Origin of the sequence: Mesorhizobium sp. B2-4-19, from assembly GCF_006441315.1 — a bacterium.
Classification (GTDB): Bacteria; Pseudomonadota; Alphaproteobacteria; order Rhizobiales; family Rhizobiaceae; genus Mesorhizobium.
In genome coordinates this window covers 513,881-568,616 of the sequence record NZ_VFUV01000001.1, presented here as the reverse complement: position 1 = coordinate 568,616, position 54,736 = coordinate 513,881, and the positions used below count along the sequence as shown (strand labels likewise).

58 protein-coding genes (2 of these 58 cut by a window edge) are annotated in these 54,736 nt (G+C 64.7%); 26 read left to right on the top strand and 32 right to left on the bottom strand.

Translation table 11 applies throughout. From position 1 onward, the window contains the following. From FJ546_RS02710 to FJ546_RS02685, 6 genes are all read right to left on the bottom strand, one after another. Positions 1-479, bottom strand: partial view of an extracellular solute-binding protein gene (locus tag FJ546_RS02710; protein WP_140888058.1) — the beginning only. It extends 658 nt beyond the left edge of the window; the window shows 479 of its 1,137 coding nt (coding positions 1-479); its start codon is at positions 477-479; its stop codon lies off the left edge, out of view. A 14-nt stretch (positions 480-493) separates the two neighbouring features. Continuing rightward, a complete protein-coding gene (locus FJ546_RS02705) occupies positions 494-1,654 on the bottom strand; it encodes a CaiB/BaiF CoA-transferase family protein (protein WP_140887859.1) in 1,161 nt (386 codons plus the stop codon). 2 nt (positions 1,655-1,656) lie between these two features. After that, a complete protein-coding gene (locus FJ546_RS02700; RefSeq protein WP_140887858.1) occupies positions 1,657-2,208 on the bottom strand; it encodes a MaoC family dehydratase in 552 nt (183 codons plus the stop codon). Positions 2,209-2,576: 368 nt separating this feature from the next. Then, complete coding sequence (locus FJ546_RS02695) at positions 2,577-3,563, bottom strand: Tim44 domain-containing protein (protein WP_140887856.1); 987 nt, start codon at positions 3,561-3,563, stop codon at positions 2,577-2,579. Between the two features lie 65 nt (positions 3,564-3,628). Further along, positions 3,629-3,922 (bottom strand): zf-TFIIB domain-containing protein, encoded by a 294-nt coding sequence (locus tag FJ546_RS02690; protein WP_140887855.1) that lies wholly within the window; start codon positions 3,920-3,922, stop codon positions 3,629-3,631. 196 nt (positions 3,923-4,118) lie between these two features. Beyond that, positions 4,119-5,108 carry a zinc-dependent alcohol dehydrogenase family protein gene (locus FJ546_RS02685; RefSeq protein WP_140887853.1) on the bottom strand — a complete coding sequence of 330 codons (990 nt, stop codon included), beginning with the start codon at positions 5,106-5,108 and terminating at the stop codon, positions 4,119-4,121. A gap of 102 nt (positions 5,109-5,210) precedes the next feature. Here FJ546_RS02685 and FJ546_RS02680 point away from each other — a divergent pair, with 102 nt between their 5' ends. Both FJ546_RS02680 and FJ546_RS02675 read left to right on the top strand, forming a co-directional pair. Continuing rightward, positions 5,211-6,113 (top strand): LysR family transcriptional regulator, encoded by a 903-nt coding sequence (locus FJ546_RS02680; RefSeq protein ID WP_140887851.1) that lies wholly within the window; start codon positions 5,211-5,213, stop codon positions 6,111-6,113. A gap of 89 nt (positions 6,114-6,202) precedes the next feature. Further along, positions 6,203-7,849 carry an acetolactate synthase large subunit gene (locus FJ546_RS02675; RefSeq protein ID WP_140887850.1) on the top strand — a complete coding sequence of 549 codons (1,647 nt, stop codon included), beginning with the start codon at positions 6,203-6,205 and terminating at the stop codon, positions 7,847-7,849. Positions 7,850-7,869: 20 nt separating this feature from the next. Here the strand turns inward: FJ546_RS02675 and FJ546_RS02670 are convergent, their stop codons facing one another. Next, a complete protein-coding gene (locus tag FJ546_RS02670) occupies positions 7,870-8,064 on the bottom strand; it encodes a transporter substrate-binding protein (protein ID WP_246686715.1) in 195 nt (64 codons plus the stop codon). Positions 8,065-8,141: 77 nt separating this feature from the next. Continuing rightward, the gene (locus FJ546_RS02665; RefSeq protein ID WP_181167784.1) at positions 8,142-8,789 is read right to left on the bottom strand and encodes a GNAT family N-acetyltransferase; all 648 of its coding nucleotides are present in this window, start codon (positions 8,787-8,789) and stop codon (positions 8,142-8,144) included. A gap of 176 nt (positions 8,790-8,965) precedes the next feature. On the opposite strand from FJ546_RS02665, the gene FJ546_RS02660 reads away from it, so the two are divergent. The 4 genes from FJ546_RS02660 to FJ546_RS02645 are packed head-to-tail and all read left to right on the top strand — an operon-like array spanning position 8,966 to position 13,308. Next, positions 8,966-10,267, top strand: a complete 1,302-nt coding sequence (locus FJ546_RS02660; protein ID WP_181167783.1) for an ArgE/DapE family deacylase — start codon at positions 8,966-8,968, stop codon at positions 10,265-10,267. Further along, positions 10,264-11,322, top strand: coding sequence for a phosphotransferase (locus tag FJ546_RS02655; protein ID WP_140887848.1), 1,059 nt, complete (start codon positions 10,264-10,266; stop codon positions 11,320-11,322). The genes FJ546_RS02660 and FJ546_RS02655 overlap by 4 nt, the downstream gene beginning before the upstream one ends. After that, positions 11,323-12,639 (top strand): aspartate aminotransferase family protein, encoded by a 1,317-nt coding sequence (locus tag FJ546_RS02650; RefSeq protein ID WP_181167782.1) that lies wholly within the window; start codon positions 11,323-11,325, stop codon positions 12,637-12,639. A gap of 12 nt (positions 12,640-12,651) precedes the next feature. Next, a complete protein-coding gene (locus tag FJ546_RS02645; protein WP_140887845.1) occupies positions 12,652-13,308 on the top strand; it encodes a GntR family transcriptional regulator in 657 nt (218 codons plus the stop codon). A gap of 21 nt (positions 13,309-13,329) precedes the next feature. Here FJ546_RS02645 and FJ546_RS02640 read toward each other — a convergent pair whose 3' ends face one another. Genes FJ546_RS02640 through FJ546_RS02620 form a run of 5 tightly spaced genes read right to left on the bottom strand, consistent with a single transcriptional unit; the run spans position 13,330 to position 18,062 of the window. Further along, on the bottom strand, positions 13,330-14,634 hold the full coding sequence (locus tag FJ546_RS02640) for an FAD-dependent oxidoreductase (RefSeq protein WP_140887844.1): 1,305 nt from the start codon (positions 14,632-14,634) through the stop codon (positions 13,330-13,332). After that, positions 14,631-15,614, bottom strand: a complete 984-nt coding sequence (locus FJ546_RS02635) for a branched-chain amino acid ABC transporter permease (protein WP_181167781.1) — start codon at positions 15,612-15,614, stop codon at positions 14,631-14,633. Before FJ546_RS02635 ends, FJ546_RS02640 begins: the two co-directional genes overlap by 4 nt. Next, on the bottom strand, positions 15,611-16,519 hold the full coding sequence (locus tag FJ546_RS02630) for a branched-chain amino acid ABC transporter permease (protein ID WP_140887842.1): 909 nt from the start codon (positions 16,517-16,519) through the stop codon (positions 15,611-15,613). The genes FJ546_RS02635 and FJ546_RS02630 overlap by 4 nt, the downstream gene beginning before the upstream one ends. Beyond that, positions 16,516-17,265 carry an ABC transporter ATP-binding protein gene (locus FJ546_RS02625; protein ID WP_140887840.1) on the bottom strand — a complete coding sequence of 250 codons (750 nt, stop codon included), beginning with the start codon at positions 17,263-17,265 and terminating at the stop codon, positions 16,516-16,518. The genes FJ546_RS02630 and FJ546_RS02625 overlap by 4 nt, the downstream gene beginning before the upstream one ends. Beyond that, positions 17,262-18,062 carry an ABC transporter ATP-binding protein gene (locus tag FJ546_RS02620; RefSeq protein ID WP_140887838.1) on the bottom strand — a complete coding sequence of 267 codons (801 nt, stop codon included), beginning with the start codon at positions 18,060-18,062 and terminating at the stop codon, positions 17,262-17,264. The genes FJ546_RS02625 and FJ546_RS02620 overlap by 4 nt, the downstream gene beginning before the upstream one ends. Before the next feature lie 124 nt (positions 18,063-18,186). Between FJ546_RS02620 and FJ546_RS02615 the strand changes: the two genes are divergently transcribed. From FJ546_RS02615 to FJ546_RS02585, 7 genes are all read left to right on the top strand, one after another. After that, entirely contained in the window at positions 18,187-18,921 is a 735-nt protein-coding gene (locus FJ546_RS02615) for a GntR family transcriptional regulator (RefSeq protein WP_140887836.1), read from the top strand. After that, on the top strand, positions 18,918-19,406 hold the full coding sequence (locus FJ546_RS02610; protein ID WP_140887835.1) for a DUF3830 family protein: 489 nt from the start codon (positions 18,918-18,920) through the stop codon (positions 19,404-19,406). The genes FJ546_RS02615 and FJ546_RS02610 overlap by 4 nt, the downstream gene beginning before the upstream one ends. A gap of 1 nt (position 19,407) precedes the next feature. Continuing rightward, positions 19,408-19,761, top strand: coding sequence for a TIGR04076 family protein (locus FJ546_RS02605; protein ID WP_140887833.1), 354 nt, complete (start codon positions 19,408-19,410; stop codon positions 19,759-19,761). Beyond that, positions 19,758-20,813, top strand: coding sequence for an aldo/keto reductase (locus FJ546_RS02600; RefSeq protein WP_140887831.1), 1,056 nt, complete (start codon positions 19,758-19,760; stop codon positions 20,811-20,813). The genes FJ546_RS02605 and FJ546_RS02600 overlap by 4 nt, the downstream gene beginning before the upstream one ends. Beyond that, a complete protein-coding gene (locus FJ546_RS02595) occupies positions 20,810-21,241 on the top strand; it encodes a DUF4440 domain-containing protein (protein WP_140887830.1) in 432 nt (143 codons plus the stop codon). Before FJ546_RS02600 ends, FJ546_RS02595 begins: the two co-directional genes overlap by 4 nt. A gap of 48 nt (positions 21,242-21,289) precedes the next feature. Further along, positions 21,290-22,549 (top strand): ABC transporter substrate-binding protein, encoded by a 1,260-nt coding sequence (locus FJ546_RS02590; RefSeq protein ID WP_140887828.1) that lies wholly within the window; start codon positions 21,290-21,292, stop codon positions 22,547-22,549. 213 nt (positions 22,550-22,762) lie between these two features. Beyond that, positions 22,763-24,184: an FAD-binding oxidoreductase gene (locus FJ546_RS02585; protein ID WP_140887827.1), complete on the top strand. Its 1,422-nt coding sequence runs from the start codon at positions 22,763-22,765 to the stop codon at positions 24,182-24,184. An 8-nt stretch (positions 24,185-24,192) separates the two neighbouring features. Here the strand turns inward: FJ546_RS02585 and FJ546_RS02580 are convergent, their stop codons facing one another. The 8 genes from FJ546_RS02580 to FJ546_RS02545 all read right to left on the bottom strand — a co-directional run bounded on the left by FJ546_RS02580 (position 24,193) and on the right by FJ546_RS02545 (position 32,428). Next, complete coding sequence (locus FJ546_RS02580; protein ID WP_140887825.1) at positions 24,193-24,993, bottom strand: ABC transporter permease; 801 nt, start codon at positions 24,991-24,993, stop codon at positions 24,193-24,195. Continuing rightward, complete coding sequence (locus tag FJ546_RS02575; protein WP_140887824.1) at positions 24,990-25,862, bottom strand: ABC transporter permease; 873 nt, start codon at positions 25,860-25,862, stop codon at positions 24,990-24,992. The genes FJ546_RS02580 and FJ546_RS02575 overlap by 4 nt, the downstream gene beginning before the upstream one ends. Next, positions 25,859-26,962, bottom strand: coding sequence for an ABC transporter ATP-binding protein (locus tag FJ546_RS02570; RefSeq protein ID WP_140887822.1), 1,104 nt, complete (start codon positions 26,960-26,962; stop codon positions 25,859-25,861). The genes FJ546_RS02575 and FJ546_RS02570 overlap by 4 nt, the downstream gene beginning before the upstream one ends. Positions 26,963-27,039: 77 nt before the next feature. Next, the gene (locus FJ546_RS02565) at positions 27,040-28,065 is read right to left on the bottom strand and encodes an ABC transporter substrate-binding protein (RefSeq protein WP_140887820.1); all 1,026 of its coding nucleotides are present in this window, start codon (positions 28,063-28,065) and stop codon (positions 27,040-27,042) included. A 52-nt stretch (positions 28,066-28,117) separates the two neighbouring features. After that, positions 28,118-29,116 (bottom strand): AraD1 family protein, encoded by a 999-nt coding sequence (gene araD1 / locus FJ546_RS02560; protein ID WP_140887819.1) that lies wholly within the window; start codon positions 29,114-29,116, stop codon positions 28,118-28,120. 32 nt (positions 29,117-29,148) lie between these two features. After that, positions 29,149-29,925: an SDR family oxidoreductase gene (locus FJ546_RS02555; RefSeq protein WP_140887817.1), complete on the bottom strand. Its 777-nt coding sequence runs from the start codon at positions 29,923-29,925 to the stop codon at positions 29,149-29,151. An 11-nt stretch (positions 29,926-29,936) separates the two neighbouring features. Further along, positions 29,937-31,664 (bottom strand): IlvD/Edd family dehydratase, encoded by a 1,728-nt coding sequence (locus tag FJ546_RS02550; protein ID WP_140887815.1) that lies wholly within the window; start codon positions 31,662-31,664, stop codon positions 29,937-29,939. Then, positions 31,661-32,428, bottom strand: a complete 768-nt coding sequence (locus FJ546_RS02545) for a FadR/GntR family transcriptional regulator (RefSeq protein ID WP_246686714.1) — start codon at positions 32,426-32,428, stop codon at positions 31,661-31,663. Before FJ546_RS02545 ends, FJ546_RS02550 begins: the two co-directional genes overlap by 4 nt. An 85-nt stretch (positions 32,429-32,513) precedes the next feature. Between FJ546_RS02545 and FJ546_RS02540 the strand changes: the two genes are divergently transcribed. Beyond that, a complete protein-coding gene (locus FJ546_RS02540) occupies positions 32,514-33,440 on the top strand; it encodes an aldose 1-epimerase (protein ID WP_140887813.1) in 927 nt (308 codons plus the stop codon). A 30-nt stretch (positions 33,441-33,470) separates the two neighbouring features. On the opposite strand, the gene FJ546_RS02535 is transcribed toward FJ546_RS02540, so the two are convergent. From FJ546_RS02535 to pcaQ, 8 genes are all read right to left on the bottom strand, one after another. Next, positions 33,471-34,916, bottom strand: coding sequence for an aldehyde dehydrogenase (locus FJ546_RS02535; protein WP_140887812.1), 1,446 nt, complete (start codon positions 34,914-34,916; stop codon positions 33,471-33,473). Between the two features lie 34 nt (positions 34,917-34,950). Continuing rightward, entirely contained in the window at positions 34,951-35,736 is a 786-nt protein-coding gene (locus tag FJ546_RS02530) for a coniferyl-alcohol dehydrogenase (RefSeq protein ID WP_140888050.1), read from the bottom strand. Positions 35,737-35,738: 2 nt separating this feature from the next. Beyond that, positions 35,739-36,806 carry a branched-chain amino acid ABC transporter permease gene (locus FJ546_RS02525; RefSeq protein ID WP_140887810.1) on the bottom strand — a complete coding sequence of 356 codons (1,068 nt, stop codon included), beginning with the start codon at positions 36,804-36,806 and terminating at the stop codon, positions 35,739-35,741. After that, on the bottom strand, positions 36,803-37,699 hold the full coding sequence (locus tag FJ546_RS02520) for a branched-chain amino acid ABC transporter permease (protein WP_140887808.1): 897 nt from the start codon (positions 37,697-37,699) through the stop codon (positions 36,803-36,805). The genes FJ546_RS02525 and FJ546_RS02520 overlap by 4 nt, the downstream gene beginning before the upstream one ends. Next, complete coding sequence (locus tag FJ546_RS02515) at positions 37,696-38,424, bottom strand: ABC transporter ATP-binding protein (protein ID WP_140887807.1); 729 nt, start codon at positions 38,422-38,424, stop codon at positions 37,696-37,698. Before FJ546_RS02515 ends, FJ546_RS02520 begins: the two co-directional genes overlap by 4 nt. Further along, the gene (locus FJ546_RS02510) at positions 38,421-39,164 is read right to left on the bottom strand and encodes an ABC transporter ATP-binding protein (protein ID WP_140887805.1); all 744 of its coding nucleotides are present in this window, start codon (positions 39,162-39,164) and stop codon (positions 38,421-38,423) included. The genes FJ546_RS02515 and FJ546_RS02510 overlap by 4 nt, the downstream gene beginning before the upstream one ends. Positions 39,165-39,179: 15 nt before the next feature. Next, positions 39,180-40,496 (bottom strand): ABC transporter substrate-binding protein, encoded by a 1,317-nt coding sequence (locus tag FJ546_RS02505; protein WP_140887803.1) that lies wholly within the window; start codon positions 40,494-40,496, stop codon positions 39,180-39,182. A 143-nt stretch (positions 40,497-40,639) separates the two neighbouring features. Next, on the bottom strand, positions 40,640-41,557 hold the full coding sequence (pcaQ, locus tag FJ546_RS02500; protein ID WP_140887802.1) for a pca operon transcription factor PcaQ: 918 nt from the start codon (positions 41,555-41,557) through the stop codon (positions 40,640-40,642). Positions 41,558-41,650: 93 nt separating this feature from the next. Here pcaQ and pcaD point away from each other — a divergent pair, with 93 nt between their 5' ends. From pcaD to pobA, 6 genes are read left to right on the top strand one after another with little or no spacing between them, the layout of a single operon-like run. Next, a complete protein-coding gene (gene pcaD / locus FJ546_RS02495; RefSeq protein WP_140887800.1) occupies positions 41,651-42,460 on the top strand; it encodes a 3-oxoadipate enol-lactonase in 810 nt (269 codons plus the stop codon). After that, positions 42,453-42,860 carry a 4-carboxymuconolactone decarboxylase gene (gene pcaC / locus FJ546_RS02490; RefSeq protein ID WP_095791188.1) on the top strand — a complete coding sequence of 136 codons (408 nt, stop codon included), beginning with the start codon at positions 42,453-42,455 and terminating at the stop codon, positions 42,858-42,860. The genes pcaD and pcaC overlap by 8 nt, the downstream gene beginning before the upstream one ends. Further along, on the top strand, positions 42,850-43,605 hold the full coding sequence (pcaH, locus tag FJ546_RS02485; protein ID WP_140887798.1) for a protocatechuate 3,4-dioxygenase subunit beta: 756 nt from the start codon (positions 42,850-42,852) through the stop codon (positions 43,603-43,605). The genes pcaC and pcaH overlap by 11 nt, the downstream gene beginning before the upstream one ends. Further along, positions 43,605-44,219 (top strand): protocatechuate 3,4-dioxygenase subunit alpha, encoded by a 615-nt coding sequence (pcaG, locus tag FJ546_RS02480; RefSeq protein WP_140887797.1) that lies wholly within the window; start codon positions 43,605-43,607, stop codon positions 44,217-44,219. Before pcaH ends, pcaG begins: the two co-directional genes overlap by 1 nt. A 19-nt stretch (positions 44,220-44,238) precedes the next feature. After that, on the top strand, positions 44,239-45,291 hold the full coding sequence (locus FJ546_RS02475) for a 3-carboxy-cis,cis-muconate cycloisomerase (protein ID WP_140887795.1): 1,053 nt from the start codon (positions 44,239-44,241) through the stop codon (positions 45,289-45,291). After that, complete coding sequence (gene pobA / locus FJ546_RS02470) at positions 45,291-46,463, top strand: 4-hydroxybenzoate 3-monooxygenase (RefSeq protein ID WP_140887793.1); 1,173 nt, start codon at positions 45,291-45,293, stop codon at positions 46,461-46,463. Before FJ546_RS02475 ends, pobA begins: the two co-directional genes overlap by 1 nt. A gap of 42 nt (positions 46,464-46,505) precedes the next feature. On the opposite strand, the gene FJ546_RS02465 is transcribed toward pobA, so the two are convergent. Genes FJ546_RS02465 through FJ546_RS02455 form a run of 3 tightly spaced genes read right to left on the bottom strand, consistent with a single transcriptional unit; the run spans position 46,506 to position 49,548 of the window. Continuing rightward, positions 46,506-47,369 (bottom strand): carbohydrate ABC transporter permease, encoded by an 864-nt coding sequence (locus tag FJ546_RS02465; protein WP_140887792.1) that lies wholly within the window; start codon positions 47,367-47,369, stop codon positions 46,506-46,508. Then, entirely contained in the window at positions 47,366-48,256 is an 891-nt protein-coding gene (locus tag FJ546_RS02460) for a sugar ABC transporter permease (protein WP_140887790.1), read from the bottom strand. The genes FJ546_RS02465 and FJ546_RS02460 overlap by 4 nt, the downstream gene beginning before the upstream one ends. Continuing rightward, a complete protein-coding gene (locus FJ546_RS02455) occupies positions 48,256-49,548 on the bottom strand; it encodes a sugar ABC transporter substrate-binding protein (protein ID WP_140887788.1) in 1,293 nt (430 codons plus the stop codon). Before FJ546_RS02455 ends, FJ546_RS02460 begins: the two co-directional genes overlap by 1 nt. Before the next feature lie 317 nt (positions 49,549-49,865). Between FJ546_RS02455 and FJ546_RS02450 the strand changes: the two genes are divergently transcribed. The 6 genes in view from FJ546_RS02450 to FJ546_RS02425 are tightly spaced (at most 52 nt apart) and all read left to right on the top strand, a layout consistent with a single transcriptional unit that may run on beyond the window. Next, positions 49,866-51,137 (top strand): extracellular solute-binding protein, encoded by a 1,272-nt coding sequence (locus FJ546_RS02450; protein WP_140887786.1) that lies wholly within the window; start codon positions 49,866-49,868, stop codon positions 51,135-51,137. A 52-nt stretch (positions 51,138-51,189) separates the two neighbouring features. Then, the gene (locus FJ546_RS02445) at positions 51,190-52,122 is read left to right on the top strand and encodes a sugar ABC transporter permease (RefSeq protein WP_140887784.1); all 933 of its coding nucleotides are present in this window, start codon (positions 51,190-51,192) and stop codon (positions 52,120-52,122) included. Beyond that, positions 52,119-52,976: a carbohydrate ABC transporter permease gene (locus tag FJ546_RS02440; RefSeq protein ID WP_140887783.1), complete on the top strand. Its 858-nt coding sequence runs from the start codon at positions 52,119-52,121 to the stop codon at positions 52,974-52,976. Before FJ546_RS02445 ends, FJ546_RS02440 begins: the two co-directional genes overlap by 4 nt. Beyond that, positions 52,973-53,713 carry a PIG-L family deacetylase gene (locus FJ546_RS02435; RefSeq protein ID WP_140887781.1) on the top strand — a complete coding sequence of 247 codons (741 nt, stop codon included), beginning with the start codon at positions 52,973-52,975 and terminating at the stop codon, positions 53,711-53,713. Before FJ546_RS02440 ends, FJ546_RS02435 begins: the two co-directional genes overlap by 4 nt. Next, on the top strand, positions 53,710-54,585 hold the full coding sequence (locus FJ546_RS02430) for an ROK family protein (protein WP_140887779.1): 876 nt from the start codon (positions 53,710-53,712) through the stop codon (positions 54,583-54,585). The genes FJ546_RS02435 and FJ546_RS02430 overlap by 4 nt, the downstream gene beginning before the upstream one ends. After that, positions 54,582-54,736 carry the 5' portion of a GntR family transcriptional regulator gene (locus FJ546_RS02425; protein ID WP_140887778.1) on the top strand. 616 nt of this gene lie beyond the right edge of the window, so 155 of the gene's 771 nt are visible here — the first part of the coding sequence; it begins with the start codon at positions 54,582-54,584; its stop codon lies beyond the right edge, outside the window. The genes FJ546_RS02430 and FJ546_RS02425 overlap by 4 nt, the downstream gene beginning before the upstream one ends.

Here is a 54,736-nt window from a genome sequence, read left to right as displayed (position 1 = left end):
CCGAGATTGCCGGCAAGCGTGTAGAACACCATCAGCGCATGCGGCGGCCGCAACGGCAAAAGCACGCGGCCTTGCCGGGCGAGATCGAGCACGTCGCTCCAGCGCGCCGGCGGCGCGTCGAGCGCGTCCGGCCGCCATGCCTGGACCTGGCTGGCCGCATCGATCGGAAACGCCCATTGCCGTCCTTGCCAGGCGTAGCTCGGATAGGACTGGCCGACGCTGCCTGAGGCGAGCGCTGCGCGCTCGGCCTCGCGGCCGACGACATCCAGCGGCGCGAGGCAGCGTTCCGCAGTAATTTGGCCGACATGCGGGTGGTCGATGACGATCAGATCATAGGCGCGCGCCAGTTCCTCGACCGGGAAGGATTCGAAATCCTGCAGCGAGCGCTTGTCCCAGTGGATGGCGACGCCGGTCTTCTGCTGCCAAAGCGACGAGCAGGCGACCATCGGATCATAGCCGCGCGGATGGCTCCAGGTCATGCCCTTGAGCGTGGTCACAGGCCGAACTCCTCGCGGATCGCGGCACTGTGCTCGCCGATGCGCGGCGCGGCGCGATCGACCTTGGCCCTGGCACCGTCGACCCTGAGCGGCGAGCTGGTGGTGAGGATCGAGACATCGTCCTCGCGCGTCACCGTCTGCAGCATGTCGAGCGACTGAAAGCCTTCGCTGGCCAGCATCTCCGGCCAGGTCAGCACCTTGGCGCACCAGATGTCGGCCGGCTCGAGAATATCAAGCCATTCGTCGATGGTTTTGCTGGCGATCCTTTGCGCGATGATCGCCTTGATGTCGTCGCGCGCGGTGAACCACGAAGCCGGTCTGTCGCGATAGGGCGCCAACTCATTGAGCGACAGCAGGTCGGCAAGTGTCGGGATCGGCGTCATGGCGATGGCGAGATAGCCGTCCTTGGCCGGGTAGACGCCGTAAGGCGCCGAGAGATAGGCATGCGCGCTGCGGAAGCTGGAGCGCCTGGGCAAGCGGCGGCCGTCATTGAGATGCGTGGTCAGCACCTCGAACTGGAAATCGACCAGCGCTTCCAGGAGGCTGGTTTCGATATGGCTGCCCTGACCGGTGATGCCGCGCCGCACCAGCGCTGCCAGAATGCCTTGCGCGCAGGCGGCACCCGCCAGCATGTCGCCGATGGCCAGCCCGAAGGGCACAGGTCCCTGGCCCTCGTCGCCATTGAGCCACATCACGCCGGACCGGGATTGCGCCAGCAAATCCTGGCCGGGCCGCTTGACCCATGGGCCGTCCTCGCCATAGCCGCTGATCGATGCGTAGACGAGCCGCGGGTTGATCTTGCGGACGGCCTCGTAGTCGAGGCCGAGCCGCTCGATGACGCCGGGCCGGAAATTCTGGATAAGCACATCGGCCTTGGCCAGAAGCCCGCGCAGCGCCTCGAGATCCGCCTCGTTCTTCAAGTCGATGGCAAAACTTTCCTTGGCGCGATTGATGGCGTGGAAGATCGTGGAATCGCCGCCGATCTCGGTGTCGCTGAGGTAGAGCCGGCGCGACAGGTCGCCGCCATCCGGGCGCTCGATCTTGATGACGCGCGCACCGAGGTCGAGCAGCCGCAGCGAGCAATAGGGGCCGGACAGAAACTGGCTCATGTCGACGACGACGAGACCGGCAAGCGGCAATTCGGCCAAAGCCGGCATTTTCATTTCTCCGTCTTGCCGACGAAATCGGCCGGGTTGCGGTACTTCACCGTCTGCAGGTGCTCGCAATAGAGGACCAGCTCGCCTTCGCCCTTGAACACTTCGTAGCTGGCACGGATCAACCCCATCTCTCTGTAGCGCGGCTTCTTGTCGAGGTTGGAGCGGATCGAATAGATCGTGTCACCAATGAAGACAGGCTTGATGAAACGGAGCTTGTCATAGCCATAGGAAAAGGCGTTGACGCAGTTGGTGGCGACCAGCCCCAGCCCGGCCGAAAAGACGAAAGCGCCGGCGATCAGCCGCTTGCCGAAAATGCCTTCGCTTTCGGCGAACATCTGGTCCTGCACATAGGGGTGGATGTCGAGCACCAGCGTGTTGAAGAGGTGGCTGTCGCCCTCCGCCATCGTGCGCCGCAACGAGCGGATTTTCTGGCCGACCGGCCAGTCCTCGTAGAACCAGTTCTCGGCGTTCCACACCGGCAGTGCCGCGTGCGCCTCAGGCATGTTTTTGGGGTAGGTCGAGGCAACGCCGACGGTGGGCGCGAAGTCGCTCATGGCCGGCTCCGGCAGTCTCGCAGGAGGCTCAGGCCAGCCATATGAATACGTCTCAAAGCGCCGGACTGCATGACGTCTTCTCCCGCTAATCTTCTTTTGTAAATAGTATTTTCACATATGGGGCTATGTTGCAAGCGAGGGCGGGCGAAATTTTGCCCATCCCGCGCGCTCAGGCGCGGGCCGGCAGGGGAGGAAATCATGAAAAAGAATTGCCTGGTCTTTGTGGCCCGCCTGAATCGGCAGGCGCGCCTGGTTTCAGCGCGCAGGCCTGCTGACCGACATCGGACGCACAATCGAGATCGGCATGCCGATGTGCGTCAGGATCACGCGCTAAGGCGCCCGCGAGGACCCTCGTTCAATGGTCGGGCTCAGGCCTGTTGTATGGCCGAGAGCTTCCAGTTCGAGCCATTCTGACGCGTGAATGTCCACAACTCGGTCGTCTCTGTCGGATGGTCTTCGTCGCCCTCGACGACCTTGCCGCTGGCCCGCTCGCGCATCACGTCGCGAGACTCGTAGCGCAACGCGGCCGTGGCGTAGTCGCGGTCGTCCTCGCGCCAGCTTTCCGCGATGTCGGCCTGCAGCAAGGTGATATCGGAGACCTCGTTCCGGAGACCTTTCTGGGCATTGTCGGCCAGCTCTTCCGAGAGATAGGACACCATCTCGGGCGTCGTCGCCCGGCGCAGGGCGGCATGGTCTTCGCGCCCGAATGCTTCCTGGACATCGGTCAACAGCTTCTGGAATGCGTCGAGGTCGCTCTGAGCCAGCGTGATCTCCACGGAGACGTCAGCCGGAGAGCCTCCGCCCGAACCACCGCCAAAGCCGGGGATTGTGAACGCGCCGGCCGTCTGCTGCTGTGCCGGAGCGCGGTTCTCAAATCGCGGCGCCTGGGCATTGCCGGCACCGGCGAGCGCCGGGGTAGGGCCCTGCGCCGACCGCGAGCGGAAGAAGCGGATGGCCAGCATGATCGCGCCACCGATGAGCAGGGCCTGAAGCAGGAAGCCGAACATGCCGGCCAGGCCGCCGAACCCTTGACCGACGAGCAGGCCGATGAGGCCGCCGAGCAGCAGGCCGCGTATCATCGTTCCGCCAAAACCGCTCATGAAGCCTGGCCGCTGTGGGCCGGCCTGCGGCTGCCGGGCGGCAGCGTTCACACCGGTGTTGGGTGTCATCGAACGCTCGACGGGAGCGGTCGGCGCCGGCGCGGTCCTGGTCGGCGGCGCCGACTGGAACGTGCGCGTGCCGCGACTGCCGAAACTGCCGCCGCGCCGCGCCTCGGCATGATCGATCGCGATCATGGAGAATGCAAGGAACAGTCCGGCAAACAGGGTTGCAAATCGGCTGGTGCGAGACATCATCGGAGATGAACCTTTATCGATACGACTTTTTGGAAATTTCAGCAGGCGCTGGGCCTGTCATGCGGTCAATCGAACAATTCCTCGAAGAAGGATTTCTTCCGCTTGGGATAGCGATGGCCCTGCGAGCGCGAATAGTCGTCATCGCGGCCGTGTTGCCGCTGGGAGAAGGCTGCCGGCTGTGGCTGCGGCGCAGGCGACGCCTCCCTGCCGGAACGCTCGACGATCTTGTCGAGTTCGCCTCGATCAAGCCAGACGCCACGGCACTGCGGACAATAGTCAATCTCGATACCCTGGCGTTCGCTCATCACGAGCGCGACGCGGCAGGAGGGGCAAACCAAACCAAGGAGGGAAGATGTCATACGGGGCTCCAACCGAAAGGATTGAGCCCGCTTGACCGAAAAAGGTGGAAACGGGCCCGTTAAAGCGGTCCGACATCACAATCACCAGAAGCGATCGTCAGAGGGGCCCGGCCCGCACCAGACAGTTAGGAATGCGGAGCCAGGCCTTCAAGAGCGATGTTGCCGGCAAGAATGATTTGTTCGCCGCTGCCGTCGATCAAACGGTTACGACGATCTTGCCGAACTGCTCGTTCGATTCGAGGTAGCGGTGCGCCTCGACGATCTGGTCGAAAGCAAAGATCCTGTCGATGATCGGCCTCAGCGCGCCGGTTTCCAGGCCTTCGAGGATGAACGCCTTGGCGATCTCCAGCTTCTCTGCGGCGCCGGTTATCTCGTGCACGAGATAACCACGCAACGTCAGCGTCTTGCCCAACACGGCAGCCAAGGGGAACGGCGTCGGCTCGGGGCTCAGTCCGCCATATTCGATGAGAATGCCGCCCTTTGACATTGCCGCTGTCAGCGGCTCGAAGATCGGACCGCCGATGGCATCGAGCACGACGCGCACGCCTTGCGGTCCCGCGATCTCGCTCAGCCGTGCGGCGAGATCTTCCTCGGCCAGGACCACAACATGCGCCGCGCCGGCATCGAGCAAGGCCTGTTTCTTTGCCGATGTTCGCGTCACCGCGATCGCTGTCGCGCCAACCTTGTTGGTGATCTGGATCGCGGCAAGCCCGACGCTGCTGGAGGCCGCGGTGATGACGACAGCGTCTCCATTGCTCAGTCCGGCGATGTCGATCAGGGCGCCATAGGCGGTGAGATATTGCATCCAGACAGCCGCCGCTGTCTGCCAGTCGAGCGACGGTGGGTGCTTGACGATGAGCCCGGCGGGATAGGTGACCAGCTCGCCGTAAGCCGGCCAGCGCGCCATCGATTGCGGCGGGATGACGCTGACAGCGTCGCCCGGGACGAAATCGTTCACGCCTTCGCCTACCGTTTCGACAATGCCCGCCGCCTCGAGACCAAGCCCGGAGGGCAGGGCGGGCGTCTCGATATAGCTGCCCGCACGCAGCAGTGCCTCGGCGCGATTGAGGCCGAGTGCCTTGACGAGGATTTGAACCTCACCCGGACCCGCTGGAGCGAGGTCGATATCCTCGATGCGCAGGACTTCTGGACCGCCATGCTGATGGAAGCGGACAATACGAGCCATTCGGGTTACTCCAAATTATCTGTACCGAATGGGCTATGCGGCCAAAGGCTTCATGGATAAATGGGCGTAAGGATAAAGCAGTAGAAACCAGAGGTTTCGAATATGGATAGGCTCGAGAGCATGGCCGTGTTCGTCAAGGCGGTCGACCTTGGCTCGTTCGCGGCTGCGGCGGTAGCGCTCGACCTGTCCGGGCCGATGGTTGGCAAGCATGTCCGCTCTCTCGAAGAGCGGCTCGGCGTACGCCTCATCAACCGCACCACGCGCCGCCAGAGCCTGACCGATTTCGGCCGCGCCTATTACGAACGCTGCCGCATCGTGCTGGTCGAGGCGGAAGCCGCCGATGCGCTGGCCGCCGACCAGTTTTCGGAACCGAGAGGCAGACTGCGCGTGACCATGCCGGCGCATTTCGGCCGCCACTGCGTTACCCCCGTGCTGCTGAAGCTGGCGCGGCACTATCCGATGCTGGAACTCGATTTGTCACTCAGCGACCGCTTCGCCGATCTTGCCGAAGACGGCTTTGACCTTGCCATCCGCACCGGCGATCCGGACGATAAGGCGGGCATCATCGCGCGCCGCGTTGCGCGGCAAGGCATGGTCGTCTGCGCCTCGCCCGCCTATCTCGGACTTCACGGCGAGCCGCGGCGGATCGAAGACCTCGCCGATCATCAGGCGATTGTCTATCGCCGGCTCGGCCAGGTCGTTCAGCCCTGGCTGTTTGCGCGTGAAGGGCAATCCGCACGGGAGATCATGCCGACCGGCCGCCTGCGGCTCGATGATCTTGATGCCATCGCCGATGCAGCGGCCGAAGGCATGGGGCTGGCGTGGTTGCCACGGTGGCTGGTCCGCGAGCGCATGGAGGCCGGTGGGCTGGTGGCGCTGTTGCCGGACCAGCCGCACTATCTCTACGACTGCCATGCGCTCTGGCTGCAGACCCCGCATCTGCCGCTCAAGGTTAGGCTCGCCATCGACGCGCTGGCGGCCGCCCTGCCGAAACTGATGGGCTGATCGCCAGCAGAACTGGCTTGCGCGCTTTGAGGTGCCGCTTTCCAATGCCATATGAAGGCGGAACGTGTACATTGCAGGAGAGGCGGTTCATGACCAAAGGTTCGGATCTGTTCGTGGCGGCCCTCGAGAATGAAGGGGTCGACCGGATTTTCGGCATTCCGGGCGAGGAGAATCTCGACATCGTCGAATCGATCCGCCGCTCGTCGATCCAGTTGATCCTGACCCGGCATGAGCAGGCCGCTGCTTTCATGGCCGCCACCTATGGCAGGCTCACCGGCAAGGCAGGCGTGTGCATCACCACGCTTGGCCCTGGCGCACTCAATCTGACGACCGGCGCGGCCTATGCGCTGCTCGGCGCGATGCCCATGATCATGATCACCGGCCAGAAGGGCATCTTGTCATCGCGGCAGGCGCGCTTCCAGATCGTCGACATCGTCGCGGCGATGAAGCCGCTGACCAAGCTGTCGCGCCAGATCGTCTCGCCCAAGATGATCCCCTCGCTGGTGCGCGAGGCCTTCCGCGTTGCCCAGGAAGAGCGGCCCGGCCCGGTGCATCTGGAACTGCCGGAAGACATTGCGGCGGCGGAGTGCGAGCCGGTGGCGCTGGTGCCGACGCACCCGGTCGAGTTGCCGCTGGCCAGCGCGGACGCGCTCGATCGCGCCGCCCGCATGATCTTGGAGGCCAAGCGTCCGCTGCTGATGTTCGGCGCGGCGGCGTCGCGTCCGCGTGTGACCCCCGATGTCGCCCAGTTCGTGCTGCGCACGCAAATACCCTATTTCACCACGCAGATGGGCAAGGGCACGGTGCCCGGCGGCACCGAACTCTACATGGGAACGGCGGCACTGTCGGAGCGCGACTATGTGCACGAGGCCATCGAACAGGCCGATCTGATCATCACCATCGGCCACGACACGGTGGAGAAACCGCCCTTCATCATGGGCGCCAACGGACCGAAGGTGATCCATGTCGGCTATCACTCGGCCGATGTCGAGCAGGTCTATTTCCCGCAGGCCGAGATCGTTGGCGATCTTGGCCCGTCGCTGGCGCTGCTGGCGGACCGCATCGAGGGCAAGATCCCCAACGCGCAAGCCTTGCTGCCGCTCAGGGAAGGCATTCTGGGCCGCATCGCCGCGCGCGCCACCGAAGACCGCTTCACGCCGCAGCGCATCGTGCATGACGTGCGCGCCGTGATGCCGGCGGACGGGATCCTCGCCCTCGACAACGGCATGTACAAGATCTGGTTCGCGCGCAACTACCGCACGCGCATGGCAAACACGCTGCTCCTCGACAATGCGTTGGCCACGATGGGCGCCGGCCTGCCGTCGGCGATGATGGCGTCACTGCTTTATCCCCGCCGCCGTGTCATGGCCATTTGCGGCGATGGCGGCTTCATGATGAACAGCCAGGAACTGGAGACCGCCGTCAGGCTGAAGCTCAACCTCGTCATCCTGCTGCTGGAGGACCATGCCTATGGCATGATCCGCTGGAAGCAGGCTGTCGACCAATTCCCGGATTTCGGCATGACCTTCGGCAATCCCGATTTCGTCAAATACGCCGAGGCCTATGGCGCCAAGGGAACCAGGGTTACGGAGATCGCTGATTTGCGGCCGGCGCTGGAACGGGCCTTCACCGGCGGCGGCGTGCATCTCGTCGTTGTGCCCATCGACTATTCCGAAAACACCAGGGTGCTTGTCGACGAATTGCGCGAGCGGCTGCCGGCGCCGCGGACGCCCTGACGGCGGCGGTAAAGCCGCCGTCAGGACCGCTTGAACGGAAGATCCTGCACCTTGCAGTAAGGCGTGACCGGCGTGATGGTGCCGAAATCCTTGACGATTTCGTAGCCGATGCCGTCTGCCGCCGCCTTGCCGACATAGGAATGGCAGAGCGTGTGGTTGTTGGAGGCATCGACGCGGATCTTGCCTTGTGGCGCGTCGAACTCGATGGTCGGCAATGCTTGAGCACATCGTCATCCCTGAGCGACCCGGCCTTCTCGGCGGCCAGCGCATAGAGATGCAGGCCGTTGAGGTCTCATCTGGCGCCGGGCACCCATTCCGTTTCGATCAACGGGATTTGCGGGGCGGCATCGCGCGGCAAGGTTCCCTTGATCCGGGGATCGTCGGTGATTTCGAAGCCGGCCGCATAGGGCTCAAACCCGCAAGCCCGGTAGAACCCGATGACGCTGTGATGGTCGATGCTGCTGGTGTGCAGCCAGATGCGGCCGGGGCCGAGGCGCCATGCCTGGTCGAGCGCACCAGCCATCAGCCGTTTGCCGAGACCACGACCGGTCAAGCCGGGGAACAGGCCGAAATAGGTGATCTCGATCTCGTTGCCGTCGGCCACCCGGAACTCTACCATGCCGACATGGCCGCCGCTGTCATCATGGCCATAGTACAGATGCTGGCGCGGATCGGCGAAATGCGCTGATATTTCGGCATCTGACATTTCGGCGGCTCGATCCCACAGCCAGGGAGCGCCGATCTCGAGGAAGATCGTGCGGTAGGCTTCGCTGTCGGGCTTGGAGATCCACGTCATTGCCAGGGGCTGGGCGAGACCTGGCACCGGCGCCAGCGCTTCCATCCATGTCACCGCATTGACGATCTTGCCGGCCGGCACGCGCCGGTAGCCTGACTTGAGATCGGTGATTTCATCCGGCAATGCGCCTTCGGTGACCAGCATCTGTCCTCGATCTTCGTCATGCGGCTTTGTTGGCATGCAAGAAGCTGATGCCAACTCTGCGCCCGCCTGCCAAGAGATTCCCGGGTTGGGCCATAGTTTGGCCCGACCTGTCTCCTTGCCTTTCCAGGAAATGGCATATGAGATATGATACACCATTCAGGAGAAAGCGGAATATCATGCCTGAGCGAAATGCCGACGAAGCCATTTTGCGCGCGGTCGACGACGGCTTCGCGCGGCAAGTCGCGTTCCTGGCGGAACTCGTGCGCTTTCCTTCCCAGCGCGGCGAGGAGCACGCCGCGCAATCCTTCATGGCCGCCGCCTATGAGGCAGGTGGCTATGCCGTCGACATGTGGCGTGTCGATGTCGACGCGATCCGCGACCTTCCGGGGTTTTCGCCGGTTGCGGTCTCCTATGACGATGCTTTCAATGTTGTCGCCACCCACACGCCGAGAAACGCCACCGGCCGTTCGCTGATCCTCAACGGCCATATCGATGTGGTGCCGACGGGGCCGCTCGACCGCTGGGTGCGTGACCCCTACGATCCGGCGATCGAGGATGGCTGGATGCATGGCCGGGGCGCCGGCGACATGAAGGCCGGCCTGTCGGCCTGTCTCTACGCCCTCGCCGCCTTGCGCAGCCTCGGCTACCAGCCGGCCGCCAATGTTTACCTCCAGTCGGTGGTCGAGGAGGAGTGCACCGGCAATGGCGCGCTCGCCTGCCTGCAACGCGGCTACCGCGCTGACGCCGCCTTCATTCCCGAGCCCTTGGAACCGCGCTTGATGCGGGCGCAGGTCGGGCCGATCTGGTTCAGGGTCGAGGTCGATGGCGATCCGCAGCACGCTTCCGGCGCTTTCTCGGCCGGCGCCAATGCCATCGAGAAGGCCTTTCTCATCATCCAGGCGCTGAAGCAGCTCGAAATCGTCTGGAATGCGCGCAAGGTCGATGACGAGCATTTCTGCGATCACCCGCACCCGATCCGCTTCAACCTCGGGAAGATCGAAGGCGGCGAATGGACATCGAGCGTGCCGGCGCGCTGTGTCTTCGAGATGCGGGTCGCCACCTATCCCGGCCAGAAGCTCGCGGACGCCAGGGCCGAGCTCGAAGCCTGCATCGCCGATGCGGCCCGTTCCGATCCGTTCCTGGCCAATCGCCCGCCAAAGATGAGCTACAATGGCTTCATGGCCGAGGGCTATGTGCTGGAAGGTGCCGACGAGATGGAAGCCGTGCTGCGCCGCAGCCATACCGCCGTCTGGGGCGAGCCGCTGACGGAGCATGTCACCTCGGCGACCACGGATGCGCGCTTCTTCGGCCTCTATGCCGACACGCCGGCGATCGTCTACGGCCCGATCTGCCGCATGCCGCATGGCTATGACGAGGCCGTTGATCTGGATTCGGTGCGCAAGGTCACCCAGACCATTGCGCTGTTCATCGCCGACTGGTGCGGTCTCGAGCCGATCGATCCGGAGGTAAGCTCATGAATTCGGCCGTGCCAGACGGCTTTGGCGAGACGCTGGCCGAGGATGCGCCTGACATTTCGATTGCCGACGCGCTTGCCATCTTGCGCCGGCACTACGGCCTCGCCGGGAGCGCGCGTCCGTTGCCCGGCGAACGCGACCACAATTTTCACATCCATACCGACGGCGAGGGCGAGTTCGTCCTCAAGATTTCCCATCCGGCGGAGGAGGCCGGCTTCACCGATTTCCAGAACAAGGCTCTCGACCACATCCTAGGGGTCGACCCGACCTTGCCGGTCCCTTCGGTGCGCAAGAGCATCGAGGGCGAAGCGCAGTTCACGGTCAGCGTCGGCGGATCGGCGCCGCGCATCATCCGGCTGGTCACCTATCTGCCCGGTCAGTTGCTGTCGCGCTCGCCTACGTCGGCGGCGCAGGATCGCAATCTCGGCATTTTCCTTGCCCGGCTTGGCCGGGCTCTGCGCGGCTTCTTCCATCCGGCCGCCGGCACCAACCTGCTCTGGGACATCCGTAAGGTCGCCAAGACGCGGCCGATGCTGGCGTTTATCGCCAACGCCGGCCACCGCGCCATGGTCGAGCGCGTCATCGATGCCTTCGAGGCGCGTGCGGCGCCGGTCATTCCGAGCCTGCGCGCCCAGATCGTCCACAACGACATGAACTCCTACAATGTGGTGATGGACGCCTCGCGGCCGGAGGTGGTGAGCGGCATCCTCGATTTCGGCGACATGATCCATTCCCCGCTGATCTGCGATCTCGCCATCGGTGCCGTCTACCGCTGGCCGGCTGAAGGTCATCCGCTGGCGCCGGCCGCGCGCTTCGTCGCCGGCTATCAATCCGTGCAGCCGCTCGAGGCTGAAGAAATCGGCATCCTTTTCGATCTGGTTCGTGCCCGCCTCGCGCTCATCGCCAACATCGCCAGCTGGCAGGCGGAACGGTTTCCGGCCAAGCGCGACTATGTGCTGCGCCTCATCGCCGAGGTCTGGACCTCGCTCGAACGGCTCGATGGTCTGTCATCGGATGAGGCCCACCGTTATTTTCTCGACCATTCCAATCCGGAGTAGATGCCCGTGTCCCAGTCCTCACCCACCAACGTCCTTGCCGACGCCGACGCTTCGGCAGGCGATCGCGCGCTGCTCGAACGCCGCGCCAGGCTGCTTGGGCCGACCTATCGCGCCTTCTACCGCAACCCGATCCATCTGGTGCGCGGCAGCGGTGTCTGGCTCTACGATGCGAGGGGGCGCAAATTCCTCGACGCCTACAACAATGTCGCCTCGGTCGGGCACTGCCATCCGCGCGTCGTCGAGGCGCTGTCGAGGCAGGCGGCCACGCTCAACACCCATACCCGCTACTTGAGCGAGATCATCCTTGATTATGCGGAAAAACTGCTCGGCACGGTTCCGGCCCATCTTGGCCATGCCATGTTCACCTGCACCGGCAGCGAGGCCAACGACCTCGCCATCCGCATCGCCCAGCATTCGAGCGGCGGCACCGGCGTCATCATCACCGATTTCGCCTATCACGGCGCGACGATCGCTACCGCGCAGCTGTCGCCGGCGGCGGTCGGCGCGAAGGGCGTGCCCCTGCACCACCGGACCGTGGCAGCGCCGGACACGTTCCGCGACCACGGCCGCGCCGCGAAGGACTTCGCCAAGAATGTCGCCGCCGCCATCGACGACATGCGTGCGCAGAATATCCGTCCGGCGGCGCTGCTTCTCGACTCGGCCTTTTCCAGCGACGGCATTTTCTTCCCCGACGCGACTGTCATGCGCGAGGCGGCGGATCACGTCAGGATGGCGGGCGGCATCGTCATCGCCGATGAGGTCCAGTCCGGCTTCGGCCGCCTTGGCCAGGGCATGTGGGGTTTTGCCAATTATGGACTCGAACCCGACATCGTCACCATGGGCAAGCCGATCGGCGACGGCCATCCGATGGGCGCGGTGCTGGTGCGGCCGCGGCTTGTCTCATCCTTCGGCTCCAATACCGGTTATTTCAACACCTTCGGCGGCAATCCGGTTGCGGCCGCCGTCGGCATCGCGGTTCTGGACGTGATCGAAGGCGAGGGGCTGATCGAGAACGCGCGCAATGTCGGCGCCTATACGGCTGACCTGCTGCGCGCTCTGCAGGGCCGGCACGACATGGTCGGTGACGTCAGGCACAACGGCCTCTATTTCGGCGTCGAGCTGACGGCGGATGGCGACGAGGCGCTGGCCGCCAACAAGACATCTTCTGTCGTCGAAGCCATGCGCGAGGATGGCGTGCTGATCTCGTCCTGCGGTCGGCGCGGCAATGTGCTGAAGATCAGGCCGCCGCTGCCCTTTGCCAGGGACAATGCCGAGCAGCTGGCCGAGACGCTCGACCGCGCTTTGTCGAATTGGTGATCTGGACCGCGCATGCTGAAGCTCGAACATCAAACCCTCAACGACCGCGCCTATGGCGCGCTCAAGCAGGAATTGATTTCAGGCGGTTTCAGCCCGGGCCAGACGCTGGTCATCCGCAAGCTCGCCGAGACCTTCGGCATCTCGACGACGCCGATCCGCGAGGCGCTGCAAAGACTGGTCGCCGAGCGGCTGCTCGAAATGCAGAACAACCGCTCTGTTATCGTGCCTTTGCTGTCGGCCCCCGCCTTCGAGGAACTCACCCATATCCGCATTGCCGTCGAGGGGTTGGCGGGTGAGATGGCCGCCACGCGGATGAGCGAAAGCGGGCTGGTCGAAATACAGGCGACGCTCGCCGGCATGCAGCGCGCCATCGAGGCCGGCGACGCCGGCGCCTATCTGTCGCTGAACGAGGCGTTTCACTTCGCCATCTACCAGCATGCCGGCGCGCCGATCCTGTTGAACATGATCCGCGACCTCTGGGGCCGGGTCGGGCCTTATCTCAAGCTTCTGATGCAGACCGAGCGATACATTCCGCAGTCGAACGACGCGCATCGCAGGATTGTCGCTGCATTGGAGCAGCGCGATGGCCCTGCTGTCCGGGTCTCCCTTGAACAGGACATCGCCGCGGCGGCCGCGGTTCTCTCTGACAATCTTCGCATGACGGCCTGACCGGACGGCGGCTGGATCGGCCTACGCTGTCTCGTCCAGCCGGTCGCGCAGCATGCTCCAGCCGAGCAGCGCGTTGGGCGCGTGCCGCAGCAGCGCATGGAACGGGATCGGCGCCGGCGGCGCGAATGGCAGCGGCAAATCGCGCGCTTCGGTTCCGGCGGCCCAGTCGGCCAGCACCTTGCCCATCGCCGTCGTCATGGCGATGCCGCGACCGTTGCAGGCGCGGCCGGCGATCAGCCCTGGCCCGAGATCCAGGAAGTGCGGCAGGAAATCCGGTTCGACCGCGGCCATCCCCGACCAGCCACAGGCAAGTGGCGGCAGGTCCGGCAGGTCGAGATGCCTGGCCAGCCGCCGCCAGATTGTCTGCGGCACACGTGTGTCGGCACCGGCGCTCAGAATATGCATGCCGCCGCTGATCAGCCGGTTGTCGGCGTCGAAGCGGAAGGTGAAGAGATTGCGCCTGGTGTCGCCGACGCCTTGCCCGCCAGGAAGCAAACGCGTCCGCACCTCGCGCGGCAACGGCTCGGTCGCGATCTGGAAAATCTTCAGCGGAAAATAGCTTCGTTGCAGCAGCGGATTGAGCGACCCGCCATAGGCGTTGGTGGCGATCAGCACCTTGCCGGCACGCACCGAGCCAGACGGCGTCTTCAGCGACCAGCCATCGGCCGCGCGATCGACCGAACTGACCGGCGTGCGCTCGAAGATCTTGGCGCCAGCCTTCTGCGCCGCATCGGCCAGTCCGTTCGCATAGACGACCGGATTGAGCACGCCACCCGAACGGTCCATCCAGCCGCCGACATAGCCGCGCGCGCCCGTCAGGGCCTCGACGTCCTGACGATCCAACGTGACCGCAGGCCGGTCGCGCCGTGCCCATTGCCCGGCGCGCGATTTGACCCTCTCGAACGCTGCAGGCGAATGTGCCGGCTGGATCCATCCGTTCTGCACCGCGTCGCAGTCAATACCGTGCCGTTTGGTCAGGCTGAAGACCAGGTCCGCACTGCCGGCGGCAAAGTCGATCAGGCGTTCACCGCGCTCGGCGCCGAGATGCGCAAGGATGCTGTCCGGGTCCATCTTGGCGAAGTTCGGCACGACGAAACCGGCATTCCGGCCGGTCGCCCCCCAGGCGATGATTTCGGCTTCGAGGACGGCGACCGAGATGCCTTTTTCGGCGGCGTGCAGCGCGGTCGACAGGCCGGAAAATCCACCGCCGACGATGGCCAGATCGACATCCAGCCCGCCTTGCAGCGCCGGCCGTCCCCGGCGACTGCGGCTGACGGCGTGCCACAGTGAAACGTCATGTGCTTCCTGCCCGATCGCAGCGGTCATGAGCCGGAACTGCTCTTGATCGCCGCCGCTTTTGTTCGCTTCCCGAAGCGCGGGCGACGCGGCCTGTCGCCGAACAGCCCGTTCGGCCGGATCAGCAGAATGACGCAGAGCATGACGCCGATGGCGACGATCTGCAGCGAGGCCGCACGCGCCTGCTGCTCAGGCGCGAACAGAACGCTGGTCAGCGTTCCCGATCCGGCCCAGATTCCCCAGACCAGAATGCTGCCGATGACAGCGCCGAGATTGCTGCCGGAACCGCCGACGATCAGCATCACCCAGACCTGGAAGGTCAGGATCGGCAAATAATTGTCCGGCGCGATGAAGCCGGTGAAATGCGCCTGCAACGCGCCGGCAAGGGCCATGATCGCGCCGCCGACGGCAAAGGCCTGGACGCGGTAGAAGCGCGCACTCTTGCCCAGCGAGATCGCCGCCCGCTCATCCTCGCGCAAGGCCTTCAGCACGCGTCCCCAGGGGCTGCGCGACAGATGCTCCAGGGCGAGATAGGCGATCAGCGTGACCGCGCAGACGACGGCGAGGTTGGACAGGTTGAACAGCAGCGGCGTCTCGGCGAGGCCGCCGAAGGGACGCGGGATGAAGCCGATGCCGAACGGCCCGCCCGTCAGCTTCCGCGCATTGAGCGCGACCAGTTGCACGACGACGGCGACGCCGAAAGTGGTGATGGCCAGATAGTCGGACCTGAGCCGCAGTGTCGCCATGCCGGTCAGGGCAGCGGCAATGCCGCCGACGACCATGGCGCCGAGCCAGCCGACAAGGATCGGCAGGCCAAAGCCGCCCAACCGCGCGGCATCATCCGGTGTGGTCAGCAAGGCCGAGGTGTAGGCGCCGATGGCAACGAAACCGGCAAGGCCGACATTGAACAGGCCGGTCAACCCCCACTGCAGATTGAGCCCCAGCGTGACCAGCGAAAAGATCAGCGCGGTGGTCAGGAAGAAGGCGCCGTAGCCGATGATATCGATCATCTTTCCCGAACTCCGAAAAGGCCGATCGGCCGCACGAACAAGACAGCCATCAGGATGATGAAGGACACGGCGGCGCGCCATTCGGCGCCGATCAGCTGCACCGCCCCGGCTTCGGCGAGCCCGATGATCAGGCCGCCGAGCACCGCGCCAGGAATGCTGCCGATGCCGCCGAGGATGGCGGCGGCGAACATCGGCAGCAGCATGTCGAAGCCCATGAACGGACGGATCTGCACCAGGATGCCGATCATCACGCCGGCGACGCAGGCGAGCGCTCCGCCGATGACCCAGGTGACGCGCACGACGCTGGCGACGTCGATGCCGACGATGCGGGCCAGCGCCGCGTTCTGGCTCAGTGCCTGCATGGCGCGGCCGGTCTGCGTGCGCGTCATCAAAAGATGCACACCGAGCACCAGCATGGCCGTCAGCAGCAGAAGTGCGATCTGGTCTGGGGTTATGCGTATGCCGAAGCCGACCGGCATGGCGATCTGGATCGCCCGGCTGAAATAGGTCGGCCGCGAGGTGAAGGTGAATTCGAGCAGGCTCCTCAGCGCCATCGACGCGCCGAAGCTCGCCATCACCACGATGATGGCCTGGCCCTGCGAGCGCAGCCGCGAAAACAGCACCTTGTCGAGCAGCAGCGCCAGCAAGGCGGTAAAGGCCATGCCGACGACCAGGGCAACCAGGAGCGGCCAGCCGAAGGACAGCGGCGCGATGGGTGCGATCTTGCCAACGGTGGCGGCAATGGCGCTGACGACGGCGAGCGTCGCATAGGTGCCCCAGGCCATGAAGTCGCCGTGGGCAAAATTGGAGAAGCGCAGGATCGAATAGGTCAGCGTCACGCCGATGGCGCCGAGCCCGATCATCGAGCCGGTCAGCAATCCGTCGACGACAAATTGCAGGCTCATGCCGCGCCTCCCTTGTGGTCGCGAGAAGGGCGCTGGCCGAGATAGAGTTCGGCGACGACGGGATCGTTCCACAGCTCGGAAGCGACGCCCTCGTGCCGGTCCTTGCCCTCGACCAGCACATAGGCGCGGTCGCCGATGGCCAGTGCTGCCTTGGCATTTTGTTCGACCAGCAGGATGGTGACGCCGGACTTGCGGATGCCGGCCAGCATCTCGAACACCATCGACACGAATTTCGGCGACAGGCCGGCCGACGGCTCGTCGAGCACCAGCACCTTGGGATGCACGATCAGGGCGCGGGCGACCGCAAGCATTTGTCGTTGTCCGCCCGACAGATTGCCGGCGGCGGTGCGGCGCTGGCGCACGATATCTGGGAAGGCGGCATACATCTCGTCGATACGCGCAGGGATTTCACGTCGCTCGAGGATGCCGCAGGCGACTTTCAGATTGTCCTCGACCGACATCAGCGGAAAGATATTCTCGGTCTGCGGTACGAAGGCCAGGCCAAGCCGCACCATGGTATGGGCGGGCGCGGCGGTGATGTCTTTGCCGTCCAAAAACACCGTGCCGCCGGTGATCGGGACGAGGCCTGCGATCGCCTTGATGAAGCTGGATTTGCCGGCGCCGTTGGGGCCGAGGACGACGACGATCTCGCCCTTTCGGACAGTGATCGAGGCGCCGCGCACGATCGGCACGCCAGGCTCATAGCCGGCTTCGAGCTCGCGGACATGGAGGACGGTCTGGCTCATGCCGTGCCTCCGAGATAGGCTTCGATGACACGCGGGTCGCGGGCGACCTCTTCCGCCGTGCCTTCGCTCAGCAACTGGCCGCTCGCCATGACCAGCACGCGGTGGCAGAGCCGCGTCACCATGTCGATATTGTGTTCGATCAGCAGGAAGGTGATGCCGCGCGCATTGATGTCGCGGATGCGGTCGATGATGACTTCGAGCAGCGTCGCGTTGACGCCGGCTGCCGGCTCGTCGAGCAGGATGATCGCCGGGTCGGCCATCATGACACGGGCAAGTTCAAGCAATTTGCGCTGGCCGCCGGACAGCACACGCGCCGGCTCATGCGCCAGATGCGTGAGGGTCACCAGTTCCAACAGGTCGAGCGCCTTTGCCCTGGCCGCTTTTTCCTGTGCCGCCACCCGCCATGGTATGACGAAGTTGGCCAGCAGCCTTTCGCCGGCCTGGTCCTGTGCCGCCAGCATGATGTTTTCGATCAGCGTCAGATTGGGCAGCGGGCGGGGGATCTGGAAGGTGCGGCCAAGGCCACGGCCGATGCGCAGATGCGCGGCTTCGCCGGAGACGCTCGCGCCGTTGAGCAGGATGTCGCCGCTGGAGGGCAGAATACTGCCGGCCAGCAGGTCGAACATGGTCGTCTTACCGGCGCCGTTCGGTCCGATCAGGCCGAGGATTTCGCCTGCTTTGACGTCAAACGAGACATCGTTGACAGCGACAAGGCCGCCGAACCGCCTGACGACGTGCCTTGCCGTCAGAACCGGCGCACGGGTCTCCTTTCCCAACCGTTCGGTGGCCTCGCTCATCAAACCCTCTGGCCGAAGACGATCATCGCCGTCTCCTGATTTTTGATTTGTGATCACACTTGCTTTGATCACGCTATTCGGCTTTAATTTCATCCGCAAGCCGAAAACGGGGCAAAAGCCGGGAATGCAGAAGGCTGCCATCGAGCGAACCAACGAAACAATCGCAGCCCAGCTTACGCCGGTCGGCCGCGAGACCGTGCAGGATCGCGTCTATTCCGAATTGCGCCGCGCTTTGATCGGCGGCCTGTTCGAGCCGAACCAGGTACTGACCATCCGCGGCCTTGCCGATGCGCTGGTCACCTCGACCATGCCGGTGCGCGAAGCGCTCGGCCGACTGATCACGGAAAAGGCGCTGGAAGCGCTGCCCAACCGCTCGGTGCGCGTGCCACCGATCACGCTGGAGCGTATCGACGATCTTCTGCGCGCCCGTTCACTCATCGAAGGCGAGGCGATCGCGCTTGCCGCCACGCGCATGAACCCGCGCCAGATCGCTTCGATTGAAGCCATGCTCGGCGAGTGGGACGAGATGCGGGCCCTGAAGCACAAGAAGGATATCGACCGCGAAGCGACGCTCAACCAGAGCTTCCATTTCGAGATCTACCGCTGCTGCGGCTCGGCCGTGCTGATCCCGATGATCGAAAGCCTGTGGCTGCAATCGGGACCCTGCATCCGCGTTGCCATCTATGCCTTTTCCGACGCCGGCGAGGTCGACACCGCGCACTATCACCGCCGCATCGTCGCGGCGCTCGCCAAGCAGGATGCGCCAGCGGCGCGCGAGGCGCTGGTGGCCGATATCAGCCGGCCCTTTGCCTTCCTGCGCGACAAGCTGCAATCCGTCGCCACGAAAGACCAGACATGAACAAACCAGCCATCAGGATCACCGAACCGCGTTCGAAGCTTTCCGTGACGGCGCTGCTGCTGCCCGAAAAGGCGCTGGAAAACGCTGCCTTTCTCCAGGCGTACCTCGCCACGCCACGTGTCGTCCCCGGTATCCATGCGATGTGGACGGGACCGGAAATCTCCTGCCCGATTCCATCAGCTGATCTCGATGGCCAGGCCTATGCCAGGCCCTTGCCGGCGGAGAACGCGACGCTGACGCCGCAGCCCGGCGACATCGTGCTGTCCTACGTGCCGCCGCGCATGTGGGGCGGCAACCCCAATGCCATTTTCGACATCGGCCTCTACTACGGACAGGGCGCGCGGCTTCTTTTCCCGATCGGCTGGCTGGCCGGCAGCGTGGTGGCGCAGGTACGCGCTGAAGAGCGCGACCAATTCGCCGCCGCCTGTGGCGTCATCCGCCGCAACGGCGCCTGCGACGTCACCTTCAGCCTGGTGGAGGCCTGACATGGCCGACGACAGTTTCGAGCTCTTCGACCTTCGCGTCGAGGCGGTCATCCCCGAGGGCAAGCCGGTCTATTGCGGCGCCAAGGCGGGGGATTATTTCGAACTCAAGGGCGAGATGCTGTCCCTGCCGGCGGGACAGGGCTTTTCGATCTATTCGCTCGCCGCCGTGCTGCCGCTGCTGGCGGCAAAGCAGCGCCCGACCGACGCCAATGACTGGATGACATCGGACGCCGAGATCGCCTGTCCCGATCCCAATTGCGCCAGCCGGCTCAGGATCGTCAGGACCGGCAAACGGCGGTTCAGCCATGCCGAGACGACGGCCGTGCCGCTGCCGAAGGAGAATGACAAGGGATGACCGCCAAGACTTTCGAACTCGGCCCCGGCTACACCATCTCGCGTGTCATTCGCGGCGGCTGGCAGCTTGCCGGCGGCCATGGCGCCATCGACCGCAACCAGGCGGTGACCGATCTGATCGCCACTTTCGATGCCGGCATCTGGACCTATGATTGCGCCGATATCTACACCGGCGTCGAGGAACTGATCGGCGCCGCGCGCCTGCGGCTGGCCGGCGAGCGCGGCCTCGACGTTGCAGCAAGAATGAAGGTGCATACCAAGCTGGTGCCCGACCTGGAACGGCTGGCCACGATCAGCCGCGACTATATCAGGGGCATCGTCGAGCAGTCGCTGCGCAGGCTGAAGACCGAGCGGCTCGATCTCGTCCAGTTTCACTGGTGGGACTATGACCAGCCTCGCTATGTCGAGGCGATGGGCTGGCTCGACGAGCTTCGGCGCGAGGGCAAGGTGCGCAATCTCGGCACCACCAATTTCGACACGCCGCGGCTGGCCGAAATCCTCGCCGCCGGCATTCCGCTGGTCAGCCAGCAACTGCAATATTCGGTGCTCGATCAGCGGCCTGCGCACAATCTCGCAGCCCTTGCGAAGACAAACGGCGTCAGCTTCCTCTGCTATGGTTCGGTGGCCGGCGGCTTCCTCAGCGACAAATGGCTTGGGGTCGCCGAACCCATCACGCCGCTCGAAAACCGATCGCTGGTCAAATACAAGCTGATCATCGACGATTTCGGCGGCTGGGACCTGTTCCAGCAGCTGCTCCAGGCATTAAAGGCCGTCGGCGACCGCCACGGCGTCGACATCGCCACCATCGCCAGCGCCTGGGTGCTGGAACAGCCGCGAGTCGCCGCCGTCATCGTCGGCGCCCGCAATCAGGCGCATGCGCTCGCCAATGCTGGCATCATGGACGTCGCGCTCGACGCCGATGACCGGGCGAAGATCGCGGCTGTGACCGCGCAAGGCCAAGGTCCCCTTGGCGACGTCTACACGCTGGAGCGCGACCGTCACGGCCGCCACGGCTCGATCATGCACTACAATTTGAACGCAGGCCGCACATGAGCGCCAGCAACTCGACGCTGTTTTCGCGGGCCAGCGCCGAGGTCGTCGGCCTGCATCGCTTCTTCGTCGATTGGTTCGTCGCCGCGCGTGCGGACACGGTGGATTTCTCGCGCTTCGAAGACGTCATGGGCGAAGGCTTGACCATGATCGCACCGAGCGGCCAGATCCTCGACCGTGACACTGTGATTGATCATGTCCGCTCAAGCCGCGCCACGTGCGACGACGGGTTTGCAATTTCGATCGAGGATATCAGGCCCGGTTGGCAAACCGAGGACTCCATCGTCATCCTTTACGTCGAGGCGCAGTTGCGCGGCGGCAAGCACAGCCGCCGTCAGTCGAGCGCTGTCTTCACCACCAATTCATCGGCGCCCAACGGCGTCGAATGGCGACACCTGCATGAAACCTGGCTGCAGGTGCCGGAACGCTGAACAGGTTCCAGAGATCAATTAGTGTCGAGTAACGAAAGGGGAACAACAATGAGAAAGACGATACTCCAACTCACCACCGCGCTTGCTCTCGTCACCATGGCGGGCGCCGCGCAGGCCGCAGATTGCAAGATCACCGTCGGCCTCGTCATGGAACTGACCGGTCCGGCCGGCGAATACGGCCAGGCCGGCGCCAAGTCGGTCGAAATGGCTTTTCGCGACATCAACGAAGCCGGCGGCGTGCGCGGCTGCGATCTGGTGACCGATACGCGCGACAGCCAGAGCCAGGGCAACATCGCCGTCGACGCCGCGACCCAGCTGGTGCAGGTCAAGAAGGTGCCAGTCATCATCGGCGGCATCATCTCGTCGGTGTCGATCCCGATCCTGACCTCTGTCACCGCACCTGCCAAGATCGTCCAGGTCTCGCCGGCGTCGTCCTCGCCGACGCTGACGGCGCTCGGCCGCGACGGCAAGACCAACGGCATCTTCTTCCGCACCATCACGTCCGATGCGCTGCAAGGCGTGGCTGCCGCCAAATACGCCATCGACAAGGGCTTCAAGAAACTGTCGATCATCCACGTCAACAACGATTTCGGCGTCAACATGGTGGCCGAATTCGCGCGCGCGTACAAAGCACTCGGCGGCACCATCGTCTCCGACACGCCCTACAACGAGAAGCAGTCGAGCTATGCCTCGGAGGTGACTGCGGCGATGGCGGGCGAGCCGGACGGCCTCTATCTGGTCAGCACGCCGGTCGACGGCGCCACCGTTGCCCGCACCTGGATTTCGCAAGGCGGAGTGCAGAAATTCTTGCTCAATGACGGCATGAACAGCCCTGATTTCATCGAGTCCGTCGGCGCCGATTATCTGAAGGACGCCTACGGCACGTCGTCGGGAACCAGCCCGACCGCATCGACCGAGTACTTCACCAAGAATTACAAGGCATTCTCCGGCATCGAACCCTCCAACCCGGCGGCCGATCGTTCCTATGATGCCGGCGCCATTGTCGGGCTGGCCATCGCCATTGCCGGCTCCGAGGATCCGGCCAAGATCAAGGACGCCATGTACAAGGCGGTCGATCCGGCTGGCACGCCGATCTTCGCCGGCAAGGAGGAGTTCGCCAAGGCGCTCGGCCTGATCAAGGACGGCAAGCCGATCCGCTACGAAGGCGTCATCGGTCCGGTCGCCTTCGACAAATTCGGCGACATCACCGGTCCGTTCCGGCTGTGGAAGATCATCGACGGCAAGGTGACCACCGACGGCGAAATGACCACCGACGACGTCAACGCGCTGCAGGCCAAGCTTCAGTAGGCAGACACAGTGCTGTCGGCATCAATCGCGTCTTACCGTGATTGATGCCGGTGTCGTTCAGGACAGGCGATATCGCTTGCACGGCAGGCGATCCCGAATAGGATCGGCCTGCTGCAGTTGAAGGATGGCGAGCGTGTCGGACGGAAATACTCATCGGCCCATCCGGTCGCGGGACGCAGACGACGCGCTTCGCCACGCCGGCGCCTGAGTCCGATGCCGCCCGAAACGCAACAGCTGTTGTCCGCCCTTGGTGATCGGCTGGGTGCGGGCGGCGTGCTCGCCGGCGCCGATGTCGACCAGCGCTATCGCGACGATCCCGACGGCAAGCTTGGCGTGCTGCCCGAAGTCGTGCTGCGTCCACGCGATACCGTCGGTGTCGCGGCAGCGCTCGCTGGCTGCAACGCTGTCGGCCAGCCGGTCGTCGTCCAGGGCGGACGCACCGGGCTGGCTGGCGGCACGCGTGTCCAGCCCGGCGAGATCGTGCTGTCGCTGGAACGCATGAGCGGCCTCACCGCGCCGGACGCTCAAGCCGCCAGCATCGTCGCCGAAGCGGGCGCGACGCTGCAGGCGGTGCAGGAGGCCGCCGACGGCGCCGGGCTGATGTTCGGCGTCGATATCGGCGCGCGCGGCTCGGCCACGGTCGGCGGCAACATCGCCACCAATGCCGGCGGCATCCGCGTGCTGCGTTATGGCATGTACCGCGCGCAGGTGCTTGGGCTGGAGGCCGTGCTGGCCGATGGCAGCGTGCTGTCCTCGCTCAAGGGCCTGCCCAAGGACAATTCCGGCTACGACCTCGGCCAGCTCTTCATCGGTGCGGAAGGGACGCTCGGCGTCGTCACCCGCGCCGCGCTCCGGCTGCACCCGAAGCCGGCGTCCGAGGTGAACGCCTTCTGCGCGCTCGCTTCGCTCGATGCGGCGATCGCCTTGCTCGGGCTGCTGCGGCAAAGGCTCGGCCCGTTATTGTCTGCCTATGAGGTGAATTTCGCACCGCTCTATGACGTCATGGCCGCCAGCATGGCCATGCCGGCGCCGTTGCCTGTGGGCTCACCTGTCTATGTGCTGGCCGAAATCCAGGGCAGCGAGCCCGAGCGCGACGGCGAGCGCTTCGCCGAGGTCCTGATGCAGGCGGTCGAGGACGGCGTGGTCGACGATGTCGTCGTCTCGCAGTCGCCGCGCGAATTCCGGGCGCTGTGGGACGTGCGGGAGGACGCCAATCGCGTGCTGTTTTCGATCAAAGGACTGATCGGCGTGGACATCAGCATCCCGCTGGCGCGCATGGGCGCGTTCCTGCACGAAGCCGACGCGGCCATCCATACCGTCGATCCCAGCGCCGACATCTATGTCTTCGGTCATCTCGGCGACGGCAATCTGCACTACCAAGTGCTGACGGCGGAGCCGGCGGCCGCCTACGGCATCGTCTATCGCGGTGTGGCGGCGGCGGGAGGTGGCGTTTCGGCCGAACATGGCATCGGCCTCGACAAGAAACAGTGGCTGCATCTGGTGCGCAGCGACGCCGAAATCGCCACGATGCGGCGGATGAAGAAGGCGCTCGACCCGAAGAACATCCTCAATCGGGGGCGTGTGTTCGACCTAGATCCAACCGCCGTTCCCCCGACGACAAGCATCGCCCTGTAAGCCGGCGCTCAGCTCCGCTCCGTCGCCATCTGCCTGGGGATCAGGAAACGGGCGGCGAGCACGCAGAGCAGCACCGTGAACATCAGGATCAGCGCGACCAGCGCATTGATGTCGGGCGAGAAGCCAAGCCGCATCATCGCCCACAGCCTGACCGGCAACGTGCTTTGCGTGCCGGTGACCAGGATGGTGATCATGGTTTCGTCGAACGACAGCGCGAAGGCCAGGATGGCGCCGCCGACCATGGCGCTCGACAGGTTCGGCAGGATGATGCGCCAGAAGGTCTGCCAGCCGGTGGCGCCGAGATCGTAGGACGCTTCGACCAGCGTGCGGCTCATCGACTGCAGCCGCATCAGCACGGTGCGATAGACGATCGCCAGCACGAAGACCGTATGGCCGATGACGACCGTCAGCAGCGAACGTTCGAGGCCGATCTCGCGGAAGAAGATCAGCAGCGCCAAGCCGCTGATGATCGGCGGCATCAGGAACGGCAGGAAGATGATGAACTGCAGGATCGAGCGCCCCGAGCGACGGCCGTGATAATAGAGCGCCAGCAGCGTTCCGCTGACCACCGAGAGCACGACGGTGCACAAGCCGACGATCAGCGTGGTGCGCAAGGCAGCCAGGATGTCGTGGTTCCCGGCCAGGGCCCGATAGGTCGAGAGGGTGGGTGACGACCAGTCGACATCGCCGTGCGAGACGGAGAAGAACGACGACACGATTGGCACGAATAGCGGGCTGTAGAGCAGCATCGCGACCAGCGTTGTGATCGCGGCCAGGAAGATGGTGGAGGGGCGGGGCAGGGCGTTCATACCGACGTCCCCCTGCTGCGCCCGAACCGCTCGCCGATGAGGATTGCGCAGATCACCACGATCGCCAGCGCCACCGACAGTGCGGCGCCGAAGGGCCAGTTGTAGGCCGTGCCGAACTGGCTGTAGAGGATGCGGCCGAAAGTGAAGCCGCTGATCCCGCCGACCATCTGCGGCGTCAGGAAATCGCCGATCGCCAGCACGAAGACGAAGCTCGCCGCCGACGCGACGCCGGGCAGGCTGAGCGGCAAGGTGATGCGCAGGAACGTCTGCAAGCCGCTCGCGCCAAGATCGTCGGAAGCACGCAGCAAGGTCTGTGGTATCCGCTCCAGCGACAGGAAGATCGGCAGGATCGCGAAGGGGATCAAAAGCAGGCTCAGCGTCAACAGGATGGCGTTCATGTTGAACACGAAAAGCGTCGACGGCTGCTGCAGGATGCCGATTGCCACCAACGCCTTGTTGAGAAAGCCGTTGAGACCGAGGATGCTGCGGATCGCGTAGATCTTGATGACGTAGCTCATCAGCAGCGGCACCAGAAGCAGCATCAGCAGGGCATAGCGCCACCGCCCTCTCAGCGTCGTCAGGAAATAGGCGGCGGGATAGGCGAGCAGGATGCAGATGACGGCCACCGACACGCACAGCACGATGGTGTTCCAGAACACCGGCAGGAAGATCGGGTCGGTAAAGAACCTGACATAGTTGCCGAGCGTCGGCGCGTAGACGATCGTGCCCTGGTCGACGCTGAAGAAACTATAGACCAGGAAGATCGCCAGCGGCACCAGGACGAAGATCACCGGCAGAGCGAAAGCCAGCACGGTCACCAGCAGCGACAAACGCCTTGCCGCGGGCTGTGTCGTGACGGCCGCGCTCATGCCAGCACCAGATGGCCTTCATGCGGCGCAAACGAAAGCGAAACCGTCTCGCCGGATCTCAGCGCGCTGCCGTCGATCCGGCTTGGGGTTCGCAGCCGCAGCCGCTGCGCGGCAGTCTCCGCGCCCGCCGTGATGGTGGCGACGGTGGACGAGCCGGCAAAGGCCAGATCGGCGATGGTGCCGGAAAAGCGGTTGTCGGCGTCCGTGGCGTCCGCGAGATGCAAGGCCTCGGGTCGGAACGCCGCGAAGGCGCCGGCGCCGTCTGGTGCGGCCTTCAGATGCGGCTGGTCGCTGATCGAACAGATCAGCCGCCCAAGTGCGGTCTCGATCGGCCGCTGCTCGCCCTGGACGGGGCCGAGCTTTCCGGCCACCAGATTGTTCTCGCCGAAGAAGCGCGCCACGAACTCGCAATTCGGCTTGTAGTAAAGCTCGTGCGGCGTGCCGAGCTGGCGGATATGGCCGGCCTGCATGACGCAGATCCGGTCGGCCATGCCGATCGCTTCTTCCTGGTCATGCGTGACGAAAAGGAAGGTGGTCTTGATCTCGCGCTGGATGGATTTCAGGAACTCCTGCATCTGTCGGCGCAGTTCGAGGTCGAGCGCGGCGAGCGGCTCGTCGAGCAGGATCAGGCGCGGCTGGCAGATCAGCGCCCGGGCGAGCGCGACGCGCTGGCGCTGGCCGCCGGAAAGCTGTGCCGGAAAGCGGTCGGCGAAACGTCCGAGCTGCACCAGCTCGAGGGCTTCCGCGACACGGCGCGCGATCTCCTTGCGCTGGACATGGCGGACCGAGAGACCATAGCCCACATTGCCGGAAACGGTCATATGCGGGAACAGCGCGTAGTCCTGGAACACGGTGTTGAACGGTCGCTTGTTGATCGGCATGCGGCTGATGTCCCGGCCGTCGAGGCGGATCTCACCCGCGGTCAGCGGCTCCAGCCCGCCGATCAGCCGCAGGACCGTTGTCTTGCCCGAGCCCGACGGTCCAAGAACGGTCAGGAACTCGCCATCCCGGATAGACAGGTCGATGTCGTGCAGAACGGGAACCGTGCCGTAGGATTTTGAAACGGACCGCAGCGTCAGCAGGTCGGTGTTCTGGTTCATTGTACAGTCTCGCATACGCTGCGGCGGTCCGGAACGTCCGGACCGCCGGGTCATTCTGGGTGGGGCTGTGGAAAGGATCAGGGCGTCGCCTTGATCTCGTTCCACATGTCCGACCGCTTCAGCGGGTCCTCGACATTGTTCAGCCAGACCAGCTTGTCGTTGCTGCCGGCGCTGCTCGACTCGACCACGGTGTTGCCGAAACCGGTGCGCTCGGAAAGCTCGCCGCTGACCTTCTTCGTCAGCATGAAGTCGATCCATTTCTCGGCCGCCGCATTGTCGCGTACGCCCTTGGAGATCACCCAATTGTCGAGCCAGGCCAGAGCGCCTTCACTCGGATTGATGTAGGCGACATGGGCGCCGATCTTCTGCAGCGCCTTGACCTGCTGCTGGCCGTAATTGGCCCAGATCAGGGCAACGTCATTGTTCTGGTAGATCTGCTGCGCCTCGTCGGCGGTGGTGTAGAAGCTCAGCACATTGCGCTTGAGCTCGACCAGCTTGGCCTTGACCGCCGCCATCTGCTCCGCATTGAGATTGAACGGATCCTTGTAGCCGAGCGTCAGCGCGGTGAACGAGAAATTGTGCTCGCCATTGTCGTAGGCCAGGACCTTGCCCTTGTAGGCCGGATCCCACAGCACCGACATCGAGGTCGGTGCCGGCTTGACGTTGTCGGTGTCGTAGATCAGCCCGATGGAATCGAAGCAGAACGGGATGCCGAACACCTTGCCGTCCTTGGTGTCGCCGCTGACCTGGGACAGATCGCGAAAGCGCGGCAGCACTTCCTTCTGGTTGGGCAGCTTGGTGATGTCGATCGGCGACACCAGGTCCGCCTTGATGTAGCGCTGCAACTGGGCGGTGTTGACGGCAAAGACATCGAAATCCTGGCCTTCGCTGCCCTTGATCTTGGCCCAGATCTCGTCATCGCTGCCGATGAAGACCACATCGACGCCAATGCCGGTTGCCGCGGTGAAATCCTTCACCCAGTCCGGGTCGGCATAGCCGTCCCAGGCCAACACCCGAAGGTTCGCGGCCAAGGCCGCCGATGTCATCAGGCCGATGCCGAGCCCGATTGTCGCTAGTTTTAGAAACGCTTTCTTCAGTCCCATTTTTAATCTCCCATTGTCGTTCTGGTGGACCGTAATTTTAGGACCTCTGCCGTCACAGCTGGGTGACGGTGACCAGCCCCTCGTCCGGCACCGACACCATCCGGTTGCGCAGCGGCTTGCCGAATGCGTGTGCCTGGATTTCATACTCGTCGCCGGAAGCCGTCTTGATGCCGGAGGCGTAGCTCATCACTGCCGCGCCGAAGAAATAGGCGTGCAGGTCGCCCGCCCTTCGGTGCATCGGGTAGCGGAAATGGAAGTGCTCGAGATTGGCGATCGAATGCGACATGTGCGCCTCGCCCGACAGGAACTCCTGTTCCCAGATGACGGTGCCGTCGCGCAGGATGCGGGAATGGCCCCGGACTTCTTCGGGCAGGTCGCCGATCAGCAGCTCGGGCCCGATAGAACAGGAGCGAAGCTTCGAATGCGCCAGGTACAGGTAGTTCTCGCCCTCCGTCACGTGGTCGGAATATTCGTTTCCGAGCGCATAGCCGATGCGATAGGGATGGCCATCCGGCCCATTGAGATAAAGCCCGACGATCTCGGCTTCCTCTGCGCCGGCTTTCGCGAATGCCGGCATCGGCAGCGGCGCGCCGGGCGGCACAACGCAGGTGCCGACGCCCTTGAAGAACCACTCGGGCTGGATGCCGATCTTGCCGGCGCCAGGCTTGCCGCCCTCCAGCCCCATGCGGAAGATTTTCAGGGAATCGGATTCCTCGGCACCGTCGCCATGGGTCAGAACATGCATCTGGTTGCGCGCGGCGGCACTTCCGGTATGGGTCAGGCCGGTTCCGGTAACCAGAAAGCGCGCCGGTTCCGGATGATCGACGGGAGCCAGCACGCGGCCATCGCGCAACAGCTCGTCGTAATCGATCGTTGCAGCGCTCGTGCGCTTCTCGACCAGCGACGCGATGGACATGTCCTCGGCGATCGCCGCTTCGGCGAGCTCCAGCACGCTGCCGGTCTTGTCGAGCGGGTGCAGGTGATTGCCGTCTTCGGAGACGCGGCCGACCCGCCTGCTGCCATCCCGCATTCTGTACTGAACAAGACGCATGAAATACCCTTCTTCCCTTGGAGCCGTATCGGTCACACCCAGCCCGCATCGACGATGAACTGCTGGCTCGTACACATGCGGCTGTCGTCGGCGGCGAGGAACAGCGCCATGCGCGCGATGTCGGCGGGCTGCAGCCGGTCGGGCAGGCATTGCCTTTCCGCGATCTGGCGTTCACCGGCCGGATTGAGCCACAGGCGCATCTGGCGCTCGGTCATCACCCAGCCCGGCACCATGCAGTTGACGCGGATGCGCTCGGGGCCGAGTTCGCGGGCCAGCGCCCGCGTCATGCCGTAGACGGCGGCTTTCGCGGTGACATAGGCCGGACAATCGGGATCGCCGACCATCCAGGTGATGGAGCCGAAATTGATGATCGAGCCACCCCCCTGCGCGCTCATCTGCGGTCGCACCGCCTGCGCGGCGAAGAACTGGTGGCGCAGATTGACCGCCATGCGGTCGTCCCAATAGGCCACCGTCACGTCCTTGGTCTGATGGCGATCATCGTTGCCGGCATTGTTGCACAGCACTTGGATCGGGCCATTGTGCCGCATCGCCTGCGCGGTTGCCGCCTGCAGCTGCTCGACATCGCGCAGATCGCACGGAATAAACAGCGGCGCTGGGTGTCCTTCGGCCGCGATCGCCTCGACCAGATGCCTGGAAGGCTCCTCCGCCAGATCGACGAAGGCGACGCGGCTGCGTTGCGCGCAGAAGTGGCGCACCAGGCTTTCGCCGATGCCGCTGCCTCCGCCGGTTATGAAAACGCTGCGGCCCTTGAGGCTTGGGTAGATGGCGTAGCCGATTTCATCCGTCATCGCGCGCCTCTCTAATGGGAATGCCGGGGGATGCCGGCATCGCGCCGGCCGACGAGAAAGTCGAAATCGCAGCCCTTGTCGGCCTGCAGCACGCGCTCGACATAGAGGCTCTGATAGCCGCCTTCAGGCGGCGCCGGCGGCTTCCAGTCGCGGCGGCGGATCGCCAACTCCTCGTCCGATACCAGCAGTTCAAGCCGGCGGCCGGCGACATCGAGCTCGATGAGATCGCCGTCGCGCACCAAGGCCAGCGCGCCACCGGCCGCGGCCTCCGGCGCGACATGCAGCACCACCGTGCCGTAGGCGGTGCCGCTCATGCGCGCATCCGAGATGCGCACCATGTCGGAGATGCCCTGCTTGAGCAGCTTCGCCGGCAGCGGCATGTTGCCGACCTCGGCCATGCCGGGATAGCCGCGCGGCCCGCAATTCTTCAGCACCATCACCGAGGAGGCGTCGATATCCAGCTCCGGATCGTCGATGCGGGCGTAGTAATGCTCGATGTTCTCGAACACGACCGCCTTGCCGCGGTGCTGCATCAGTTCCGGCGTTGCCGCCGACGGCTTGATGACCGCGCCATTGGGCGCCAGATTGCCGCGCAGGATCGAGATGCCGCCTTGCTCGGTCAACGGTTCGCTCAGCGGCCGGATAACCTCGCGGTTGTAGTTGGGCGCGCCGTCGATCAACGCGCCGATCGTCTTGTCGCTGACGGTCATGACATCGCGATGAAGAAGCCCCACTTCATCAAGCGACGCCATGACCGCAGCCAGCCCCCCGGCATAGTAGAAATCTTCCATCAGGAACCGGCCCGACGGCATCAGGTCGACAATGGTTGGAACGTCGCGGCCAAGGCGGTCCCAGTCTTCGAGGCTGAGATCGACACCGACCCGGTTGGCGATGGCGATCAGATGCAGCACCGCATTGGTCGAGCCGCCGATCGCGCCATTGACGCGAATGGCGTTCTCGAACGCTTGCTTTGTGAGAATGTCCGAAATCTTCACGTCCCTGCGGACCAGATCGACGATCTGGCGTCCGGCCATCTGGGCGAGCACGCTACGGCGCGAATCCACGGCCGGGATCGCGGCATTGTCCGGCATGCCGATGCCGAGCGCTTCCACCATGCTGGCCATGGTCGAGGCCGTGCCCATGGTCATGCAACTGCCGGCCGACCGGCTCTGGCCCTGTTCTGCGGCGAGGAAGTCGGCGACCGGCATGCGGCCGGCCTTCACTTCCTCGGCGAATTTCCAGACATGGGTACCCGAGCCGATATCCTGCCCACGGAACTTGCCGTTGAGCATCGGCCCGCCGGAAACGGTGATGGTCGGCAAATTGCAAGAGGCGGCGCCCATCAAGAGCGCCGGCGTGGTCTTGTCGCAGCCCACCAGCAGGATGACGCCGTCGATGGGGTTGCCGCGGATGGATTCCTCGACATCCATGCTGACCAGGTTGCGAAACAGCATGGCGGTGGGGCGCATGTTGCTTTCGCCCAGTGACATGACAGGAAACTCGAGCGGCAGGCCTCCGGCCTCGTAGACGCCGCGTTTGACGTGATCGGCCAGCGCCCGCAGATGCGCATTGCACGGCGTCAGTTCCGACCATGTGTTGCAGATGCCGATCACCGGGCGGCCGTCGAAGGCGTCGGCCGGGATGCCCTGGTTCTTCATCCAGCTGCGGTGCATGAAGGCGTTCTTGCCTTCACCGCCGAACCAGGCTTCGGACCGCAGTTTGCGTTTGGTCTCGGTCACGATTGCTGGCCCCGATCCTGGCGGCGTCTGTTGCGGTTCTCGACGCTGCGGCGCACGTCGTCCTCGGCATTGTCGATGAGCACCAGCAGTGCCTTCTGCGCGCCGGCGGCGTCGCCGGCGGCGATCTTCTCGGCCACCTCGCGATGCAGCGGCAAGGAATGGCGCTGGCCTTCCGGATTGTCGTTGGAGAGGCGAAAGCTCATCACCAGCGCCGTTTCGACCAGTGCCGCCAGCGAGCCGATCAGCTCATTGCCGGTCATGCGCAGGATGGTCTGGTGGAACACCAGATCGGGCTTGGCGAAGCGGTCGCCATCGTCGCTCATCGCTTCCATTTCGGCGAGTGCCGCATGGATCTCGGCAATCTGTGCCGGCGTCGCGCGCTGGGCGGCAAGTGCTGCCGACATCGGTTCGATGGCGCGGCGCAGTTCGAACAGCGCCCGCACATCGTCGGCGCTGACACCGCCGGCGTAGCGCCATGACAGCACGTCCGGATCAAGGAAATTCCAGTCGGAGCGTGGGCGCACCCGTGTGCCGGTCTTCGGCCGGGATTCGACCAGCCCCTTGCCAGCCAGAACCTTGATGGCCTCGCGCAGCACCGTGCGGCTGACCCCCAGCATCTCGCTGGAATCGTCGGCATTGGGCAGCGCCTCGCCGGGCAGGAAGTCGCCCTGCACGATGCGCAGGCCGATCTGCTCGACGACCGTCGCGTGCAATGCGGTGGAGCCGCTGGAAACCGCCACGGCAACCCGCGACGTCCGTGCCATGCTAAAAGATTTCTTATTCTTCATACTATTCATATGATATGTCTTATCGTCATTGCGATTGGAGTCAAGGGACGGGGGAGCGCCTATGACAAAGAATTTCGCTGCCATTGCCGCGCAGCACACGGAACTGGTTTCGATCAGCGACGGCATCGCGACGGTCGACATTGCTCCGGCCGCTGGCGGTGCGCTGGCGTCGTATCGATGGTGGCAAGATGGCGCCGCTGTGGATTGGCTGCGCCCGGCCGATCCGGCGGCGATCAGTAGCCGCGATGTTGGCGCCATGGCCTGCTTCCCGCTCGTTCCCTATTCCAATCGCATAAGGGGCGGCCGGTTCGAGTTCGCGGGACGTACCGTCCGGCTTCCGACGACTGCCGACGATCCTCATCACGAGCATGGTCATGGCTGGCGTCGGCCTTGGGTGGTCGTCAGGCATGAAGCCGGCATGATCGTCCTGCGCTATCGCCACGCCGCCGATTCCTGGCCGTGGAGCTATGAAGCCGAGCAAGAGATAACGCTGGCTGACGGCAGGCTTTGCGTGACCATCAAGGTACGCAACCTGTCGGACGCACCGATGCCGGTTGGCTTCGGCCTCCATCCCTATTTCCCGTCGACGCCGTGGGCGCATGTCCAGGCGCCGGTATCCGGCATGTGGGAGACGGACAGGGAGGTCCTGCCCGCCCGGCATGTCCTGCCGCCGGCAGGAGCCGACCCGTCCATCGGTTTCGACGTATCGGAAGTGGACTTCGACACGGTCTTCACCGGATGGGCGCGCCGCGCCCGGATCTCCTGGCCCGAACACGGATGGCGACTGGACATCGAGGCCGAGGCGCCGCTCGATTTCCTTGTTCTCTACACGCCGCCCGGCGAGCCGTTCTTTTGCGCCGAGCCGGTCAGCAACATCACGGATGCCTTCAACCACGCGGGCGGCGGCATCGACACTGGCTGCATCGTACTGGCGCCCGGTCTGATGCGATCCGCCAGCGTTCGCTTCACGCCGTCCCTGGCCGTTTGATCCGTATTGCCGATCGCGAGACGAGCCGGCTCAGAACGGATAGTGCTGGCCGGGATCCTCGATCGTCACCCAGCGCAAATCGGTGAATTCGGCGATCGAGGCCTTGCCGCCGAAGCGGCCATAGCCCGAGCCCTTGACGCCGCCGAACGGCATCTGCGCCTCGTCGCCGACGGTCGGGCCGTTAATGTGGCTGATGCCGGCCTCGATGCGCGCGGCGACCGCCATGGCACGCTTGATGTCGCGGCTGAACACCGCCGACGACAGGCCGTATTCCGTGTCGTTGGCGACACGCACCGCCTCGTCCTCGCCCTTCACCCGGATCACCGGCTTGACCGGCCCGAAGGATTCTTCGGCATAGACGCGCATGGCAGGCGTTACATGATCGAGCAGCGTTGCCTCGACAACGGTGCCAGTACGCTTGCCGCCGGCGGCAAGCTTGGCGCCCTTGGCGACGGCGTCAGCGACAAGCTCCTCCATCTTGTCGGCCGCCTGGCTGCTGATCAGCGAGCCCAGCACGACATGGCCACGCGGATCGCCGGCCGGCAGGCTCGACGCGCGGGCGGCCAGCTTGGAAACGAATTCGTCGGCGATCCTCTCATCGACGATCAGCCGCTCGGTCGACATGCAGATCTGGCCCTGATGCATGAAGGCGCCGAAGGTCGCCGCATTGACCGCTGCGTCGATGTCGGCGTCGTCCAGAACCAGCAGCGGCGCCTTGCCGCCGAGTTCGAGCAGCGCCGGCTTCAGATGCCGCCCGGCAAGCTCGGCGATGATGCGCCCGACCTTGGTCGAGCCGGTGAAGTTGACGCGCTTGACCGAGGGATGCGCGACCAGCGCCTCGACGATCGCAGCGGCATCCTTGGGGTCATTGGTGACGACATTGATGACGCCCTTGGGCAGGCCGGCCTCGACCAGCACCTGACCGATCAACCGGTGTGTGCCCGGGCACATTTCGGAGGCCTTCAGCACTACCGTGTTGCCGCAGGCGATCGGCATGGCGATGGCGCGGGTACCGAGAATGACCGGCGCGTTCCACGGCGCGATGCCGAGGCACACGCCAGCCGGTTGGCGGATCGCCATGGCGAGCGTCCCCGGCTTGTCGGAAGGGATGATCTCGCCCGAAATCTGCGTCGTCATGGCCGCCGCCTCGCGCAGCATGTTGGCCGCCAGCATGACGTTGAAACCGGCCCAGGGGCCGGTTGCGCCGGTCTCTTCCATCATCAATTTGGTGAATTCGCCGACCTTGGAGGCCATGACGTCGGCCGCCTTTGACAGCAAGGCACGGCGCTCGCCAGGCCCGGTCTTCGACCAGGTCGTAAAGGCGGTTGCAGCGGCGTCGACCGCGGCATTGGCGTCGGCAACGCTGGCAGCGGCAGCGCGCGTTGCCAGTTTGTCGGTGAACGGGTCCATGCGCTCGTAGGCGGCCGCGCCGGACGCATCCCTTTTGTCGCCGTCGATCAAAAGTCCGATATCCATGATTGTCTCCCTCGCTCCGTCTGGAGCTTCGCGGTTAGAAGCCGAGCACTTCGGCGTTGATCGATGCTTCGAGGCCGCCGTCGACCGGCACGTTGGCGCCGTTGACCCAGCGCGCGCCGTCCGAGCATAGGAACAGCACGACAGGCGCTATATCGCCCGATGTGCCGGCCCGTCCGACCCTGGCAATGTCGCTGTCGACGCGGGCATCGCCAAGCACGGTGCGGAACTGTTTCAGGATCGGCGTCTCGACCGGTCCCGGGCTCACCGCATTGACGCGGATGCCACGGCGTTTGAACAGATCCTGGTGCGCCGCGCGAAAGGTCCACAGCAGGAGCAGTTCCTTCGAGACGGGATAGCCTTCCTCGTTCCTGACCGCATGGTCGGCGACCACCTTGGCGACATCCGGGAAACCCTCGATGCCGACCATCGAGGCCGCTCGGTTGAGATTGGCGCGCCAGCCGTAGCCGGCGATCGAGGCGACATTGACGATGGCGCCGCCTTCGCGAAGTTTGGGCGCAAGCCCTTCCGAAAGCGCCCGCAGCCCGAAGAAATTGACGGCCAGCGTCGACACCGCGCCGGTGTTGCCGGAGAGGCCGGCGACATTGCAGAGCGCATCGATGCGCTGCGGCAGGCGCGCGACCAGCTCGTCGACGCCGGCCTTCGACGAGATATCGGCCTTGACGAAACTGCCCACCGCTGCCGCCGGCTCGCGTACATCGACGCCGATCACGTCCGCGCCAAGCTGGCCGGCGAGTTCCGCCGTGCGGGCGCCGATTCCGGAAGCAACGCCGGTGATGAGGATCGTCTTGCCGAAAAGCATGGTCATGCCTTCTCCTGATCAAGTGTGGTTCGCTCCGGCGAGGGGGCGGTGCCGTCACCGGCCGGAGCATTTTCCGGAAGCCTGACACGGTAGCCGACCGGCAGCAGGCGCAAGCCGAAGCGCTCCTCGATCGTCCCCCACAGGCCGCGCGGCAGGAACAGCGAGAACAGCACCGCGGTGGCGCCGAGGCCGACGAGGTACCAGACGCCGGTGCCGCCGAACCAGGTCTCGATGAGGAAGAACGCCAGCGCGCCAAGGATGGCGCCCTCGAACGTTCCGATGCCGCCGACCAGCACCATGAAGATCATGTAGGCGGTCCACTGGACGTTGAAGTAGGTTTTCGGCTGGAAGGTGATGGAGGTCGCCAGCCACAGCGCCCCGGCAACGCCGATGCCGAAGGCGGCAAGCACGAACAAAAGCCGTTTGGTGCCGGTGACGCGCACGCCGACCGAGGCGGCGGCTTCCTCATTGTCGCGGATGGCGCGGATGGCGGCACCCGTGCTGCCGCGCAGCAAGCCGAACAGAATGCCGAGCAGGGCGGTCATCGAGCCCAGCGCCAGCCAGTAGATCGCCACCCGTCTGGTGCCGGCATCGTAGACGTTGAGCGAGATCAGCGACGTGCCGGTTTCGCCTTGCACCAGCCGGTCGAGATTGACCAGGAGATGCGTCAGCGCCGCGATCACCCACATGCCGATGGCGAACTCGCCGTTCCTCAGCCGCAGCATGAACAACGACAGCGGCCAGGAGACAACGCCGACAACGATCGCCGACACGAAAAGCGAGGCGAAAGGGTTGAGGCCGGCATCGGCCAGCCGGATGGCGAAATAGGCGCCGAGCCCGAAGAACACCTGCTGGCCGACGGAAACCAGGCCGCCGAATCCGGCCAGTGCGTTCCACATCGCCGCCAGGATCACATAGATGAACAATGCCGTCATGCGGTCGACCGCGCCCGCCGAGAGGAACTGCGGCGCGATGGCGAGCAGCGCGATGATGACAGCGACCGCAATCGCCGCGATCCGCGACGTCGTCGTGCCGCGCTCGATGACCGGCGAGGACGAAACGGCACTCATGACGCGCTCCGCGAAGGCAGGCGCAACAGGCCGCGCAGGCCAAGGCCCGACGTGGACAGCCGCACGAACAGCACGACGAGGAATACGGCATGGCCGCCGATCAGAAAGCCTTGCGGATGCACTTGCGCACCGAGTGTCTGTGCAAGCGCCAGCACGATGCCGCCGACCAGCGTTCCCCACAGCGAACCGGCGCCGCCGATCACAGCGGCCTCGAAAGCGAACAGCAGTTGCGGCGCGCCGGCATAGGGATCGAAGGTGGCGCGCATGCCCAGGAACGCGCCGGCAAGGCCGACCGTGACCATGGCGATGGAAGCAGCGATGGCATTGGCGCGGCGCGCATCGACGCCGACCAGGCCCGCCGTATCGGGATCTTCCGAGGTGGCGCGGATCGAGCGGCCAAGCCGGGTGCGGGTGAGGAACAGCTGCAGCCCGCCCAGCAGGATCACGGCGGTGGCGAACATGATCACGGCGAGCTTGCCGACATAGATGCCGCCAGGCCATTCCCAGGAATCATAGGACAGGCTGCCGATATAGGGCGCCAGCGAACGCGTGTCGGCGCCGAACTGCTCGAACAGCATGTTGTCGATGACAATGGCCAGCCCAAACGTGGTCAGGATCGGCAGCAGCGCACCGCCACGCGCGCTGCGTTCGAGCAGGAAACGCTGAAGCGCCCAGCCGATCGCCGCCATCAGCGGCAGCACGATCAGCAGGCCGACAAACGGCGGGATATGGAACCGCGAGGCGAGCCACCACAGCGCAAAGGCCGCGAACACGGCAAGGCTGCCATGGGCGAGGTTGATGATGCGCATCACCGAGAACATGAAGGACAGGCCGCAGGCGACCAGCGCGTAGTAGCCACCGAGCAGGATGCCCTGGATGATCTGGTTGCTCATGCCGGAACGCTCCCGGGACTTTTCCGGTGCAGGCCGAAATAAGCTTTCGTCACCTCGTCGCGCGACACCGCCTTGCTCGGCCCTTCGAGCGCCACGCGCCCTTCGAGCATGCAGATCACCCTGTCGGAGACAGACAGCGCGCGGTTGAGGTCCTGCTCGACCAGGATGATCGTCGTGCCGGAAGCGATCAGCCCCTGAAGGGCCGCGTAGACACGGTCGACGATCAGCGGCGACAGGCCGAGCGAAACCTCGTCGAGCAAAAGCACGTCCGGGTTGCCCATCAGCGCCCGGCCGATCGCCGTCGCCTGCTGCTCGCCGCCTGAGAGATGGCCCGTCTTGGCATGGCGGCGCGGCTTCAGATTGGGAAACATGTCGAGCACCCTGTCGACGCTCCACTCGCCCGGCCGGCCGGCGGTTCTGCCGAGCAGAAGGTTCTCCTCGACCGTCATCTGCACGAAGAGTTTTCGCCCTTCCGGCACCAGCGCGATGCCCATGCCGACGCGCCTGTGCGACGGCACGTTGGTAAGATCGGCGCCGTCCAGCAGCACGCGGCCGGCCGCCGGCTGGTGCGCGCCGGCAATTGCCCTGAGCAGCGTGGTCTTGCCGGCGCCGTTGGCGCCGACCAGCGCCAGCGTCTCGCCGCGTTCGATGCTGAAGCTGACGCCGCGCACCGCCTGCAGCAGGCCATGGCGGACAACGAGATCGTCAACCGACAGCAGGCTCATTTCGGGCCTCCGCCGAGATAGGCGCGCACGACCTCCGGATCGGCCATGACAGCTTGCGGCTCGCCGTCGGCGATGATCTTTCCTGCATCCATGCAGATCAGCCGTTCGGCCACTTGCAGCAGGATGTGGACGATGTGCTCGATCCAGACGATGCCGATCTTGCGGCGGCGCAATTCCTTGATCGTGTCGACGAGCTCACCGGCTTCGCCGTCGGTCAGGCCGCCGCCGATCTCGTCGAGCAGCAGCAGCGTCGGCCTTGCCGCCAGCGCGCGCGCCAGTTCCAGCCGCTTGCGGTCGAGCAGTCCGAGCGTCTCGGCGCGGCGGTTGGCAATATCAAGCATGCCGCACAGCTTCAGCGAGCCGAGCGCCTCCTCATAGGCCTCGTCCCGCCCGAGCCCGGCGCCGTGCGAGGCCGCGACGAAGACATTCTCGAAAGTGGTCATGCCGCTGAACGGTTTGGGCACCTGATGCGTGCGCACCAGCCCGAGCCGGCAACGCTGCGTCGCCGGCAAGGACGTCACGTCATCGCCTTTGAATCTGACAGTGCCCGCACTCGGCGGAAAGGCGCCGGAAAGCACGCTGAGCAGCGTCGTCTTGCCGGCGCCGTTCGGGCCGACAATGCCGACCGCCTCGTCGGCCGCCATGGCGAAATCGACCGCATCCAGCACCACAAGCGCACCGAAGCGCTTGTGGATGCCGGCGGCAACGAGAACAGCCTGTTGTTGCGGATGGGTCACCACCTCGTCTGCGGTCCATCAGCCGTTGTAAGGCTGGAGCTTGGCTTCGACAGGCACCTTCGGATCGGTGGCGTTTTCGGTCACCACATAGTCGAGCGGGAATTTGCTGCCTTCCTTGGCGGCCACCCACTGCGTGCCGATGATCGGGCCGGGCGAGACATTGGCGACAGGGCCGCTGGTGAAGTCGACCATGCCGATCATGGTCTCGGTCTTCAGCGTGCTCAGCGCCTTGGCCACCGCCGCCTTGTCCTTGGCGTCGGTGCTGGCCTTCAGCGCTTCGAAGCCGGCGTCCAGCAGCGACATCGAGGCGCCGAGCTGCTGCGTCCACTGCTTGCCGCTCGCTGCCTCGTAGCCGTCGGCGAGCTCGGCTCCCGAAACGCCAGTCAGCGGCGACTTGTAGGGGAAGGCCTTGTGCCAATAGGCGGCGCTCGAAATCTTCATGCCGAGGTCGCCGAGCGCCTCGATATCGGACGGGAATAGGCCTGTCTTGGCGACCTGGGCGATCTTGATCTGCTTGATCAGCCCCTGCTGTGCCGCCTGGCGCCAGAAGGCGGCAAAGTCAGGCGGGATCGGGAATGAATTGAAGATCTCGACGCCTTCCTGCTTGAACAGCGCGATCTGCGAGGAATAGTCGGTGGTGCCGGTCTCGTAGGCGCCGGGATCGACGATGGTGAAACCTTGCTTGGCCAGCAGCGGCGCCAGATTGGCGCGGATGGCGTTGCCGTCGGCGTCGTTGGGATACATGACGCCGACCTTCTTGTTGGTCTCGATCAGGTTCCATTGCGAAATATAGGTCTTGAAGAACTCGCCGACGCCGAAGCCGAAATGATAGGTCCATTTGAACGGCGAGGGTGCGCCGGGTTTCGCGCCACGGCCGAAATACCAGGCCTCCCACGGCATGACGGTCGACAGGCAGGGCACCCCCGCGGCCTCGCAGGCATCGGCCACCGGGTTGATCACCTCGGGCGTCGACACCGCCAGCATCAGGTCGATGGCTTGGTTGTTGATCAGATCCTTGGCGAGCTGGCCGGCGCGGGAGGGATCGGACTGCGTGTCCTGGTCGAGGATTTCGACGCTGTACTTCTTGCCGCCGATCTCAATTCCGCCGGCCAGCGCCTTGCGGGCAAGGTCGAGCACATAGCCGTCGGTCTGGCCGAAGCCTGCCAGCGGCCCGGTGCGCGGGCTGACGAAGCCGACCTTGAGCGTTTCGCCTGCCTGGGCGAAAGCGCTCCTGCCGCCGAGTGCGAGCGCCGCGCCTCCGGCGATCGAGGTGGCGACGAACTGGCGTCGCGAAATGTCGCTGATGCTGGATTTGCTGCCGATAGAATGGGTCATGCGTTCCTCCCTCTGTGGCTCCTCCATCGGCACAGTGCACCAGCGTTTTGGTTCGGTAAAATGATATTTTGCGGTGTTTCATTAACCTCTGGGTTAGGGGATTTCCCGGCAAAGACGGAGCGCGGTCCGAATGGTCCGACGCCTCACTTGCCCGGCCTTGCCGCCTCGCGAATCGTCTGCAGCAGGATGGTGAAGGCTGGCGATGGCGCCGTATCGGTGCGCATCGTCAGGCCGACCGGCCCCTTGGTTTCCTCGGTGTCGACCGGCAGGGCGACGAAGGCGCCGCTGGCGATCTCGTTGGCAACCACGCCGGCCGAAATGATCCACACCGCATTGCTCTGCCGCATGAAGGAGCGGCCAAACGAATCCGAGACGGTTTCGATCTCGGTCGCCGGCGCTGTCATGCCGTTGGTGATGAACAGGCGATCGACAAAGGGGCGGATGACGGATTCCCGGGTCGGCATCAGCACCGGGAAGTCGTCGAGGCTGGCGAAGATGTCCGCTCCTGGTTCGAGCAGCGGATGTCCGGCCCGCACCACGAACAGCACCTGTTCGGAATAGAGATGTTCGAAGAAGAAGCCGGTCATGTTCTCGGGGGCTGCCAGCCGTCCGACGACGAGATCGAGCGCGCCGGTGCGCAACTGTTCGAGCAGCACGGCATTCTCGCCTGTGACGATCTTGAGCGCAGCGCCCGTATTTTCCGTCAGGAACAGGCTCATCGCTTGCGGCATGACCTTGGCCGACACGGTCGGCAGCGCGCCGATGCGGATCGGATGGCGGTTGATGGCGCCGTCCTGGCGAACCGAATCGACGCCGCGCTTCAACGCCGTGATCGCCGAACCGGCATGGCTGAGGAAGATCTCGCCAAGCCTTGTGACCCGGATACCGCGCCCGTCACGCTCGACAACGGCGACACCGAGCGCCTCTTCCAGCTCACGCAACGTCTTGGTCACCGCCGGCGCGCTGACATGCAGGAAATCGGCGGCGCGGGCCACGCTGCCCTGCCGCGCGACCTCCAGGAAGGCCTGCAGATGACGAAAGCGGATGCGGCTCTCGGCCATGGATTTGATAACCCCCGAGTTAATGAAATGGCGCAAAATATCATTTTACCGAACCAAATGCCTTGTGCAATGTGGAGATGGAGGATTGAAATCGTGCCATTCGTCACCCTTGGCGGCATCACGCTGCATCACCGTTATGTCGAGGCGAACAGCAGGACGCCAACGGTGGTGTTCATCAATTCGCTCGGCACCGACTTCCGCATCTGGGACGAAATCGTCTCGGCGCTCGAGGGGGACATGCCCTTGCTGGTCTATGACAAGCGCGGCCACGGGCTGTCCGACATAGGCGAGATCAAGTCGATCGACGATCATGTCGACGATCTCTCGGGGCTCATCGATCATTTCGGCTTGAAGAAGGTCGTGCTGTGCGGCCTTTCGGTCGGCGGCATGATCGCGCAAGGGCTCTACGCCAGGCGCCCCGGGATCGTCGAGGCCATGATCCTGTGCGACACGGCCCACAAGATCGGTACCAATGAGAGCTGGAACACACGCATCGCGGTCGTCGAACGCAAGGGCATCCAGGCCATCGCCGATGGCGTGCTCAAACTGTGGTTCACTCCCGCCTTCCACACCGCGCGGGTGGCCGAGCTGGACGGCTATTGGAACATGATGACCCGGCAGGCTGTCGCCGGTTACGTCGGGACTTGCGCAGCCATCCGCGCCGCCGATTTTACCGACGCAGCACGCCGCATCGCGGTGCCGACGCTCTGCGTCGTCGGTGACCAGGACGGCTCGACGCCGCCCGCTCTCGTCCGATCGCTGGCCGCTCTGATCCCCGGTTCGCGTTTCGAGATCATCCGCGACGCTGGACATATTCCCTGCGTCGAACAGCCTGAAGCGCTCACCGCGCTGATCCGCGGTTTTGTCGCATCGCTTGCCCCTGGAGCAGAAAACCATGGATGAAGTCCCCGGCAACGCAGCCAGATATCGCACTGGCCTCGCGGTGCGGCGCGCGGTGCTCGGCGATCGGCATGTCGATCGGGCCGAGGTCGCCGCCACCGATTTCGATCAACCCTTCCAGGAACTGATCACCGAGGCAGCCTGGGGGACTGTGTGGGCCCGGCCGGGCCTCAGCAAGCGCGAGCGCTCGATCGTCACGCTGGCGCTGCTGGCGGCACTTGGCCATGATGAGGAGGTCGCCCTGCATGTGCGCGCCACCGCCAACACCGGTGCGACGCGCGACGATATCTGCGAGGCGTTCCTGCATGTCGCCATCTATGCCGGCGTGCCGGCCGCCAACCGTGCCTTCAGAATAGCCAAGGACGTGTTTTCGGAAATGGACGGAGCCGACAATGCCCTCTGAGTCCGGCTCGAACCGGAAGCCCGAGACCGGCGCCTTCTTCCAGCGCGACCGGACATGGCATCCTCCGGCGCTGACGCCGGCCTATAAGAGTTCGGTGCTGCGCTCGCCGCAGAAGGCCCTGCTCTCGTTCGACAATACGCTGTCGGAAATAGCCGGACCGGTCTTCGGCCATGCCATGCTGGGTGAGCTCGACAACGACCTGATCCATAATTTCGCCAGGCCGGGCGAGAGCGCCATCGGCGAACGCATCATCGTCCATGGGCGTGTGCTCGATGAGCGAGGTGTTGGCGTTCCCGGCGTGCTCATCGAATTCTGGCAGGCCAATGCCGGCGGCCGCTACCGCCACAAGAAGGACGGCTATCTGGCGCCGCTCGACCCGAATTTCGGTGGCTGCGGCCGCACCATTACAGGCGAGGATGGTGGCTATGCCTTCCGCACCGTCAAGCCCGGACCCTATCCCTGGCCGAATGGTCCCAATGACTGGCGCCCGGCGCACATCCATTTCTCGGTTTTCGGCCACGGCTTCGCGCAGCGACTGATCACGCAGATGTATTTCGAGGGCGACCCGCTGATCTGGAAATGCCCGATCGTGCGCGGCATCGCCGACAAGGCGGCCATAGAGGCGCTGACCGCAATCCTAGACACGCAGGCGACCATCCCGATGGACGCGCTTGCCTACAAGTTCGACGTCGTGCTGCGCGGGCGCCGCTCCTCGCTGTTCGAAGACAAGCTGGAGGGCAATTGATGGCCCAGTCGCTCGACCGGCTCAGGGAGAGCCCCTCGCAGACCGCCGGACCCTACGTCCATATCGGGCTGACGCCCAACTTCTGCGGCATCAGTGGCGTCTATGCGACCGATCTCGGCTCGACCATGGTCAACGATAGGACCAAAGGCGAGCGCATCGGTCTCAAAATCCGGGTGCTCGACGGCACCGGCACGCCGCTCAAGGATGCGCTGATCGAGATCTGGCAGGCGGGCGCGAATGGGCTCTACAATTCGCCTGCTGAGATGCGCGGCGCGGCCGATCCGAACTTCCTCGGCTGGGGCCGCCGCCCGACCGACATGGAAACCGGCGTCTGTGCATTCGAGACGATCAAGCCCGGCCGCGTGCCGTTCCGGGATGGAAGGCTGATGGCGCCCCACGTCACACTGTGGATCGTCGCGCGCGGCATCAATCTCGGCCTGCACACGCGGCTCTATTTCTCCGACGAGGAAAAGGCCAATGGCGAGGATCCGATCCTGGCGCGCATCGAGCACCGCGTCCGCGTGCCGACTTTGATCGCCGAGCGCCAGGGCAACGCTTACGTCTTCGATGTCCATCTCCAGGGGGAGAAGGAAACGGTCTTCTTCGACAGTTGATGGTCAGGAGAAGCAAGACATGACCGTATCGCCCTTCGACCATCCGCTGCTCTCGGCTCTCCTCGGTGACGAGGAAGCATCGCGGCATTTTTCCGTCGAGGCCGAAATCGAGGCGGCGCTGGCGTTCGAGCGTGCGCTGGCGGAAGCGGAGGCCCGAAACGGGATCATCGGCAGGGATGCCGCGGCAGCGATTGTGACCGCGCTTGGCACGTTCCGGCCGGACACCGCCTTGCTCAGGGCGGGTGTCGCCAAGGACGGCGTCATGCTGCCGGAACTGGTGCGCCAGATCAGGGTGGCGGTCGGTGAACCGCATGGTGACAAGGTGCATTTCGGTGCCACGAGCCAGGACGTCATCGACACGAGCCTGGTGCTTCGGCTGAAAGCGATCGTCGAGCATATCGGCCTGCTGCTGACCGAAACCGTTTTGCGCCTCACCTCGCTTGAGGAGCGCTTTGGCGGCAGGGCGCTGGCCGGCATGACCCGCATGCAGCTGGCGATCCCGGTCAAGGTGGCGGATCGCATCATGGCGTGGCGGGCGCCGCTGCAAAGGCATCAGGAGAGGCTATCGGAACAGTCCACTCGCCTGCTGGTGGTACAATTCGGCGGCGCCGCCGGCACGCTGGAAAAGCTCGGCGACAAGGGGCCGGCGGTGCGCGCCGCGCTTGCCGCAAAACTCGGCCTTTCCGATGCACCGCAATGGCAGAGCCAGCGCGACGCGCTCGCCGACTTCGCCGGCTTCCTGTCGCTGCTGACCGGCAGCCTTGGGAAGTTCGGCCAGGACATCGCGCTGATGGCGCAGGGCGGAATCGACATCACGCTCTCCGGAGGTGGCGGCTCGTCGGCCATGCCGCACAAGCAGAACCCGGTGAAGGCCGAGGCGCTGGTGGCGCTCGCCCGCTTCAACGCCACGCAGCTTTCCGGCATGCATCAGGCACTGGTGCATGAACAGGAGCGCTCGGGCGCGGCCTGGATGCTGGAATGGCTGTTGCTGCCACAGATGGTCGTCGCCGGCGCCGCGTCGTTGCGGCTCGCCGCTGAACTGGCCGGACAGATCGAAAGCCTCGGTCACTGATGCGCACGCAGGTCGCCATTATCGGCTCGGGACCCTCCGGCCTGCTGCTTGGCCAGCTTCTGGCCGGCATCGGCGTCGAGACCGTCATTCTCGAGCGATCGAGCCGCGAGCATGTGCTTGGCCGCGTGCGGGCAGGGGTGCTCGAACAGGGCACGGTGGAACTGCTGGAAGAGGCTGGTGCCGCCGCAAGGCTGCATGCAGAAGGCCTGCCGCATTCCGGCATTTCGCTGGCTTTCGACGGGCGCCTGCACCGCATCGATCTCGCCGCACTCACCGGCGGCAAGCACGTCACCGTCTATGGCCAGACTGAAGTGACGCATGATTTGATGGACAAGCGCGAGGCGGCTGGCCTCGTCACTGTCTATCAGGCCGCTAATGTCGCGCTGCACGATTTCGACGGCCAGGCGCCTTTCGTCACATACGACAAGGATGGTGTCAGCCATCGCATCGATTGCGATTTCATCGCCGGCTGCGATGGCTATCACGGCGTCAGCCGCAAATCGGCGCCGGAGCGCGCACTGAAAACCTTTGAGCGGCAGTATCCGTTCGGCTGGCTCGGCGTGCTCGCCGAAGTGCCGCCAGCCGATCACGAACTGGTCTACGCCAATCATGAGCGGGGTTTTGCATTGTGCTCGATGCGTTCGACGCATCGCAGCCGCTACTACGTGCAGTGCCCGCAGGACGACCGGGTCGAGGCCTGGTCCGACGACCGCTTCTGGGACGAGCTGCTCCGCCGCTTGCCCGAACGGACGGCGGCAAGCGTCACCACCGGGCCATCCTTCGAAAAGTCGATCGCGCCGCTGCGCTCCTTCGTTGCCGAGCCGATGCGCTTTGGCCGGCTGTTCCTGGTCGGCGACGCCGCTCACATCGTGCCGCCGACCGGTGCCAAGGGCCTCAACCTCGCCGCCAGCGACGTGCGCTATCTCTTTACCGGCTTGCGCCAGTTCTACGCCGAGAAATCCCATACAGGCATCGATGCCTATTCGCAAAGGGCGCTGGCGCGGGTGTGGAAGGCGGTGCGCTTTTCCTGGTGGATGACGACCATGCTGCACCGCTTCCCCGATACAGGCGATTTCGGTCAGCGCATCCAGGAAGCCGAACTCGACTATCTCGTGCACTCACGGGCCGCGTCGACCGCGCTCGCCGAGAACTATGTCGGTCTGCCCTGGTGAAATCCGGACGGAAAACCGCTCCACGCTTTTCCTGGAATTGCCTTATCCCTTGATCGCCGAGCCGACGATGGAATCGACGAAGAAGCGCTGCAGCAAGACGAACAGGATGAGCGGCGGCAGCACGGCCAGTGTCGCGCCGGCCATCACCAGGCCGGTATTCACCGCGCCACGATTGTAGCTCAAGAGCCGGCTCAGGCTGATGACGATTGTGTAGGCGTTGGCATTGCCCTGCAGCACGGTCAGCGGCCAGAGATAGCTGTTCCAATGGTAGACGAAGGCGAACAGGGCGAGTGCGGCGATCGCTGGAGCGACGCTGGGCGCCACGATCTTGAACAGGATCAGCAACTCCGAAGCGCCGTCCATGCGCGCGGCGTCGATGAGGTCGTCCGGCACGCCAGCGATGAACTGGCGCATCAGGAAGATGCCGAAGGCATTGGCGAGATTGGGCACGATAATGCCGGCCAGGCTGGCATTGAGCCCGATCGAGCCGACGAGGCGATAGAGCGGGATCAGCGTCACGATCGGCGGCAGGAACATGGTGGCGATCAGCAGTGAAAACAAAAGCGATTTGGCGGGGAAATGGTATTTGGCGAAGGCATAGCCGGCCATCATGCTGGTGATCAGGATGCCGGCGGTGGTGAACGTGGCGATGACCAGGGAATTCCACATCGAGCGGCCGACATTGACCACGCCGGAAACTTTTTCATAGGCGTCGAGGCTCGGGGTATGAGGTATCCATACCGGCGGCACCTGCATGCTCTCGGCCGGGGTTTTCAGGCTCGACAGCACCATCCATACCAGCGGGAAGGCCGAGGCGACGGCGACCAGCAGCATCAGCGTCGCTAGCAGCGCCTTGCGGCCGGACGGACGCATGCGCGACAGCCGGCTCGACGATCCCCCGCTCATTCCTGATCCTTCCGGTTGGCGAGGGCAAACAGCGCGCAGACCACGACGATCAGCGACAGCATCAGCATGACCGCCATCGCCGAACCCAGACCGCCTTGCGCGCGTTCGATGCCGACGCGGCGGATGTGGTAGGTGAGGACATTGGTCGAGCCGACCGGCCCGCCTTGCGTGATCAGCGCCACCGGCTCGAACACCTGAACGGCGTTGATGATGGCGATGACGGCGCTGAACAAAAGCGTGCGCCGCATCAGCGGCAGTGTGATGAAGCGGAACTGCTCGAAGCGATTGGCGCCGTCGAGCTTCGCCGCCTCGTAGAGGCTGCCCGGTATCTGTGTGAGGCCAGCGATCGCCAGCACGGTGAAATAGCCGACCTGCTGCCAGACATTGAGCAAGACGATCGAGACCAGCGCCGAGCGCGGCGACGACAGAAAGGGCTGCGGGCCGATGCCGATGAGGCCGAGCATCTGGTTGAGCGGTCCTTCGCTCGGCGAATAGAGCTTCGACCAGACCAGCGCCACCGCGATCATCGGCACCATGTAGGTGGAAAACAGCACCGTCCGCAGCGCCGTGCCGCCGGCGACGTCATGCTGGTAGACCATCAGGCCGAAGGCCACCGACAGCGGCAAGATGAGGATGACGGACAGCGCGGTGTAGATGGCGGTGTTGGTGAGTGCGCCTTTGAAATCGCGTCCGACCGAGGAGTCCCCAAAAATCTCGCGGAAATTGTCGAGGCCGATGAAGCTGGCGCTGGAAAACGGCGTCTGCGTCGACCAGTCCTGAAAGGACAGCCAGACGGTGAGCAGCATCGGCAACAGGATGAAGATGCCGATCAGCGTCACGGCGGGCGCAAGCATGATGCCCGCCGAGGCACGGTACCTCTGGATCATTATTTGGCGGCGCGCTCCAGGATCGAGGTGGCGTCGGCCTGTGCCGTCGCCTGCGCATCCTTGGCCGAGACCTGGCCATACTGCAACGCCTCAAGCGTCTGCTGCAGGGATTCCGAGAATTCCTGTCCGCCCGGCACCACCGGGAACGGCTTTGCATCGGTGAGCACGCTGACATAGCCGGAGAGGAATTCCGAGCCGAGCTTGTCCTTGTGCGCCTCGATGTCGGACAGGCGCGAGGGCAGGATTCCCATCGACATCAAGATGTCGGACATCGCCGAGGCGCCGTTCTTGCCGGATTTCGGATTGTTCAGCCAGGCCAGGAATTCCCACGCCGCCTTTTGCTCGGCAGCACCCGCATTGGCGTCGACCACGGTCATCCAGGAATAGGAGATCGAATGCGGCTTGTCGCCGCTCGGGCCGACCGGGATCGGCGCGGTGGCGATGTCCGCGAATTTATCGCCCATGCCGGTCTTCAGCGCGCTCTCCCACCAATTGGCCATGATGATCATGCCGGTCTTGCCGGAGACGAAATTGTCTAGGAACGGACCCGTGGTGTTGGCATCCGCCGTCGCCATCGCCGGCACGCTGGCGCCCGACTTGATCAGGTCCTCATAGAGCTGGAAGGTCTGCGCCGCCTGCGGGCTGTCCAGCGCCGGCTTGCCGTCCCTGACCAGCTCGCCGCCGTTGGAGACGAGCAGCGAAGCGAAGGGATGGACCACGCCGGCCGCCCAGCTGTTGATCATACCGAAACCTTGCTGGCCGGCCTCCTTGTTGGTCAGCTTCTTGGCCGCATCCTTGAACTCGTCCCAAGTTTTCGGTGCCGCCGCGATGCCGGCCTGCTTGAACAGCGCCTTGTTGTAGTTCAGCGCATAGACGTCGATCTCGTTGGGAATGCCGTAGAGCTTGCCGCCGACAGAGGCAGCGCTGGTGACGCCCGCCGGCCACGCGCCCTTGACCTCGCTGGCCACCGCGTCGGGCGCGGGCGCGACCAGCTTGTCGCGGGCGAGTTCGGGCAGCCACAGATCGTAGATGCCGCCGATCGTCGGCCCGTCCGAGCCGCCGCCTTGCGAGCGCAGCGTGGTCAGGAGATCACCAAAGGGAACGGCACGCACGGTGACGCTGACGTCCGGATTGGCCTTGGCATAATCCTTGGCCGCAGCCTCCAGCAGCGCGACCGTCTCCGGCGACCAGTGCGTCAAATAGGAGATGTTGACCGATTGCGCCCATGCCGTGGCAGGCAGGATGGCCAGGCCCGCGGCCAGCGCCAGTTTCGAAGTCCAGGCAAACGACATTCCTCATCCTCCCTGTCGATCACAATGACGTTATGACAACTTAAGGCGGCGGCGCAAGAGCCTGTCGGCGAAAAAGCTTTGCATTGACCGGTTTCAGGTTTCTTTGCTTCGTCGCTTTCGACGGTTTTATCATTTGAAAACAATATATTGATGGAATCCAGTCGCCAGTTACCCCTTGTTGGGGTCACCCAGGAGGTGCGCCAGACCTCTTGCGAACGCTGCTATGTCGTTATAATGACTTTGCTGGAGCCAATGACTCTCTTGCGGCGTCGAAGCGCTGCGGGACGCCAAGGACAGAAAACAATGGGAGACTGGCAATGAGCATGCTTTCACTTCACCGGCGCGCCGCCCTCGGCCTGATCGGCGGCCTTGCCGCCGCCTGCGCCGGCGTCTTCACCACCTTGCCGGCGTGGGCCGACAACACGGTGACACTGTGGAGCTGGCGCACCGAGGACGAGGCCGCGATGCGCCGCATCTTCGACGCCTTCGAGGCCAAGAACCCCGGCATCAAGGTCAACATCCAGTTCACACCGGACGCCGATTACCAGAACCGGCTGAGCACCGCCCTGCGCGGCGGCCGCGGGCCCGACATCGCCCAGCTCAAGGCCTATGGTGAATTGCAGCCCTTCGTCGACGCCGGCTATCTCGACGCGCTCGACGACAGCGTGCCCGAATTGAAGAACATGGCGGACGCCGCGCTGGGCGGCGCGCGCGGCCGCACCGACGGCAAGCTTTATGGCGTGCCCTATTCGGTGCCGATGATGGGCGTCTTCTACAACCAGGATATTTTCGCCGCCCAGGGCATCGAAATCCCCAAGACCTACAAGGATTTCGTCGCCGCCTGCGAGAAGCTGAAGGCGGCAGGCATCACGCCGATCGCCACCGGCGGCGCCAACGGCTCGGCCTGGGAGCTGGAGATCGGCGTCGGCGTCATCGGCCCGACCGTCTACGGCCCGGGCTTCTACGATGAGATGATGACCGGCAAGGCGACCTTCGAGGATCCGCGCTATGTCAAGGCGCTGAAGCGCTTCGCCGAGCTGAAGCCTTATTTCCCTGATGGCTTCGCCGGCATCGACTACACCACCGCCACGCAACAGTTCATTGGCGGCAAGGCGGCGATGTTCCTCGGCGGCTCGTTCGAGAACGGCAGCTTCAAGGCGCAGAACCCGAAGCTGAAATTCTCGATCTTCCCGTTCCCGGCCGATGATGCCGGGGCAAAGCTCTACACCTCGGCCTTCTCCGACGGCTCCTATGGCCTGGTCTCGGAGAGTCAAAACAAGGAGGCCGCGACCAAGGTGCTGGTCTTCATGGCCTCGGCCGAATTCGCGCAGATGTTCGCCGACGAGCTCGGCTGGCCGCCGGCCCGCACCGACGTCACGGTGAAGGATCCGGTGTTGGCAGAGATGATGGCGATGTCGAAGAACTCGACGCCCTATCTGACGCTGGTCGGCTTTCGCTGGCAGTCGCCGACGGCCTCTTCGGTGCTGCAGTCGGAGATCATCGACATGGTCGAGGGCAACATCGCGCCGGAGAAACTGGCGGCCGACATGCAGGTCGCCATCGCCACCTGGTTCAAGCCGAAACAGTAAGGAGCCGGCCGGCCGCATCGCCGCCGGCCCCTCGTCCGGACACGAACAGCGCATGACCACCCTTCGCCGCACAAGCAGCCTGAAACGCACGCAGCAGCGCATGGCCGTGCTGTTCATCCTGCCGGCGCTGGCGGTCTATGCCCTGTTCGTCCTCTATCCCCTGGCGATGTCGCTATGGGGTAGCTTCTTTGTCTGGAAAGGGCTGCGCATGGCGGAATTCGCCGGCCTGTCGAATTTCTCGCGGCTGTTTGTTTTCCCGAGCGGCGCGCGGCTCTATGGCGCGCTCTGGCACAACACCGCCTGGTTCTTCGGCATCATGGTCTTCCAGAACGGCATCGGGCTTTTGTTTGCCTGGCTGCTGTTCCTGCGCGACAAAGGTGCCTCCTTCTTCCAGTCGGTCTTCTTCTTCCCGGCGGTGCTGAGCCCGGTCATCGTCGGCGCGCTCTGGCGGCTGCTGTTGGCACCGGGGGGCGTCGTTGAATGGGCTCTCAACGGGCTCGGGCTGCACCAGGGCAGCCTCACCGTGCTCGGCAACAGCCACGCCGCGCTCGCCATGCTGATCGCCGTTGACGCATGGAACTGGATGGGCCTGCCGGTGCTGATCTACACGGCGGGCCTGCGGCAGATTTCCGGCCAGATTTTCGAGGCGGCGAAGCTCGACGGCGCCGGCAATGCGCGCATGCTGTTCTCGATTGCGCTGCCGCTGTTGATGCCGGCGCTAGGCACGCTGACGACGCTGTCCTTCATCAACACCTTCAACCAGTTCGACATCGTCTATGTCATGCAGGGTGTGCAGGGCAACCCGAGCTATTCGACCGACACGCTGGTGACCTATTTCTACCGGCTCGCCTTCGGCGCGGAGGGGGCTGTCGGCATCACCGATATTGGTCTCGCTTTGGCGCTGGGCACTATGCTGTTCCTCATCCTCAGCCTCGGCACGCTGATGATGCTGCGCTTCTTCGACCGCCGCACGGTGCAGCTATGAGCGCGCTGGCGGTTTCAGGGAGGCCGGCGCTCTCGCGGCAGCTGGCGCGGCTGCCGGGTTGGACGGTGCTCGCCACGTGGACGGCGGCCGTACTGTTGCCGCTCTACATTCTCGTCGTCTCCTGCTTCAAGACCACGGCCGAGATCTACGACAACCGGCTTGGCCTGCCGCGGAGCTGGGCTCTCGACAATTTCGTCAACGCCTGGACGCGCGCCAATCTGGGCCACAATTTCATCAACAGCCTGATCGTCACCGGCGCAGCGGTGGTGCTCACCATCGTCGTCTCGGCGATGGCCGCCTATCCGCTCAGCCGCTACCGGCTCGGCTGGAACGCCGTCATGCTCGGCCTGTTCCTGTCCGGCATCATGCTGCCGATCCGGCTGGCCTCGGTCGAGCTGTTCACGCTGATGCGCAATCTCGGCCTCCTGGATTCGCTGACCGGATTGATCCTGGTCTATTCGGCGATCCGCATTCCCTTCGCCGTCTTCATCTTCGCCAATTTCATGCGTGTCTTACCCTCCGAACTCGACGAGGCGGCGCGCATGGACGGCGCCGGCGAGGTTCGCATCCTGTTCCAGATCATCTTGCCGATGGTGAAGCCGGCGGTGTCGATTGTCGCCATCTTCACGGCAATCGCCGTGTGGAACGATTTCTTCTTCCCGCTGATCTTCATCTTCGACGATCGCTACAAGACCGTGCCGCTGGCGATCAGCGTCTTCGTCGGCCAGTTCCGCACCGATTGGGGCCTGGTGTTCGCCTCGCTGGCGATCTCCATGGCGCCCATCCTGATCATGTATTGTCTACTTGCCCGCCAGATTCGCGAAGGCGTCGGCGCCGGGGGAGGGATGAAATGATCGAGGACAGGATCTACGCCGCACACTCCATCCTGGTGATCGGCGCGCATGCCTTCGATGCCGAGGTGATCGCCGGGCCGTTGGCGGCGGCCGCCGTCAAGCGCGGGGCCGCGGTAAACTTCCTGCATCTGACCATGGGCGAACAGGGGCACCCCTGCCTCATCCCCGAGCATTATTGCGTGCAGAAGGAAGAAGAAGCGGGCAGGGCGGCCGCGCGTCTTGGCGTCACCTCGCGCAGTCTTGGCCTGCGCGATGCCTTCTTGCCTTCCAACGACGAGACGGCGCTGGAAGTGTGCGACGTCATTCGCGAGCTGAAGCCCGAAATCGTCATCACCCATTGGCACGGCAGCTGGCACAAGGACCATCGCGCCACCGCGCATCTGACGCAGACCGGAATCTTCTTCGCGGCCCTGCCGACCATTGCCAGCGATCATGCGGCGCACACGCCCCAATTGCTCCTGTTCGGCGAGAACTGGGAGGACGATGACGGTTTCCGCCCCGAGCATCTCGTCGATGTCAGCGACGGCTTCGAGGCCTGGAACGAGGCGGTCAAGGAATACGAGCTGGCGCGTGGCCTGAGCAGCTTCCCCTATGTCGATTACTACAGCGCGCTCTACCGGCTGCGCGGCTGCCTGCGCGGCACGCACCACGCCCAGGCTTTCGCGGCGGCGTCGCATTCCTGGAATGCCGGCAGCGGCCTGTTCTCGCCGCCGTTCGGCAAAGGGTCGAGCCGATGACGCAAGTTCTGGCCATCGATCTCGGCGGCACCAATCTGCGTGCCGCGATCTCGACCGGCGACATCGCCGCATTGAAGGTGCTGAGCCGTGAGCCGGCGCCGGCAAGCCTCGATGCTCTTGTCGCTCGCATCAACGCGCTGCGCGCGGAAGCCGGTCCGGTCGAGGCGCTTGGCATCGCCGTGCCGGGGCTGGTCGAGGGATCGGCCTGCCGCTGGATTCCGAACCTGCCATTCCTCGACGGCGTCGATCTCCAGGCGCTGTTTCCAAACCTGCGCATCGCGCTTGGCAATGACGCGCAGATCGCGTTGCTGGCGGAAGCCGTTGAAGGCAGCGCGAAAGGCATGTCGGATGCGATCCTGCTGGCCATCGGCACCGGCATCGGCTCGGCGGTGCTGGCCAATGGCCGCATCGTTGCCGGCGCGCATGGCGGCGCCTGCTCCTTCGGCTGGGCCTGCGCCGACATCAAGGACCATGGCGCGGAACGCAGCGGCTGGCTGGAGCGTATCGCTTCCGGTCGGGCGCTCGATGCGCTTGCCGGCCAGATCGGGCTCGCCGACGGCCGCCGGCTGATCGCCGCTGCCCGCGCAGGCGAACTCGCCGCGCAGACCTTGCTTGAAGTGCCGGCACGCCAGCTCGGCACCGCACTTGCCGGTGCGGTGGCGCTGCTCGATCCGCAGGCGGTGCTGATCTCAGGCGGGCTGGCCGAGGCGCTGGACGTGATGCGGCCGCCGCTGCTGGCGGCGCTGCGCCGCCAGTTGCCTTCGCATCTGCGCGGCATCGAGATCCGGCCCGGCCTGTTCGGCCCGGGAGCGGGACTGGTCGGCGCGGCGCTGGCCGGCCGTGTGGGGGAAGGGTGGAGGCAGGTGCGATGAGCGAAGCGAGCTTTCAGCAGCCTGACCGCAGAAGGCCGGAGCCGCTCTGGTATCAGGTCGAGGAAGCGATCCGCGCGATCGTCAAGGGCGGCGAATGGGCAACGGGCGACCAGATCCCGGCCGAGGACAGGCTGTGCGCGCTGTTCGGCGT

What these genes read in the sequence shown, in the direction of transcription:
- FJ546_RS02705 (WP_140887859.1), bottom strand. Translation starts at nt 1,654, where the DNA reads ATGCCGGCTTTGGCCGAATTGCCGCTTGCCGGTCTCGTCGTCGTCGAC.
- FJ546_RS02700 (WP_140887858.1), bottom strand. Translation starts at nt 2,208, where the DNA reads ATGAGCGACTTCGCGCCCACCGTCGGCGTTGCCTCGACCTACCCCAAA.
- FJ546_RS02695 (WP_140887856.1), bottom strand. Translation starts at nt 3,563, where the DNA reads ATGATGTCTCGCACCAGCCGATTTGCAACCCTGTTTGCCGGACTGTTC.
- FJ546_RS02690 (WP_140887855.1), bottom strand. Translation starts at nt 3,922, where the DNA reads ATGACATCTTCCCTCCTTGGTTTGGTTTGCCCCTCCTGCCGCGTCGCG.
- FJ546_RS02685 (WP_140887853.1), bottom strand. Translation starts at nt 5,108, where the DNA reads ATGGCTCGTATTGTCCGCTTCCATCAGCATGGCGGTCCAGAAGTCCTG.
- FJ546_RS02680 (WP_140887851.1), top strand. Translation starts at nt 5,211, where the DNA reads ATGGATAGGCTCGAGAGCATGGCCGTGTTCGTCAAGGCGGTCGACCTT.
- FJ546_RS02675 (WP_140887850.1), top strand. Translation starts at nt 6,203, where the DNA reads ATGACCAAAGGTTCGGATCTGTTCGTGGCGGCCCTCGAGAATGAAGGG.
- FJ546_RS02665 (WP_181167784.1), bottom strand. Translation starts at nt 8,789, where the DNA reads ATGCTGGTCACCGAAGGCGCATTGCCGGATGAAATCACCGATCTCAAG.
- FJ546_RS02660 (WP_181167783.1), top strand. Translation starts at nt 8,966, where the DNA reads ATGCCTGAGCGAAATGCCGACGAAGCCATTTTGCGCGCGGTCGACGAC.
- FJ546_RS02655 (WP_140887848.1), top strand. Translation starts at nt 10,264, where the DNA reads ATGAATTCGGCCGTGCCAGACGGCTTTGGCGAGACGCTGGCCGAGGAT.
- FJ546_RS02650 (WP_181167782.1), top strand. Translation starts at nt 11,323, where the DNA reads ATGCCCGTGTCCCAGTCCTCACCCACCAACGTCCTTGCCGACGCCGAC.
- FJ546_RS02645 (WP_140887845.1), top strand. Translation starts at nt 12,652, where the DNA reads ATGCTGAAGCTCGAACATCAAACCCTCAACGACCGCGCCTATGGCGCG.
- FJ546_RS02640 (WP_140887844.1), bottom strand. Translation starts at nt 14,634, where the DNA reads ATGACCGCTGCGATCGGGCAGGAAGCACATGACGTTTCACTGTGGCAC.
- FJ546_RS02635 (WP_181167781.1), bottom strand. Translation starts at nt 15,614, where the DNA reads ATGATCGATATCATCGGCTACGGCGCCTTCTTCCTGACCACCGCGCTG.
- FJ546_RS02630 (WP_140887842.1), bottom strand. Translation starts at nt 16,519, where the DNA reads ATGAGCCTGCAATTTGTCGTCGACGGATTGCTGACCGGCTCGATGATC.
- FJ546_RS02625 (WP_140887840.1), bottom strand. Translation starts at nt 17,265, where the DNA reads ATGAGCCAGACCGTCCTCCATGTCCGCGAGCTCGAAGCCGGCTATGAG.
- FJ546_RS02620 (WP_140887838.1), bottom strand. Translation starts at nt 18,062, where the DNA reads ATGAGCGAGGCCACCGAACGGTTGGGAAAGGAGACCCGTGCGCCGGTT.
- FJ546_RS02615 (WP_140887836.1), top strand. Translation starts at nt 18,187, where the DNA reads ATGCAGAAGGCTGCCATCGAGCGAACCAACGAAACAATCGCAGCCCAG.
- FJ546_RS02610 (WP_140887835.1), top strand. Translation starts at nt 18,918, where the DNA reads ATGAACAAACCAGCCATCAGGATCACCGAACCGCGTTCGAAGCTTTCC.
- FJ546_RS02605 (WP_140887833.1), top strand. Translation starts at nt 19,408, where the DNA reads ATGGCCGACGACAGTTTCGAGCTCTTCGACCTTCGCGTCGAGGCGGTC.
- FJ546_RS02600 (WP_140887831.1), top strand. Translation starts at nt 19,758, where the DNA reads ATGACCGCCAAGACTTTCGAACTCGGCCCCGGCTACACCATCTCGCGT.
- FJ546_RS02595 (WP_140887830.1), top strand. Translation starts at nt 20,810, where the DNA reads ATGAGCGCCAGCAACTCGACGCTGTTTTCGCGGGCCAGCGCCGAGGTC.
- FJ546_RS02590 (WP_140887828.1), top strand. Translation starts at nt 21,290, where the DNA reads ATGAGAAAGACGATACTCCAACTCACCACCGCGCTTGCTCTCGTCACC.
- FJ546_RS02585 (WP_140887827.1), top strand. Translation starts at nt 22,763, where the DNA reads ATGCCGCCCGAAACGCAACAGCTGTTGTCCGCCCTTGGTGATCGGCTG.
- FJ546_RS02580 (WP_140887825.1), bottom strand. Translation starts at nt 24,993, where the DNA reads ATGAACGCCCTGCCCCGCCCCTCCACCATCTTCCTGGCCGCGATCACA.
- FJ546_RS02575 (WP_140887824.1), bottom strand. Translation starts at nt 25,862, where the DNA reads ATGAGCGCGGCCGTCACGACACAGCCCGCGGCAAGGCGTTTGTCGCTG.
- FJ546_RS02570 (WP_140887822.1), bottom strand. Translation starts at nt 26,962, where the DNA reads ATGAACCAGAACACCGACCTGCTGACGCTGCGGTCCGTTTCAAAATCC.
- FJ546_RS02565 (WP_140887820.1), bottom strand. Translation starts at nt 28,065, where the DNA reads ATGGGACTGAAGAAAGCGTTTCTAAAACTAGCGACAATCGGGCTCGGC.
- araD1 (WP_140887819.1), bottom strand. Translation starts at nt 29,116, where the DNA reads ATGCGTCTTGTTCAGTACAGAATGCGGGATGGCAGCAGGCGGGTCGGC.
- FJ546_RS02555 (WP_140887817.1), bottom strand. Translation starts at nt 29,925, where the DNA reads ATGACGGATGAAATCGGCTACGCCATCTACCCAAGCCTCAAGGGCCGC.
- FJ546_RS02545 (WP_246686714.1), bottom strand. Translation starts at nt 32,428, where the DNA reads ATGGCACGGACGTCGCGGGTTGCCGTGGCGGTTTCCAGCGGCTCCACC.
- FJ546_RS02540 (WP_140887813.1), top strand. Translation starts at nt 32,514, where the DNA reads ATGACAAAGAATTTCGCTGCCATTGCCGCGCAGCACACGGAACTGGTT.
- FJ546_RS02535 (WP_140887812.1), bottom strand. Translation starts at nt 34,916, where the DNA reads ATGGATATCGGACTTTTGATCGACGGCGACAAAAGGGATGCGTCCGGC.
- FJ546_RS02530 (WP_140888050.1), bottom strand. Translation starts at nt 35,736, where the DNA reads ATGCTTTTCGGCAAGACGATCCTCATCACCGGCGTTGCTTCCGGAATC.
- FJ546_RS02525 (WP_140887810.1), bottom strand. Translation starts at nt 36,806, where the DNA reads ATGAGTGCCGTTTCGTCCTCGCCGGTCATCGAGCGCGGCACGACGACG.
- FJ546_RS02520 (WP_140887808.1), bottom strand. Translation starts at nt 37,699, where the DNA reads ATGAGCAACCAGATCATCCAGGGCATCCTGCTCGGTGGCTACTACGCG.
- FJ546_RS02515 (WP_140887807.1), bottom strand. Translation starts at nt 38,424, where the DNA reads ATGAGCCTGCTGTCGGTTGACGATCTCGTTGTCCGCCATGGCCTGCTG.
- FJ546_RS02505 (WP_140887803.1), bottom strand. Translation starts at nt 40,496, where the DNA reads ATGACCCATTCTATCGGCAGCAAATCCAGCATCAGCGACATTTCGCGA.
- pcaQ (WP_140887802.1), bottom strand. Translation starts at nt 41,557, where the DNA reads ATGGCCGAGAGCCGCATCCGCTTTCGTCATCTGCAGGCCTTCCTGGAG.
- pcaC (WP_095791188.1), top strand. Translation starts at nt 42,453, where the DNA reads ATGGATGAAGTCCCCGGCAACGCAGCCAGATATCGCACTGGCCTCGCG.
- pcaH (WP_140887798.1), top strand. Translation starts at nt 42,850, where the DNA reads ATGCCCTCTGAGTCCGGCTCGAACCGGAAGCCCGAGACCGGCGCCTTC.
- pcaG (WP_140887797.1), top strand. Translation starts at nt 43,605, where the DNA reads ATGGCCCAGTCGCTCGACCGGCTCAGGGAGAGCCCCTCGCAGACCGCC.
- FJ546_RS02475 (WP_140887795.1), top strand. Translation starts at nt 44,239, where the DNA reads ATGACCGTATCGCCCTTCGACCATCCGCTGCTCTCGGCTCTCCTCGGT.
- pobA (WP_140887793.1), top strand. Translation starts at nt 45,291, where the DNA reads ATGCGCACGCAGGTCGCCATTATCGGCTCGGGACCCTCCGGCCTGCTG.
- FJ546_RS02465 (WP_140887792.1), bottom strand. Translation starts at nt 47,369, where the DNA reads ATGAGCGGGGGATCGTCGAGCCGGCTGTCGCGCATGCGTCCGTCCGGC.
- FJ546_RS02460 (WP_140887790.1), bottom strand. Translation starts at nt 48,256, where the DNA reads ATGATCCAGAGGTACCGTGCCTCGGCGGGCATCATGCTTGCGCCCGCC.
- FJ546_RS02455 (WP_140887788.1), bottom strand. Translation starts at nt 49,548, where the DNA reads ATGTCGTTTGCCTGGACTTCGAAACTGGCGCTGGCCGCGGGCCTGGCC.
- FJ546_RS02450 (WP_140887786.1), top strand. Translation starts at nt 49,866, where the DNA reads ATGAGCATGCTTTCACTTCACCGGCGCGCCGCCCTCGGCCTGATCGGC.
- FJ546_RS02445 (WP_140887784.1), top strand. Translation starts at nt 51,190, where the DNA reads ATGACCACCCTTCGCCGCACAAGCAGCCTGAAACGCACGCAGCAGCGC.
- FJ546_RS02440 (WP_140887783.1), top strand. Translation starts at nt 52,119, where the DNA reads ATGAGCGCGCTGGCGGTTTCAGGGAGGCCGGCGCTCTCGCGGCAGCTG.
- FJ546_RS02435 (WP_140887781.1), top strand. Translation starts at nt 52,973, where the DNA reads ATGATCGAGGACAGGATCTACGCCGCACACTCCATCCTGGTGATCGGC.
- FJ546_RS02430 (WP_140887779.1), top strand. Translation starts at nt 53,710, where the DNA reads ATGACGCAAGTTCTGGCCATCGATCTCGGCGGCACCAATCTGCGTGCC.